This is a genomic window from Sphingobacterium thalpophilum (genome assembly GCF_901482695.1).
Classification (GTDB): domain Bacteria; phylum Bacteroidota; class Bacteroidia; order Sphingobacteriales; family Sphingobacteriaceae; genus Sphingobacterium; species Sphingobacterium thalpophilum.
Genome location: NZ_LR590484.1, coordinates 2,074,087 through 2,131,757, shown reverse-complemented (window position 1 = coordinate 2,131,757; position 57,671 = coordinate 2,074,087). Strand labels below are relative to the sequence as shown.

The window sequence follows — 57,671 nt, the reverse complement described above, 5'->3', positions numbered from 1 at the left end:
CTTTATACTGAGTAGCAAAATCGGCAGCCGCGACTTCTTTTTCAAAATAAGGCACATCGCCAAATACGGAAACAAGGCGGGAATACTCAAACCCTTTAAAAAAACGTGCTACAGCTGTCCAGTGATTATATTGCTCCGGAGTCAGATTTGGTTTGGCCATGTTTTCCAAACGGTCCAAGAAAATATTTGACTTTCGCACCCAAGAAAAATTCCAGGTAGGTCCGGCATACAAGCTCAGCCAGTCACCGGCTTCGGCAACGGAATATCTAGAATCCGGAATGGAGTTTTCAAAACTAGTCTGCTGACCACTGAAAGTCAGGTCATCCGAAAAGTTATACCCCCTCACAGGCGTATAGTCTGTTGTATACGAACTGTTATAACCATTAAAATATTGTGTATAAAAACCGTTGGCAAACAACCGGAGGTCATTTTCATCTCTCCAATAAAGCCCTTGCCCATCAGTAATTTTATCTAGCGCCGGCCGGTCCAATAGACTATTACAGCCTGTCAACCCCATAGAACCCGCTAGTAGTATATATAAAACTTTTAATTTCATGATAAAATTAGTTAGAATGTCAATTGAACACCTACGGAGGCAGATTTGAAAGTTGGCGTCCCCACTCCTGTACGGCCACTATTGTAATTATTTTTTGCTGCATCGACAAACATATTCACCCCATCTACAGCCTCTGGATCGATTGGCAAACCGTTAAGTTTATCCCATGTAAAGAAGTTTTCCAATGCCGTATAAACTCGCAAATTACTAATTCCAATCCGCTTTAATGTACCCGCCGGAATAGTATAACCCAGCGTTAGATTCTTCACACGCAAGTAAGACATATCAAGCAAATAACGGCTCTGTACTTGCATATTGTTGATATCATTTGTACCAGCATTATTAAAAGGCGCTGGATAAAACGCATCGGTCCGGTCTTTAGTCCAATAATTTGAAGCCATCGCTGCCGGCATAGCACCATCGGAAGCATTGAAACCGGGCTGAGCTAAAAATCCTGTCCCCCAAACCTGTCTGCTACCCACACCCTGAAAGAAAGCTGAAATATCGAACCCTTTGAAATCAGCGCCGAGCCTAAAACCATATTCATACCGCGGCGTTGAATTACCGATCACTTTTAAATCACCATGATCAGCGAGCGTCTTCTTACCATTATCTATCCTACCATCGCCATTTAAGTCCTTAAACTTAACATCTCCGGGACCAAAAGTGAAATTAGCAGAATTCTGCACCCAGCTTTGATAAGCTCCATTCGGGTCTGCAAGCTGATTCATAATCTTTTTATCTACTTCAACAGTAACCAGTTCTCCGTTTTTGTACACAAAATCACTACTTTGATATAGGCGATCGGTTTCATAGCCCCAAATCTCTCCGTAGGTTTTACCGCTATAGTTTTCGGTAACTATTGTTGTCGTACCATATTTAGTTATGACAGATTTCGCGTCTGAGATATTTGCCCGTAAGTTGATACCCAATCCATTTTCAAAACGGTGATTGTAGTCCACAGCAAACTCCCATCCGCGCGTCCTTAAAGCACCAAAGTTTCCCATCGGTGCCTTGGAACCGAATGTAGCAGCCACTCCCTCCATAGGCACAATCATGTTCTTAGTATCCCTTTGATACCAGTCGAACACAAAGCCTAACTGATTTTTAAGGAAACGCGCATCAAAACCTAAATCTAATGTAGCGATGTCCTGCCAGCCAATAGCAGACAACACCGCTGCTGGCGAACCAACATACCAAGTTCTATCACCCGCATTACCGATCCATGTAGATTGAGCATTCTCCATAAAACTAGTGTATAAAGCATTAGATACCGATTGGTCACCAATACTACCCCATGATCCACGGATTTTCAGCTGATTCATAAACTCGCTGGACCAGTCCATAAACGGCTCTTGCGACACTACCCAACCTGCAGATACTGAAGGATACCATTTCCACCTCAAGTCGGTCGGAAATTTAGAAGACCCATCCCTGCGTAAATTAGCCTCGAAAAGATATTTATCTTTGTAAGCATAATTAACACGACCAAAGAAACCAATCTGGGATTCCCAGAATTTTGCTCCCGAACCCGTAACTGTACCTGACCCAAAAGTCAACTGAGGATTCTTTATGTCAAGCAATTTAGTAACTTGGGTCCACGAGTTTTCAGTTCTTTCAGCTATTCGGTTGAGCCCTAACATAAATTTAAAATCATGGCCACCGTCTAAGTTTAAGTTATATGTTGTAAAAGCATTTATTGTGTGCCGAAGTATATTAGAATTGTCTCTTCTGTAATGATCCGGATTGGCCCCGGAAGCTGTATAAGTAAAATAATCCAAATCATAGGCCGGCATAGCACCTGTAGCTGATGCATCTACATAGTTACCGGATTCATCCACATAAAGCTGGTTTCCCGCTTTATCCAACTTCTTTACCGGTGCTCCCCAAGAATTTCCAGCCGTAAAACGTGTACCCGGTTGGTTCCACAGCATTTCTTGGTTCGACAGGGTATAATCAAAATCAAGCTTCCAGTTCTTCATGAAATTTACTGTGGCCCCTGCATTAAAATTTAGGTAATTCTTGACCTGACTAGCTACGTTTGCTGCCCCTGTTTCGTAAGCAGGGCTACGGATTGGATCTCCATCACCATCGTTTCCATATGGATACAAGGAACTCCATCTATACATATACAACCATGGATCCGCCGTTGTGGAATTCGTCGCATACGGATACTGTTTATTCGTACGTGAATAAATAGCTCCAGCCCGAGCCGTAATATACTTATTTAACTCACTAGTAACCCGAACAGATGCGTTATAGCGCGAGAACTGGTCTGTGTTTGTTTTCAGCATCCCTGATTGATCAAGCAGTCCCAACCCCACGTTATAGGATGTTTTGCCAGATTTTCCAGATAATGACAGGTTATGTTGTTGCGTTGGAGCCCATTCACGGATCATATAATCAAATGGATCATACGTTCTCACACCATATTTATACCCAGTCGCTGGATCATAATACCAGTCTCGTCCATACAAAGTCGGATCGTTCTTTCCAATAGAGCTACCATACTTATCCTGCCATTCGACGGCTTTTTGATAACTTTCTTCATTAATTTTATAGAATGCGCCCACGAAATTATTTCCTTCTCGCTTTGCTGCATCCAAAGAATAACGCAACGCATCCAAAGTACCCATTTCATATTTCTTAAATGGATTCTGAAACGAGAAGTTATTCGAATAGCTTATGGTATTACTTTCTGTTTTAGCCCCCTGCTTTGTCGTTATCAAAATAACCCCAAAAGCAGCCTTAGCACCATAAATAGAAGAAGCGGCCGCATCCTTTAAAACGGTTATAGATTCGATATCATCAGGATTGACCACATTGATACTCGGAATTTCGACATTATCCAACAAAATCAGGGGATTACTTAAGCCATTGATGGAACCTATCTGACCACGAATTTTAATTGTTGGATCGGAACCCACCTCCCCATTAGGGATAGTAATACTTAATCCAGGTGTTGTACCCTGCATCGCCCTACCCGCATCAGCGATAGGCCGCCCCTGCATTGTTTCTTTAATATTGATTGAAGCGACAGCCCCCGTCAGATTCCCTTTCTTTTGTGTTCCATAACCTACCACTACAACCTCATCCAACGACTTATTGTCCTCGACTAAGGTCACGTTCATAGAATTTGAGGTTACCGTAACGTCCTGCGAAATATATCCTATGGACGAAAAACGCAGTTTGCTTCCCGCAGCAGCTGTAATCTTGAAACGCCCCTGTGCATCCGTTTTGGTAGATGCCGTGCCGCCGATTACAGAAACGCTCACTTCTGAGACTGGGCCTTTTCCATCCGTTACAGTACCTTGCACCGTATTTTGAACCGTAGCTTTCGACGTAGAGCGCGACAAAGAGCTCGCAAGCTTGGCGCCGCTCAGTGTTCCCTCCTTCTTGACGAAAGAATAGGATTCAGAAGGAAAACTCAATCCAAGAGCAACAGAAAATAATACAAATTTTCTCATTGATTATAGAGTTTTAAAATAAATGATCTCGTTAATATTGTTAGTTGTAATTCTTATTCAAAATCAGGATATAATAGATACTGTTTACGCATCTGCTTATATGCTTTCAAATCAGCTGCCCAAGATGCCCGGATCTCTGTTTCGGATTTACCTTCAATCATCTGCTTTCTCAGCTGGTCAGTCCCTGCCAGCTTATCAAAAAATTCTGGCCGCGCAAAAAAAGTACTTTTATCAGGCGTCTTCTGATAGAAATCCAGCAAATATTTCAAGGTGAACTTCTGTTGTTCCGGAACTAGATGCCGCAGATCAACACCATAATTTACAGCGCCTTTACCTTCCACATGTTTCGACATACCATGGCGTTCACCGGGTGTAAATGTAAAAGAGCCGTAAACAGGATTGGTATACCCTAATACCTGAAACGGCCAGTCGGTTCCCCGGCCTACTGAAATATCGGTTCCCTCAAAGAGGCAGAGCGAAAGATACAGGCGCACAGAAAGCTGATTAGGCAGACTCGGCGATGGTATCACCGGCAGTGTATACATTTTAGTGTGATCCCAATTCTGCACCTTTACGACCTGAAGATCAGCCTGGCGTCCATTTTCCAGCCATTTCTCGCCGTTGATCATCTGCGCAAGTTCGCCGATGGTCAACCCGTGGATCATCGCAATCTTATGCCAGGACACATCCGATTTGAATTTATCATCATGTCGTACCGGACCATCCACTTGGTCACCGTTTGGATTAGGACGATCCAGAACAATGAGCTTTTTATTATGCTTGGCACATAACTCCATCACACGATGCAATGAGGTGATATACGTGTAGAAACGAGCCCCTACATCTTGAAGATCAAATATCATCACATCAATGGAATTGACAATAGAATCCTGCTTCTTATTGCCGCCATATAAAGTAAATAAAGGCAAACCGGTTTTGTGATCCACATCGTTGCCAAACTTTTCACCCCGCTCTACATTTCCACGAAAGCCATGCTCAGGAGCAAAAGCAAACTTTAGATCAATCTGGTTTTCCAAAAGCACATCCACCAGATGCCCCTTATCAGGTCCTACAACAGAAGTCTGATTTCCCATGATCCCCACCTTCTTTCCTTTTAATTGCGGAAGGTATAAAGCTAACTGATCGGCCCCCGTAACGATACGCCCATCTGTCTGATCATCTGACGCTAACTCATGTTTGTGCAACTGCCCCGAACGCAGGGATGTACCGCAAGAGACAGAAGCTAAAAAGGCGACCGCAAAGGTTAATTTTAGTAAGGTATGTTTCATCATAAATAGACTATTTGCCATGCATAAATGCAGCTTTATGCATGAATAATTGAAATTCCGAATAAAAGTAGATAGATCTTTTCGTTTTTAAAACTCAAATACTCATAAAAACGCAAAAGAAAGTAAGTGTTCACTTATTTATCATAACACAAACAAGAGAGATCCCACATCTTAATTCGGCATGAAAAATAACGTTTACAACCATATAACAAACACACACAGCAAGTTACAGAAATATAAAAATAATATACACAGCATAGATAGTGTTATATGCACACTAGTATGTAACATATTTATTACAAAATCAATGCATAACACAAAGCCCTCATAATAACGCACAAATCAGAAATATATCACCATAGCAATTTGTTTATCAATTCAATATCAAGAAGAAAGATCCCAAAAAATTAGGTAATGAAATAGCAAAGGCTGCCAAAAAAACCGGCAGCCTTTGCTAATCAGTAATTATAGATTATTTTACGAGGAATCCTATTTCGTTGACACTCGGCGTTTGTTTATCTCGCTGTGCGGAAGGGAGTAATGAAGCTAGGTAAGCAATAAATAAAACCGAAGAGGAAGCACTACGGCAACCTCTTTAGTTTTAAATCATCTAATCTACCACGCAAATCGATCATAAACTGATCTCCCGGATCATCTTTTCCGGTTATATAATTTGGATCTGTTTCTTTCCACCATGCGGTCTTTTTGAATCGCTGATATTCGTGATGACCTATCACATATTCGATGGCATATTTCTTACTTAAATGACGGATCAATTCTTCATTTGCTTTTAGCTGCGCTGCCGTCAAAGGGTGTTGGCGGCTGCCGATATTTTCAATACCAATCGCACAGTAATTTAATCCGATCGTATGCCGGGCAAAAATTGTATCCGGCAAAAACTGGTAGATCGTTCCATCACGATCAATGACAAACTGAGAAGAGACATTCAGCGCACTTGCTTTTGTAAGCTCCGGCCTTCCCGGTAGCCTTACGGGATTAAACGTGTTAAACGTTGCTTTCACGCTATTGTTCGCGGTCCAGTGCACCACTACCATTCTAGGCTGTATTGTTGGTGCAGACTGGTTTAGTCCGTGTCTATTTTTCAGATAATCCAAGGAAAGCTGCACGCGCTCCTGATTCCAAGAGATTGGTTTTTGGATTATTTTGGGTGATTGTGCTGCCAATACATAGGGCATTAACACAATCAGAAATTTCATAATCAATCTCATAACAAAACTATTTGATAAAAGAAAGCCGCTATTGCGGCTTTCTAAAATATATAAACTACTCTTTGATATCCCACCAAACCGGAAATGACCATATATCATCATTAAGGGCATTTGGATGAGATTTAGCCAAATTTTCAGCATTGTAATTGATCTCATGGGATACTTGCCGCACTCTTCTAAACTGCTTTCCTGCTGGTATTTTAATTTTAGCCGCCGCAGTTACTGTATACTCATACGGCACTTCCCAACCAGGGTACACAGACCGATTGAAATCATAGCGTCGCATATCATTCCAATTTTGTTGTGAAAACGATAAAGCAATAAATTTTTGAGTCATTATTTTAGCTAAGGTTATATCAGCGGGAGTACCTATTCCTTCACTCATGAACTTATCAATTTTTGCTTGACTCATCGGCGACTTGCTCACATTAATATTTCCATAGGCATTTAATTTAACATTCATTAAGTCGATATGCGCCTTAATACCTTCCTTATAAGCGTTGAAAGCCCCCGCTTTATCGCCCTTATTGAATAAGACTTCAGCTTTAATGAAACACATTTCAGGATAAGCTACCAGATGTGTAGGTGCATCGGGTCTCGTATAAAAGGTTCCTGAAGCTGCCACCGTACCATCATTCCATCTTGCAATATCAGAGACATCACCGTCATATCCTATTGAACTACTTTTTATCGAAACGTACGCCGTGTCTCCCCAACGCGCAGTTTGCGCATGATTAATATACCAAGAGTGCGGAGCGATAGTCCGTCCATTACTTTCAATGGCAACATCCTTATCATTATAAGAAGACGCGATTGGACCAGATTCCATCCGAATTTTAGACTGCATATCCACTCCTTTGGAACGCACAAATTTCTTAGGGAAACCAAACTCCGCCCAGGGAATCAACTTATCCGCCCGGGGATCTTCAACGCCTTTATTATCAAAATTGGTCAGCAAATCAACATACCATTTTGTTAACAAGGTATTCTTGTTCATACCTGCATTATCAAATACAATCGATGTTTTTACAGGGTCGGCAAAGAGAATATCACCAATATTGTCCGCTTTATCATCTACATGAGAAATCACCGTACTCTCTCCGATGGATGTCGCCGCTTTATTTAATAGAGCTAATATCTCGTCAGGCTTGTATAGAGCACTCTTTTTTGACAGATTATTTAACCACCTAGCTTTCAACCCATAACACAGTTTCAACCATTTATTAACATCTCCTCCGTTCCAACTATCTCCTGCGGATAAGGGTGGAGCAGCCACAGGTTGGGTCATACTGAAATACTCAATCGCTTTGTCAATATCAGCTAAACAACCTTCAAAGATAACCTTGCCATTATCGAACTTGGGCGTATTTATGGTACTTAATGCCTCTGTATAGGGCATTTCCCCATACCAGTCTGTCATTAACATGAATCCCATCGCACGAATAGCGTACAATGCCCCTAAATAATGATAAGCTTGCTCCTCATTAGCCTTATCTTCCATATCTTTAAAATTTGCTCCTGCGCCCACAAAGAAAAACTGATAAGGCGTTGTAGACATCCCCGCAATAGGATTCCATCCTGCAATCATACTATTGGATGCCGTACTATTGACAAATGTCAACTGTTGCGTCACAAATCCAGCACGTGTACCTGCTGTACCCTGAGCGTATAAATAATAATGCTGAATCCAAGCCAGTCTACTTTGCACCGAAGCAACTGTGTTAGAAGGTGTATTTGGATCCACATTGATATCCAACCAACTTTTGCCACATGAGGACAATAAAGTCAACATCAACAAAAATGCGACTACTTTTTTATATTTATTCATGGTTCTTCTATCTAAAATCTAAAATTTAATCCAAACATGACGCCTGCGGTACTTGGCACGCCATTGTAATCAATGCCAACAGAACTAGAGCCTTTCACACCAGATCCAGCCGCCGACGCCTCTGGATCAAGCCCCTTATAGTTAGTCAACAACCAGAGATTCGTTCCAGTCAATGTTGCAGTCAAACCTTTAACTACCTTTGAAATGCCCGCATCTTTCAAGATACCATCAGAAAAATTATAAGACATGGAAATATTCCGTAACCTTAACCAATTTGTTTTAACCATAAAGTTTGCACTTTCCCGAGCATAAAAATCACTCCAGTAATCTTGGATTATCTTTCTTCCACTCGTTGTTGTCCCTTGGACATCATACATTTGATCCGCTAAAAACGTAAATGTTTTGTCTTCATACACTGGAGCATCACTTGTTCCTCCGTTTCGCACAGCGCCCGTTAATACCAGCTGATCGCGATTCTCAGTACGCTTGCTTAATCCGCTAACTGTCATAGCATAGTCGGTTCCGTTATAAATATCGCCACCTATACGAAAATCAAATAAAAAAGATAGATTAAAGTTCTTGTATGTTAAGCTATTATTAAATCCTCCTGTCAATCTAGGTTCACGATTACCAATATCATAGGTTGCAAGATTATCACTAACAGGCATACCTGTATTTGCATCTAACACAACTTTTCCATCTGGTGTTCGCGTCCACTTCGACCCAGATATCCCCATAAAGTTACCCCCGTTAAAGGAAGCGGCTTTCGCATTCCCAACCTGAACATCCGTAACGTATAAAATATCTACACCTGTCAACAGATTTCCCACTGTCCCTCTATTTCCAGACATATTCAAAGTCGACTCCCACACAAAGTCTTTTGTCACAATTGGCTTTCCGGTGATTGACAATTCCATCCCCTTATTGTAAATATCTCCGGCATTAACATAAGCGAAAATATAACCTATGGATTGCGCCAATCGAGGGGATAATATCTGGTTATAGGAGTTATTCGTATAATACGCATAGTCAATTCCTAACCTTCCTTTAAAGAAACGTACCTCAGCGCCGATCTCGAATGATCCCGTGGTCTCCGGTTTTAAAATTGGATTACCTTTTTGCCAGCTGTTACCTGCTCCAACAATACCGCCAAGATAACTCACTGGTTTCCAAAGATAGGTATTGGTAACATACGGATCCGCATCTTTACCTACACGAGCCCAAGACGCTCTGATTTTTCCAAAATCCATCCAATCTGGACGATTATCTTTCAACAATTCCGTAAATACAAAACTACCACCAACAGAAGGATAAAAATATGATCTATTATCTACAGGCAGTGTTGAAGTCCAGTCATTCCGTCCCGTAACATTCAAAAACAGCATATTTTTATAAGAAGCCCGTAACTCACCATACAGGCCAAACAAACGCTTTTTAGTATGATTAACGGAAAATTGCTTATTAGCAGCTTCTATATTTTCGAAACTATAAAAATTATCTACCTCAAAATGATAGCCCATACGCCGATTTGTCGTGGTCTTCGTTTGTTCTGAAAAGAATCCGACTAAAGCCCCCAAATCAAAATCACCAACTTGCTTATTGAAATTGGACATCAGATTCGATGACCAATAGTTATACTTAAGGTCACTCTCCGACATCATCCCCTTTTGCCACGGCTTTTTGATAGCCCCTCCTTCGCCTATAATCGTCGAATTTTTCGTCAGATAGCTATCCATACCTACGCGGTAAGAAACATTCCACCAATCGAAAATGGGCATCGTCGCATTGATACTACCAGTAATACGTTCCGTATTATCGCCAAGCATATTCCGATTGATCGTCCAATAGGGATTTTCTACATCCGACTCTAAAGGCTGTCGGCCTTCAAACATCCTGTATTTTGTACCATCATCATTGAGGTATTTCTTCATATTGTCACTTCGTGACCAACTATACAGGGATTCCATCGCTCCAGATCCTCCCGACCCCCATAAGCCTGCAGACGTCAAAGTTTTGTCGGTATTTGCCAATGAATATCCTACATTAGCTCCTACGGCAAGTTTTCCAAACTTTTGATCTCCATTAAAACGGAAAGTTGTCTTATCGAAACTAGTGTTTGGCACAATGCCTTTTTGATCGAAACGCGATCCAGACAAATAAAATGACCCGTTCTTATTACCTCCTGACAGATTGACTGTATTATCTACAACGGTCGAATGTTGAAAAAAGTCTTTTATATTATCATAAACGACCTCATTACTACCAAATCTTTCTCCCCATGATTGGGTGGTGTAATCATCTAACAGCCCTGCGCTATTATAGTACCCTCGCTTATATTTACCCTGTTGTTCAGGCAAACGATTAACCCAATTGTTGGAAATTCTACTTGAAAATCCAATTTCTGTATGCCCCTCCTTTCCCTTCTTAGTTGTAATGATAATAGCACCTGCAGCAGCTCTTGAACCATATAACGCCGCCGCCGCTGGGCCTTTCAATACGGAGACGTTATCGATATCTTCTGGATTAATATCCATCACCCTGTTACTGTTGGAAGTCGCTGTTGCTTGCGCGCCATCAAATGCACTGTTCCCCCCAATTACAGTAGAATTGTCATAAATGATCCCATCGACTACAAATAGAGGCTGATTATCCCGTTCCAACGAGGTCCCCCCCGTAAAATAATCTGAGCTCCCGCTCCAGCCGCTCCCGAAGCCTGAGTGACGTTCACACCGGCAATCTTGCCCGCCAAAGAATTTACAACATTGGCAGTCTTATTTTTCATCAGTTCATCCGCCTTGATATCCTGGACAGCATAACCTAAAGCTTTCTTTTCTTTCTTGATACCCATCGCTGTTACAACAACTTCTTCCAGCGCTTCTTCGCTACCCGAAAGCACGATATTGATAGTCGCATCCGAACCGACGAGTTGTTGACGCTCTTTCGAACCAACAGCCCTGAAGATCAAAATATCTCCGGGGTCCGCTTTAATTGTAAAACTGCCATCTGGATTTGTCTGTGTACTGATAGGTTTACCTTTGATGCTCACCGTTACATTTGCCATAGATCCGCCATCCGAAGCGTTAGTAACTTTACCTGTGACGGTCTTGGTTTGTGCCCATAAACTGGTAGATAGCATCACTCCTGAGCAGAATAAGAGTAATTTTTTATTCATGGTATTTAGTTAGTTGTTAATAATTGATTATAACGGGAGGTTCCAGCCCGAGGTTTACACCAATTACATAACAATAATATAAAAAGCTGGGAATTTATGCAAGTTTATGCGAATTATTTAAAAAAATAAATGATAAAAAAGCAAAAAAAAGCCTAAATAACCACATATAATACCAAAAACACAAACCAAAAGATATAAAATACGCACAACACAGCAAAATAAATACGACGACTACGAAGTAAGATTAATTTTCACATCATAATTCTTCCTGAGATACGCCTGCTGCTCGGCAGAGTCCGTCTCCAGATCATGAATAGCACGATCCCTTTCTTTATCTACTTCCATTTTGACGACGCAGCGATAAAATCGGAACACATCTTTTTCCGTCTCCAAAATCAGCCGCGGCACGCGCACCGGCTTACCGGATCCGTCTTTGGCCACCATTGTAAAATAAGACGAATTGCAATGTTTGGTCTCCCCAGTCTGAATATTCATAGCCTCCACACGGATACCGACCTCCATCGAGGAGTTTCCGACGTAATTCACCGAAGCGATCAACGTCACCAGTTCACCCACTTCGATAGGTTTCAAAAAATCGACTTTTCCAACAGAAGCTGTCACGCAATAATGAGCTGAAAATTTGGATGCTACCGCAAAAGCAATCTGATCCATCAATGATAAGATGTATCCTCCATGGATCTTTCCGCCAAAGTTGGCATTGGATGGCAGCATCAGCTGGGATATGCGAATTACTGATTCGCTAACGGTTTTATAGATCTCTTCCATATCCCTAAATTTACTTTGGACAGCTGGGATTTCAAAGGAAAATAAAAAAGGGATATCCACTAGAGCAGATACCCCTTTTGATAGTACAAAAAAAATCTATTTGATCTTCTCAGCGGCGTAAGGGCTTTCATTACTCAGCCGATCGACCGCTTTGACCGCAACATATTCCAGTTTTTTATTATTTAAAGATGTCGGCACATCCTTCGAGGTTATGCCCGGCTCCAGAATTTCGTATTGCCATTCACCGCCATAGTTCAGGTACAACACCCATTTTGCTACCTGATCAACCTGCTGATGCTGCCATTTCAGGAAGATATTATTGCCCTGCGGTGTCAGCAGCAAGTTAGGTTTCAACATGGGGTTCGCACTTAACCAGGGTGTGGCAGGAACCAGCGCCTTAAACTGATACGGACCATCCACGAGGGCACGGGTCATCGCCGGGTTTTTCGTTAATCCTGCGAGGCTCCAGTGGATCACTCCTTCCCTGCTGTCCGGCAAAATATTACGTGCCGCCGTCACTTGGTTAACGATCTCCTGCACATATTCCGGTCCGCGCCTGCCTACAGTATTGATACCGGGCCACAAATGCCGTCCCATCGTATTTTCACTCTCCCACCACTTCAATAAAGCGGTATAACTTTGCTTGGCCGGTTGAATAGGCCAATAAAGCTGCGGTGCAAAATAGTCAATCCAGCCCTTATTCAACCATAGCTTGGCATCGGCATACAGCATGTCATACTGACTTGACCCCTGTATACCGGCAGGATAGCCCGGTTTCCAGATACCGAAAGGGCTGATACCAAATTTCACGAAGTTTTTTTCTGTTTTAATTTCCTTGTAAATACGTTCGATAAAGGTGTTGACACTATTTCTCCGAAAATCGCCACGGGACAATGTACCACCGTTGCGTTTGTATTCGCTATAGCTGTCCGCGTCTGGAAAATCCTGTCCGCCGTTGTACTCCGCATAGGGGTAAAAGTAGTCATCAAAATGCACACCGTCGATATCATAACGTTTGACAATATCCATGACCACACGGGCCGCATGATCTTGCGTGGATTGCCTGGAGGGATCAAACCAATAATATCCTTGTCTTAATTTAACGACAGATTCTGGCATCTTACGTGCCATAGAAGCCGACGTCACAGGCCCGCCGGCCGTGTGGTGTGCGCGGTATGGATTTAACCACACATGGAGTTCGATACCTCTTTTATGTGCCTCTTCCACCCAAAACTCCAGCGGGTCGTAGTATGGTAACGGTGCCTGTCCTTCTGTTCCGGTTAAAAAATAAGACCAGGGCTCAAGATCGCTCTTATAGAAGGCATCTGCCGACGGACGCACCTGAAAGATCACCGCATTAAAATTATTGTCCTTCAAAAAGTCCAGAATACCGATCGCCTCCTGCTTTTGCTCCGCTGTGCTCAGGTTGTTTTTACTTGGCCAGTTGATATTGGCAACAGAGGCAACCCAAGCGGCACGAAATTCCCGTGCTACGGGAGGAAGCTCCACCACGACATCCTTCTTCTTTTGTACAGGCGCCTGTTCTTTTGTCCCTATAGTATTTTTAACCCGCTCTCTTTTCGGAACTGAAGGTGGATCTTTTTTCACAATCTCAACATTGGTACTGGTATTGACAGGCTCTTGCTTTTTATTTTTCTTGGACGAACAAGAAGATATAAGAAAGACTGCTGTAGCTAAAAATAATAGGGAACGTTTCATCAATTTATTAGAAATAGTATTTTTTATCGAATAACCACCAAAACTAAGCTAAATTTCAATAGAAAAGAAATTTAGCTGGTTCTCATCCTCCTGAATAGATAATATAACACGGAGAACACCTGTTATCTAATGACTATGATTATCGTCCTTGGTTTAAAACGGCATGACCACGCAATTGCCCTTTAAAAAAAACATGCTTTAACTGAAAATCATCGGTAAAGACAATAACGTTGCCCATACTGTCCGGATTGAGAGTACCGATATCTTCTCTGCCCAGAAGGGCTGCTGGATACTGTGTGGCCATACGGATAGCCTCCTGTAAAGAAATACCGACTTGCTGCACACAATTTTTGATCCCCTCGAAAAGTGAAATTGCTGCTCCCGAAATTGTGCCATCAGGCAGGGAGTAGTAACCATCCTGCAGCACGTGCTGATAAATCCCCTTGTTGCAGGCCGCTACAGCATCCGTGATCATAAACAGGCGGTCCCCCATCTGCTTTTTAGCAATTCTTACGGCTTCAAAACTCACGTGATGCCCATCCACAATAATACTCGCCCGAGCAGTCCGGTGGTTAAAAATAGCCCCTACCATACCTACTTCACGTTGATGTAGCGGTGACATGGCGTTAAACAGATGTGTGCTTGTCGGTATCCCCAGATCAAAGCCTCGTGTTCCTTCCTCAAAAGTCGCGTTGCTATGTCCGGCACTGAGCAACACCTGGTATTTTTGCAGGTGCTGCAGCACGTCCTCATCCATGCATTCGGGTGCAATGGTCATCATTTTAACAACCTTATTATCCGCCAATAGAGCGTCAATACGTTGCTTCGATGGGCTCAGAATCAATTCCGCTGGATGTGCGCCTCTTTTCTTTGGGTTTAAAAAAGGGCCTTCCAGATGTAGCCCAAGGAACGCATCATGGTGGAATCCTTCAGCGACCTGGATGGCCTCCCGAAACACCTCCATGGTATTTGTCGCCAGCGTCATCATGTAAGAAGTAGTTCCTTTGTCAATCAACCCCTCCGAAATACGCTGCAATGAGTCGAGGCTCAGCTCTGCAGAATACAAATCCATACCGTCGCCGTACAATTGCAGGTCGACCAGCCCGGCACATAAGTTGCAACCGTCAACGGCAAAAGCCTGATAGTCAGCCGGAAGATCATTATCCGCAACGATACCGACAACTCTACCCTGCTGCAGGAGTAACGCTCTCTTTTCCAAAACTTCGTCAGCGGTATAAATCTTACCGCCAGTAAGTGCTATTTTATTCATCGTCATATTATTTATGCACGCCGGGCTGTGTCTTCAGCCGGACCATCTACTGTTCGGCAGCCTATACGGACTGACATCGGCAGCCACACGTTAGTTAACTAAAGTTAGGACTTGTAGCGCAGCGATCCCAAAGTTTTTAATTTTTAATTTTCACATCTTAAATTACTGTCGTAACTTAGTTCCATGTACTTTTTTAGAAAGCACAACGCCGATCGTCCCATGAATAGCAGTATAAAAGCCATGCACATTATTAATGCAACGGCAATTATTATCTTTTTATTGGGACTGATCTATAAACTATTTTTTTCATCCTAAACAAACAGCTCATGTCAAAAAAAGAGATCTTAAATACAGATAAGGCACCTGCAGCGATAGGCCCATATAACCAGGCTATCAAAGCGGGCAATACACTTTATGTTTCGGGGCAGATTCCGTTGGTTCCGGAAACCATGGAACTGATTTCCACCGGCGTAAAAGATGAAGCCCACCAGGTACTCAAAAATGTGGAAGCTATTTTGAGTAACGCGGGATATAGCTTTCAGGATGTTGTCAAAGCTTCTATTTTTTTAAGCGACATGGATAATTTTGCCCTTGTGAATGAAGTGTATGCAGAGTATTTTAAGGAAGCACAACCCGCACGTGAATGTGTTGCCGTCAAGACACTTCCGAAAAATGTCAACGTCGAAATTTCGGTCATCGCCTGGAAAGATTGATCCGTGAGCAACAATAATGAAACTGTAGGCCGCGGAAAATATCTTCTCGCGGCTTTTTTGGCTCCCTTCATCTGGGGATTCATGTCCATATCAGTACGCTGGATCAGGGACTACCCGGCAGAAGACATTCTTTACTTCCGAATAGTCACGGCCCTGGCTGTGCTCTGGCTTTATCTGCTCCTGTTCCGAAGAAAATTAGTCCAGTCAGACTTGAAGAAATTCAGGAATCTTCCGGGTCCAGCTAAACGGCGGCAGGCCGGGCTTACCATTCTGGCTTCTGTGCTGATCTTCGGCAACTGGTTTACCTATATCTATGCCGTCAACCATGTCAGTATTCAGTCTGCAGCACTAGCCTACCTGACCTGTCCTTTGATAACTGCTGCAGCCGCCTATTTTATACTGAAAGAAAAACTGGGTATCTTACAGAAAGTGGCATTGCTGATCGCTCTGGGCAGTGTATGTCTGCTGGCGAATGGCTCCTTAAATGATGTCCTCTGGGCTGTCACCATCGCCACCTGTTACGCTTTTTACCTCATCGTGCAACGAGTATCCACTGGTTTTGACAAACTCACTCAGCTGGCTGTCCAGCTCAGTATATGTGCGCTATTTGTTGTCCCCAAGTTACTCTATAATCACCATGATCTCCCAAGAGAACCGTTATTTTGGGGCACTATACTACTTATTGCCGTTTTGTTTACTATTATCCCCCTGTTTCTAAGCATGTACGCTTTGATCGGCATTTCATCGACGACCACCGGTGTACTGCTTTACATCAACCCGTTGATCGCGTTCACCCTGGCAGCCACCTACTTCCAGGAGCCGGTATCCCCCATTAAATATCTTGCTTACAGCATTATATTGATCGCGATCATCCTATTCAATAGTCGTAATTTACGAACTTCGAAAAACAAACAGTCAGCATAGCAAGGTAGTTAGCGCTACATTTGTATCCAAGGCATAGATAGCTAATCAATGAAATATGCCAAATAAAAATAATTCAGCACCATATCAGGGCATTATTTATGATCTCTGTAATGAATGTTTTTGAATTCCAAGGCTAAAATAAAGCGTCTCACGGTCCAAAACACCAACTACTTAGAAAATTTGAAACATCAAGATCAGTCCCCTTTCCTATATCAACCAAACATCGTAGCCATAAGCTCTTTAAGATCTTTATTTTTGTTATTGGACAAGCTGCGGCAAAAAAAACACCCATTTGCACTTTTAGGACGGTAATATATCAAGATCTTTTTCTTTAACCCTTACGACAACCAATCAACACAGAGCTATCTTGAATATATTTTATATTAAAAATCAATATTTTCAAAAAAATGTTCTTCTGAAAATAATACATTAAAAAAAAGAACCACAAATATCTTTCAGCAAAAGATACATAAACACAGACTTAAAGAAAGAAACATACTGGCCTATCACTACACAAATGTGTAGAAAAAAAATAAAATAAATTAAAAAAAATTAATTTCAATACTTTTAAAAACATATTCATTAATCACACAAAATTCAAACACAACATCAATAAATTTTGCACATGAAAACAATTAAAAGTATTATTCTGCCGGTAACTCTACTTGGCTTGTTAGCCGCATCATGTTCCAAAGTAAAGGATCTGGTACCCAGTCAAGGTCAAGAAGCCGACACACAAGCCAAAAGCCTCAAAAAATATGTCTTTGGACCTACAGTATTTAACTTATCCAATTTTGATAAAGATGGAGTGAAAGGGCTATTAAACAAAACAAAGCAAAACTCCTTGACATTCCTAAAAGACAGTATTTGGGCCGATGGAACAGGGAAAACTGCTTTTTATGAATCCACCGAAATACCAGCGGTTTTAGACGACACCAGAAAAAAATTATACCTTGGAGCCATTATTAAGGGGGAAGATGCTATCAATGTTGACAATGTAAATACGGTCTTCATCGCACCTCAACACCGGAATCCTATTACGATGTATGTCAACTTCCCAACTGACAGCATCGCAAGAACATCTTTACCGTCAATAAGAGTAGAGAGGGAATATTTGAGAAACGCATTAAAAGCAGGATCTGGCACCCAAATCCAGTCGTTTACCTATGAGCAGAGCCAATTTCAGAAGACAGAAGAGCTAAAAAAATCATTTGGCGCAAATCTGGATCTAGGAAAAATATTGAAAATTGACTATTTGGATACACTCAGCAAGTCGAAGTTCAAGACAAAAGTGCGCGCAGAATTTACTCAAGAAAATTTTTCGGTTAATATAGAACCGCCTATATATGAACCTTTTTTAAAGGAAAGCTTTGATATTAAAACAATTGGACCATATGAACCATTAATTGTGAGTTCAGTGACTTACGGGCGTAAGGGGATCTTTATTATGGAATCTGATTCATCTTATTCAATGGTAAAACAAACGTTGAACGTAGCATTCAATCTTTCTGCCGAAATGTTGGGTGTATCCGCTACTGGAAAATTGGGGGATAAATTTTATGCAGAACTCAATCTACGACTTACCAAGGAACAAAAAGCAACCATCCAAAATGCAAGAATAAAAGTTTATATTATCGGGGTTGATGGAAAGAGCACTGTTGAGGCAGTAACGGGAGGCTTAGCTGGATTTGCAAAGGTGATTGCCCAAAATGGAGACTTCACACCAGACAATCCAGGAGTTATCTTATATTATTCATTGAACTATTTACGTGATTTTGGAACTTTCAGAAACAAGTTTCAACTGAATATTACGAACTAATTATTGCTTATAATAATCAACAATGGTCATGAGAAGAAAACTGTACATTTTATCAGTCTTATTCCTTTTGGTATTAAGCGGGTGTAAAAAGGACAAGCCTTATCAAGAGAAAACCGATCTTCAAAAGAGTGAAAAAAAATTACTATCAAGTTATTTTAAAGATTTAAAAATCCAACCTGTTACACCCGTTATTATTGAAAGCAAAAAGTTTGGGGCAGAATCTTCATTTGGCCCTAGCAAAAAAGCTGTTTTGACACATCTGCGGGATACTACAACTCCATCGGGAGTTGGAACCGTTTCATATTATGAGTCTGACGAAATGATAATAACCCCATCAAATGCGAGTTACATCTATCCGGGGGCCATTTTAAAAGCATCCTCGATAGCAACTGATAAATTTGAAACTCTTTTTGGCTATGATAGAGCGCCAATCAGTGTGCAGCTTTCATTCCCATCAAGCAAATCGTTTGGAACAATACCAACTGCTAGTTTGGCAGACAGCAGGATGTTTTTAAGAGACGCTTTGATGGCTCCTGACTTTTCGGGAAAGACCATTGTTGATTTTACACAATACTTTGCGGGATTTAATAGATATGAAGAAGTAAAACTTGCCTTTGGTTATAATGTAAATGAGAAAAAATTATTTTCCTCGACAAACACTTCATTTAACGAAAGCTCCAATTCCACCCGATACTATTCTAAATATGTTGCCAGCTATACTGTCAAAAATTTCACCTTTGACATGTCTGATCCAGTAGAAGGAGAACTTATCGACATTAAATCCATTCCGCCTGATGTATTTAGTGGCTTTTCACCAGTCTATATCAATTCAGTCACTTATGGACGCTTTGGTATACTAGTGCTAGAATCCAATAAGGCAAGTAGCGATATGCAAACTGTTTTCGAAAAAGTTGTTAAAAAGATTTTAAAAAAAACCACCGAATCATACACTGAAGAAGAAAAATCACTATTTGCAGGTAGCAGAATAACCATTTATTTATTAGGGAGTAAAATAGGAAGCAATACAGTCCAGTTGTTGCTCGATCCTGATCCGGAGAACCTCTCAGATTTTATCTCGGAGAATGTAGGAACCTTTACCGCCAGCGATCCCGGCGTGCCGATCTCCTATACTGCCAAGTATCTAAAAGATAATTCTAAGTTCAAAACTATTTTCAACATTCAGCGTTATTAGCCATCTAAAATTGATAGCGTCCCAGATAGTTTAGCTAGCGACTTAAAAATATGAAATTGATATGAACCCACAATTAAAAGGATATAGAACAAGTTACGTCCCAAAAGCCAGATTATATTACTTCTGCCTGCTTTTAGTCGTTTGGGGATGTTCAAAAGGTCATTTCGATGTTGATAAAAAGGCATTTGACGACAGCTTGAAATCGCTCAAAGATCCCAAATTAGACCTATTCACTGTAAACACGAATTCCTTCCCTAGACAATTTAGCAATCAAGGGTTCGCGAAAAAAAGCAGTACTGATACAACATTGAGGCTTGGAGGAAAACGGGCATGGGTAGAGTCCGCGGGCAATGAAGTTGATACTAAAGGTGCACAAATTTTTCTGTACCAAAAGTACAAGGCTCAGATGTTTACCATTGTGGAACCGGAGATGAGTAAAATTATCTATCCGGGCTCTATTATAGACGGTAGAAGTGTAGATGGTCCCATTTTCGAACCCAAAATATTACTTGGAATTTCTGATCATATTCGCCCTGTCACAATATCTACATCAATGCCTGTCTCTCCAGGAAAAGTTGCCTATACAAATTTACCAAGGCCAACTGCAGAAAGAGCGCTATTTAACGCTGCGTTGAGTGATTTAGAAAAGTTGTACCCTGATGATATCGGAGCCGCTAAATTGGACGTGGATAGGGACACTTTTCGCGTCTATGAAGAATTAAAGACATTATACGGTTTCAATAAAAAAATAGATGCATTTCTAGTTGACACAAAGACGATCAAACAAGGGGAGAATCATATGATAGCCTCAAAATCGGCTATGAAGATCCGGTTTGCCCAGGAGAATTTTACTATAGATGTCGAGGATTACAATGGTTATGATAAACTATTCGATCCAAGAGGGCTAGACATACCGAAAATTACAGGAGGTGTAACACCCCTATTTGTCAAGAGCGTAACGTATGGCAGGATGGGGATCATGGTTATAGAGTCTAGTTACAGCAGCGAAAAACTATACAAGGCCGTCTATAAACAGATCGACATCTTGAAAGGGCTCGTCGGACTAGGCAAAGATATGACCGATGAAGAAAAGCAAATAATCAATGAAGCTTCCATCAGAGTCAAATATACAGGCATTGGAACGGACTCATCTCCAGCGGAAAAAATCCAAGGGCTGGCAGGATTTATTCAGACTTTAACAGCAAATAGCACCTATTCAAAGGAGAATCCAGGAGTGCCAATTGCATTTCAATTAGCTTTGTTAAAAGAAGGCAATGAACTTTTCGCAGCACCATTTCAAATTAATTACGGACCATTTGACAAGCCCTATGTAAGGATTGAGTACCGAAACTTCAAACAAGAAGATAAAAAACCTGGAACATATCAGGGAAATTCCCCTTCTAGTGTAAATCTGAGCCGTTATATCGCACGGAGAGCGACTGCATACCTTGCCTGCTATAGGGATCCTGCGGCAACACTCAGACTAGAAGTACCAAATTTTTTAGAATTTAAATATGATTTCGTTATCTCTACTAAGTCTAAAGGAAATTTCTTTACAAGATTGTATGGAAATGGGGAATATAGTCAGTCGAAGAGCTTTTTTTTAAAAAATTATGGTTTCGAGGCCCCAATCGATGACATACTATCTGAAAAACATTATTACCAAGAAGTTGCCTCATCCTACCCTACCTCATTTGAGGTACTGCTTCAAAACAGAGTATTTAAACTAAAGCCGAATGCCGATTATTATTATGTTCTACCGGAATCATTTAATGATTATGAACAATTTGAAAGACTAGAGTTTAATGATGAATAGAACATTAAATTAGACAAGGAAAACTCAAGAAACAATGGAAGTTAGATCGATTAATACTTTCCTAGCTAGTGTAATGTTTTTTTTATTCTATTCTTGCAATAAAAAGGACATTTCTGTTTATGATATTTCATCAAATAAGCGTAAAATAACAGAGTGTTTAGACTCCATTTATCGTATTGCGCAACAAGTATATTTATGGAACGATCAATTGCCTGCAATTGATCGTTTTAATCCTAAGTTGTTTTTTCAAGAACAAACAAACGAAATCAAGCTTTATGAAAATGAAATTTTCCAGTTAACACGTTATCCAAAAAATACAGCAACAAATGAAATTTATGAGTACAATTTGTTAAATCCAGAATTACCCAAATACTCGACTATTGTACAAACTCTTCCTTCTATCGATAGAAAACCGATAATGGATTATGCTTTATCGAATCCTTTTGGCATTTCTGTCGCGATGGAGAATAACAATATTCGACTTCTCTATGTAGACCCCAATTCACCTGCGGGAAAAGCCGGCTTAACGAGAGGGATGCAAATTGTTTCTATTAACGGAGAGAAGGTTATTTCAGAAAACTCTTTTATCAAACAATGGCAAATTGCACTTAACCTATCTTTTATTAAATTTGAGATACTTGATCTAAATTTAAGAAGAAGAGAAGTCCGATTAAATGCATCTGTATACGAACAAAATCCGGTAGTCAAAAAGTTGGTATTAGACAAAAGTAACATTAAAATCGGCTATTTAGCCTACAACAGTTTTACTTCCGAGGAAAATACGAGAAAATATCTAGAACCCGCATTTTTGACATTCGAACAATCCAATGTCTCAGAATTGATTGTCGATCTGAGATATAACCAAGGTGGATTTCAAGCCAGTGTCAATTTTCTTGCAAACATGATAGTACCATCTTCAGTGAACAAGAAAATTATGTATTCGGAACACTATAACACGCTCATGCAAATGGGGAAAGCCGACATCTTAAAGTCCCGATACTTATTAGATCAAAATGGGAAACCTACATATGATGAAAACGGAACACCAATCACCCTCTATGATTTGGATTATACAAGAAGTACAAATACTATTTACTTCAATAAAGAATCAGGTTTGCACAATCTAAAAAAAATATACTTTATCATTAGTGATATGACTGCGTCAGCAAGCGAGTTATTAATTAATATTTTCAGACCATATCTTGATGTACAAATTATCGGTGTATCTAGAACGGGAAAGCAAAGAGTAAAAACTTTTGGTAAACCCGTCGGTTTTTTCCCAATAAAAATAAAACAATATGACCTTTATCTGAGTATGTATCAACTCTTAAATTCGAAAAATGAAGGTCATTATTTTAAAGGTATACCCGCCGATCAAACTGTTATTGACGAAATTGAAACTGATTTCGGTTCGAAAGAAGACCCTGCCATTATGGCAATTATCAATAACGGAATTTCAAAGAAAAGCCACAGATCTCTAGTGCAAAAAAATAGTTTAAATAAAACACATACATCTTATTATTTAAATAACGATCGTTTACAGGGCAACTTGAAAACAGTTAGGGATTTAAAAATAAGAAAGAAATAGTTAGCTCTAAAAAAGCAATATAGGTCTTTAGGAAACTATAAATTCTAACAATTGACCCAACACGCGCATTAATGCAACATTTACATCCTTTATGGTTGGATTAAATGATCTAAGAACCTCCAGATACATGTCCCCCGTTAGCCCAGCATCAACTGATACCTTATTCCTTAAGCCCAAAGGAAAATATATCGGTAGCCGTGCAGCAAGAGCTAACATAAACAAAGGGCCCTATCTAAATTTTTCTGCGCTCAATGCCGATGGGAACGCACCTATTCTTATTGTGCACAGCACAGTTTTTTATTGCAACAGCAGGCTTTCCGGAAGGCCAATGACCAATTGGGCTCCTATCCAGCTCCTATTCCTATAGGCGAGAATTTTCCAACAGATGACTGTAGCACATCCATCATGGAGTCCGTTTAAAGAACAGTTGAGTTTATAAACCGAATTGCCTTCAAAGTGGCTTGTCCTGCTTTGAATCGAACCATTGACCGAATAGAATGTACAGAAGATGAAAAGTTTATCCCTATTAGCGCTGACGACATTACTCGCATGCTCCATGTTATTTGTGGTCTGTAAATCTGAATCTCATCTCGATAATCCTTACCAAGGAAAAACAGAAAAGGAGCTCGAAATCCTTTCTGATGAAAAATATCACCAGATCGTATCGTTCGCAAGCCCCGTCACCTGTACAAATGCAGACGATTGGAAGTTGATGGAGATTCAATCAGTGTGCGGAGCCAGTCACCTTGCCTATCATCGCTCCGTAGACAAAACCACTTTGCGTAATAAGATCAACGACTACAACAGACTGATGGAAGTATATCGGCCATTGATCGCACCTAGAATTAACTGCGCGGCATATCAGAAGCCTCTGGGTGTACGATGCAACAATGGAAAGGGTATCGTAGGATATGAACAAACATCCCCTGGATATTAATAACTCACAGGCTTACTAAAACTAAAGTGTAGAAAGAATCGGATCAATAAGGCCAAGCCAGTCCAATGCAAGAATGGAAAACCCATTGTAGAACTATCTAACCCCTAAAAATTATTTTTTCGTATTTTAGCCATTTGAGAAGAATGGCTGAATTAAGTTTAATTACCCCGATAGAATACCTCAAAGGTGTAGGTCCCCAAAAGGCGGATGTGCTCAAAAAAGAGTTGCAGGTATTTACCATTGGTGACTTGCTGACACAGTATCCCTTTCGTTATATCGACCGCACCGAATTCCATAAGATCCGGAAACTGCATCCCGATATGATGGCTGCGCAGGTACTGGGCCGCCTGGTATCCTTACAATTGGTCGGTGAAAAAAGAACGAAACGGCTCGTCGGCTCCTTCAGGGACGAAACAGGTTCCATGGAACTGGTCTGGTTTCAGTCAATCCCCTGGCTCCAGAAATCGCTCAAGGTAGGTTCAGCGTACGTCATCTATGGTAAGCCCAGTGAATTCAATGGCCAGATTTCCATTACCCATCCCGAAATGGACCTGTACAATCCGCAGGCCAAACAAGTGGGCAATATGAGCCTGCAGCCGGTCTATTCGTCTACAGAGAAACTTAAAAAGTTCAACCTGGACACCAAGGGGATTCAGCGCCTCCAGCAAACCGCCCTCGAAACCGTCTATCGAAGTATTACAGAGACATTGCCCGAAGAGGTGCTGAAGGAACATCAGCTGGTTTCCAGACAGCAGGCCTTGGCTTCCATCCATTTTCCTAAATCCCAAAAAGAACTTAACCAGGCAATTAAGAGGATAAAATTTGAGGAACTGTTTTTCATACAGCTCAAACTGCTCAACAACAAGCAGCTGAACACTCAAAAATTCCGAGGCCAGCGCTTCAGTCAGGTTGGAGAGAAATTCAATACCTTTTTCAATGAGCGGCTTCCATTTCCGCTGACAGGTGCCCAAAAACGTGTCATCAAGGAAATCCGGATCGACACCAACACCGGTACCCAGATGAACCGGCTCGTACAGGGGGACGTAGGCTCCGGAAAAACAGTTGTGGCGCTCATGAGTATGCTGCTAGCCGTCGACAATGGCTTTCAGGCCTGCATGATGGCTCCCACAGAAATTTTGGCCACCCAGCATTATCATGGACTCAAAGAGCTTGCCGGAGATGATCTCGTCAACATCAAGCTGCTCACCGGCTCCACAAGCACCAAGGAACGCCGGCTGATCCACCAGGCACTGGAAGATGGAACTTTGGATATATTGATCGGCACACATGCCCTGATTGAAGACAAGGTGAAATTCAAAAATCTGGGCTTCGTCGTCATCGACGAGCAGCATCGATTCGGCGTGGAACAACGGGCCAAGCTGTGGCGCAAAAACGTCATCCCACCCCATATGCTGGTGATGACTGCAACCCCCATTCCTCGTACACTGGCCATGACCATGTACGGCGACCTGGATATCTCGGTGATTGATGAGCTGCCGGCAGGACGTAAGCCCATCAAAACAGTTCATTTTTTTGAAAGCTCACGCCTGAGGATGTTTGGATTTATGCGTGAGGAAATTGCCAAAGGCCGCCAGGTATATGTAGTATATCCCCTGATCAAAGAAAGCGAAAAACTGGATCTCATTTATCTGGAGGCTGGCCTGGAGAACCTGCAGCGCGAATTTCCGCTGCCACAGTATAAGATCAGCATCGTTCACGGCAAAATGCCGGTGAAGGACAAAGAGTTTGAGATGCAGCGTTTTGTCCGGCACGAAACGCAGATCATGGTTGCCACAACCGTTATTGAGGTCGGTGTCAACGTACCCAATGCCTCCGTCATGGTGATCGAAAATTCCGAGCGATTTGGTCTGTCCCAGCTGCATCAGCTGAGGGGCCGTGTAGGCCGGGGAGCCGAGCAGTCTTTCTGTATTCTTATGTCCGGCAACAAGCTCAGCAAAGAGGGACGTCTGCGGCTCGACACCATGGTGCGCACCAACGATGGCTTTGAAATCGCCGAAGTAGATCTACAGCTACGCGGCCCCGGCGATATTTCAGGTACGCAGCAGTCGGGTGTACTCGACCTTAAAATGGCAAACCTGGCCACCGACCAGGCCTTGCTGACCGCGTGCAGGAATACGGTCATTGCGATCTTTAAGGAAGATCCTATGCTGCAAAGCCCAAAAAACCAGCTCCTCCGCAGCTTCCTGGCCCGCAAATCGGATGGCATAGCCTGGGATAAGATCTCCTGATCGGATACCGCACCTCGCCGCTCAAAGCCAAAGCAGCCACGGCCGAAACGCAACGGGGGGGCATAGCGCACGCTTCAGATGCTTCTTCACACAAACCTGTGGCAGAACAACCACCCCCAACACAGGGACAGGCTCCCAATAGACAAAAAGTCTGCATGACGTCTGTAGTTTTTCAGGAAAGTAGACTTGAATAGGCATCGGCTGACCTTGGCTATACACTTGCATATAAAATGAAATTTATTTATTTTTGCATCATTATGAACATGATATAGAAAATCTCCCCTTCTTTTACTAGGCAAAAGATGGCGACAGACCGCTTACTTATATCGAGTTGCCCTGTAAGCAAATCACAGATGATTTATTGGTTTTTTCTTAAATTCACCTTTTCAAAACAAAACGTAAAAAGTGGACGTACCCTAGTAACAGACCCTGTGCTATAAATAGATGGCCTTGCTGTCTGTCGGCGTACCGTTAACTATTTTAATATAACAAAATGGCCAGATTTAAAATACACGATACAGCAATAAAACCCGAAACAGCCGTCTTGGTGAGTGTGATCACTCCAAATGTGACGGAAACGAAAGCAAAAGAATACCTCGAGGAACTTGAGTTTCTTGTGAAGACTGCCGGCGGTGAGACCAGAGGCACGTTTATGCAAAAACTGGGTTTCCCCGATCGCGCGACCTTCGTCGGAAGTGGCAAACTGGAGGAGATCAAAGCCTTTGTCGAAGCCGAAGAAATCGACATCGTGGTCTTTGACGATGAGTTATCACCATCCCAGCTCCGCAACATTGAGAAAGAACTCAAGCGTAAAATCCTCGACCGGTCCAATCTGATCCTCGATATCTTTGCGCGGCACGCAAAAACGGCCCAAGCCAAGACCCAGGTCGAGCTGGCACAGCTGCAATACTTATTACCACGTCTGACCCGTATGTGGACTCACTTGGAGCGTCAGCGCGGGGGTATTGGTATGCGCGGTCCGGGTGAATCCCAGATCGAAACGGACAGACGGATTATCCTGGACAAGATCTCCCTCTTCAAGGAGAGACTCAAAGCCATCGATAAACAGAACGAGACTCAACGCAAAAACCGCGGCGAGATGATCCGCGTAGCATTGGTAGGATACACCAACGTCGGTAAGTCAACGATCATGAACATGATTTCCAAATCTGATGTGCTGATCGAGAACAAGCTCTTTGCCACATTGGATACCACCGTCCGCAAGGTTGTCATAGACAATCTTCCGTTTCTGCTGTCAGATACCGTTGGTTTTATCCGTAAATTGCCGCACCACCTCGTGGAATGCTTCAAATCCACATTGGATGAAGTACGCGAGGCGGATGTACTGATCCATGTCGTGGACATCTCACACCCCAACTTCGAAGATCATATCCAAGCGGTGAATGAGACCTTGAAAGACCTCAAAGCACTGGACAAACCGGTGATTACGGTGTTCAACAAGATCGACTTGTACAAACCGGCGATCGAGGAAGGACAGGATGGCGAAGAAATTGAGGTGACATTGGACGATTTCCGCAATTCCTGGATGGCGAAAAACGCCGATCCGGCCGTCTTCCTCTCCGCAACGAACAAAACCAACATCGAGGAATTCAGGAAAACATTGTACGATATCGTTGTCAAAATGCACAATGCACGATACCCGTATAATAATTTGTTATACTAATCAGACAACACACAAGGGAGCGGATTTGATAGCTGCTCCCGCTTTAAAAAGAATAAACAATGAATAAATCGGTGCAGTTTCAGGACTGGGGCCTGGTAGACTATCAGGAAGCCTGGGACAGACAGGAATCCATTTTTAAAAGCGTTTTGGATATCAAGCATGACAACAGGGTCAACGAAACAAAAAATCCAACTCCCAATTACCTGATTTTCACCGCGCATCCCCATGTTTACACGCTCGGAAAAAGCGGACATGAGGAATATCTGCTGCTGGATGAAAAGGGATTGGAGGAGAAACACGCTAAGTTCTATAAGATCAATCGCGGCGGCGATATCACTTACCATGGACCGGGCCAGATCGTGGGCTATCCGATATTGGATCTGGACAACTTTTTCACGGATATTCACCTCTATCTGCGGACATTGGAGGAAGCCATTATCTTAACTTGCGCTGATTATGGTATTGAAGCAGGACGTTACCCCGGATATACCGGTGTTTGGATAGAACCGGACAAAGCAACGGCGCGCAAGATCTGCGCAATGGGGGTACGTGCGTCGCGTTGGGTGACCATGCATGGCTTTGCATTCAACGTCAATACCGACCTGGAATACTTTGGCAATATTATCCCTTGTGGCATCGACGACAAGGACGTCACATCACTCAAACGCGAACTCGGTACCGAAGTGGATATGGAAGACGTCAAACAAAAACTCAAAGGACATATTGCCCGTCTTTTTGAAATGGAAGTCATCTAAAACCATTCCGCTTGCCACAAGCGTCAATAGCTGGCAAAACCGATTGGGGGTACTTCCCAACCGATGCCGACCATAGCAATTCAGGGATCAATAACCGAGCACAGCGAGATCATTGATCCCTTCTTCTTTTTTCCACTGGGCGCTAAACACAAACTCCAGAAGCTTAGTGTTGCTGTTTGATATGTAGTGCTTCCGGAAAAAGCCCCGGCTTTAGCAATAATACATGCATTCATAGCTGAATAACCTACCATCCTTGAATGTAAGGATAAACTGCCCAGCATCGCCGTTCTGAATGCGGTAAATATGCGGATCCGCCGTCCAGTCCCCGTAATATAGCAGATCGCCAAAGCGTTGTACAAAATCTCGCTCGTTGGAGTTGGCGTCGAGCCGCTCGCCAGCCAATACGAGCATTTCCCCATCCCGAAAATATGTTTTGTATACAGATCCCACGATCTTTCCCTGATAGTTTTCCTCAAATGCGACAATCATATTTGGCGTCTTATAAAAATATTTCGGTTCCCAGCCACATTCCGGTGTACCTGGAATATCCTCAACACGTTGCAGATCCATGGCTTTCATCTGTTTATCTGTTATTTTACCGTCAAACAATGCCGTACCTTGCCAGATAAAATGCATCTGCAGTTGCTGGATTCGTTTTCCATAGGCCTCGTACTCCGGCCTTTGCGCGATTTTATCTGCCAGCAATAATTCGAAGTCAATATCCACCTTGGGATTATCCACTCCCGCATTGGCATAGGACTCTTTCCAATAGAAAAGCGCCTGCTTTAACGGGCCGTCCCCATCGCCCCATGCGATTTCGCGTAGTCGCCCTACCTGAATCAGTTCCTTTTCCTCATCCTTGCCTTTTACTGCCAGATAATCCTTCAGTACTTCCTCATACGTCAAATGCGGACCTAAATATTTCGCCTGAACATATTCCGGCTGTTCGTGAAAATGATCGCCGACATACACCCATCCGTCTTTATACAAAGGCATATAATCGATACAGACCATCTCGTTCAACCTTGCCCGGCGAACAGCTATACTACCTGTATTCGGCGCCTTCCGTACACGCAATTCGGAGACCTGTACATAGAAATGCGGACATTGGTAACCCTCCGCCCCGCGATAGAAATATTGTGACGGTTCGCCCATTGATTTCTTCCCGTCCATGAAGTTTTTCAGGGGCTGACAGTCGATAAAACCGACGTCGCCGTTGCTGACCTGCACCTTATACTGCGTTTGGGTGGAGTCAAGCGGGTACACGGGTGCTTCCGTGGCAAATACACCCAAAGGTTCATTCTTGTTTCCAGCCTCAGCATAAAGGTATCCCCAGCGGGACACATACATAGGCCGCTCTCCAGCAGGCTGCGCTACGCTGGCCTGTATAGAACAAATGAAGATGACAGCGATTACAGATAATACTTTTCTCCACATAAATTTATTTCTTTTTGTATAAATAGCTGACAGCCGGACTAATCCAGGGACATGGCAACACGTGTTTATAATTATCGAAATTAACACAAAAAAAAGCCAATGACATCACAGGAATCAGGTATTTTTGATGGCATCATAAGTAACTTCTTTGGCAAAGAATTATCCATAGTCACTTTACTGATCAAAGGGCGAAGAAGACTTAAAAGAATAAAAAACCAAAAACGGCAAGCTCCAAAAATGTAGGGGGCGGCATCAATAACGCCCTCACTACCTTTTATTTAATAGACCTATCTGTGCTTCGAGCGCGTCAATCGTTTTTTCCTGCGCCCTAACCGTCTGTTCGAGTGCAGATACCAGCTGTTTATAGACGAGTAGACTTCCGGCACCAGCCGCCGCCGCAGGTTCAACAGCAGGTTCGGCCCCAACTTCAAGGTCATTTCCCCTACTGCCCCGCCACATGCTACCTTCCCCCAGCAGCAGCCACGCGGGACTAACATCCGGGTGTTGAGTCAATATGGCAATCATAGCGTCTGAACTAAGGGCAGTATTCTTCTGTCCGCCCTTAAAATTGGCGTAAGAGAGGCCTACCTCCCTAAAGAACTCTGTTTTACTGATTCCTTTGGCTTCGGCAATCCGCAGTACACGTTGCTTAACATTCACAGTTACTCCATTTAGATAATCACTTGTTCCTCAACGCTTCAATCTCGCGTTCCAGCGAAGACAATAATCGCTCCAAAGATATAATTGTCTTTTCCTGCGATTTGATGGTAACATCCTGTGAGGAAATAACCTTTTTTAGACTGTTGATTACGGCTCCTTCGGCTCCGGCCGCCACATACGGTTCACCCTCGTCCTGTGCTAGAGGAGGCTTTAACATATCGCCTTCCCCCTTTAACAACCAGTCCGAAGAATATTCAGGAAACTTTTCAACTATACTAATTAACCACTTCGCCTGAACATCGGTGTTGTTATTCATCGCACGCGTGAATACACCTCTGCTGGCCCCAATAGCCGTTTCAAACGCTGTTACACTTAAGCCCTCTCGGTCCGCAATAACTTTAATTCTCGTTAAAAAAGAACTCATAATCAATAATTATCATTATAAAATTTGTTTAATCGAAAATTAGTGTTTAAATTAGCGTTGCCAATTGATAATTATAAACACAGTATTTTAACCCAAAACATTTCCCAGAATGAAAAATACACAAAAGAAACTAAAAGCGAAATCTTTTCGCTATTTAACCAAGGATATAGTCAAAAATCCGATGCTCTACATCGAGGACTTCTATCGCCATGAAACCAATATCTTCTATTGGATGAACAATATCCAGCTTTTCGTAAATGCGGCAGCTGTCCCCGAAATGGCTGACCGCAACTTTGCTGAAAACGGATATCACTGTAAACAGATGATCAAACAAATTGAAGTTGCCTATGTCATTTTTCACCAATGCCAACTTCCATTACAGGATACGCCATTGAATTTTTTTGCCACAAAAGAAGATTATCACAACTACCTATTTAGAATGGAATATACTATCCATGGACAGCCAGCCCCTGCAGATACCATCAGTAAGTTTTTTTCCTACCAATCTCTCCAAAAATGGTACGACACCATGGATGATATCATGCACTATTTAACGGTACCCGATTCCGGTAACTACGAATACTTTGGCGATCAAATAATTGCCATACGCGAATTGCTGATACGGCTCGCATTTGCCCTGCACTATATAAATGAAGATGAGGGAATCTTCTTGCATGTTCCTCCTTATGTAAAGGCTATAAATGATGAACCGCATCAGTCCACCGAAAAGAAAAACAAACTACAGCAATTCATGGAGGACAGTATTGATAAAGAGTACGCCACAAAAGAAGCGCAAAAAGACAACAATGAGACCGATGAAAACCAAAGCTTGGAGACATCGGAAGTGCCTGAAAGCGAAGCCAGCGATTTAGAAAGCTTAAATCCACATACAATGAATTCATGAATATGGCCGAGAATAAACGATATGTGAATATTTTAATAAACAAATATCCTCTAATCTCCCAATTGCTTTAAGCCATGCATCTCCATGAAGGAAAAAGATAAATAACCACAATCAAACAAATCAATTATGAACACCGAACTTACTCCAATCATCGATACTATACTTCGGACCCTCGCCGTGGATGAAATTTACCAATGGACTTATGCCCACGATGGCAGGAAATATCAAATACTACAGATTAATATCCTGTCAAGTGCGGGAATTCGAGGTGGCGATCCACTTGGTTTGGTCAACAAAATCATCAAGAATTATCCCAACGTATACGCCAAAGTAAATTTCACCCAAGAAGTACAAAAAAAACTCAACCAAGGGTTGGGGCGCACCTACCTAATCTATCAATCACAAAATCGCGTTTACCGAAATCCCGCCCAAGAGATTCCGCTTGTATTTCCCGAATACACCGCAGCTGAGATTATCGAAAAAACCAGCTCGTATATCGATAAAGAAAAAAGTAAAATCAGATCGTTTATTGATGGCTATAATTTCTATCAACAGCACAAAAGTCATGCTCATGCGGCATTTATGCTCCATCAGGCAATCGAGCTATCGTTAAAGACTGCAGAAAATCTTCTCTTAAATGATGAACGCAAATCACATTCGCTAAAAGGCTATCTAGGCTATATCAAAACATTTGATTCCAGATGGGCCAAATTAACTGCATCCGAAGAGGAGAAACAAGCACTGAACAAGATTGATGAGGCATATGTTGGCTATCGTTATGATCAAGATTACACTATAGACGAAAACCTATTGGAAACAGCTTATCAGATTGCTATAAACGCATTAAACTGGATTTACGATTATTCCCATATTTTATTCGAAGAAATTCGGCAGCAGTCTTGTGAAAAAGAAGCATCGAATACAATGATCGAAAATTTCAAAGATAACAATGTTATTTACAAAAAATTTCATTGTAATGGTAATTATAGAGACCTGATCTTAAATATTCTGGAATTATACAGTACCCCTTCCTTAGTCGCCTGTTTCGGTTATCATTCGGATCGTCAAAAGTCCAATAGCCCGCTCCAAAAGCGTCAAGAGGATCAGATTACCCACGCTTACTACCTCTTTATCGCGTATGATGGCTTAAATACGGATCTCTCCAACCTACAACAACAGACAATGGATTTACTCCCGCACAACGTGTCCCTGACCTTGATTGCTGAAGAAACTGCTTACTTTACCAAAAAACTTTCCGAAGGCCATCCTTTCTTTTTATCACTGATGAAAGCCGGCGACCTCTGGTTTCAAAATTCAGTCATTGAAAATATTAAGCCTGACCGCATCGCTAGCCCTGAACTCGACTTAGATTATGTACGACAACAATGGCACAATCGTTACAATAACGCCCGCTGTCTATACCATGCTTTTGAAGAGGGTTGGTCCTTTGGCGTCGAAGGCGCATATCATGCATTGTCACAAGCACTGGAACAGACCTGTCTGGGTGTTATCAATGCTGTTCTCCAATACAAACCGCGATCCGTAGGCCTTCCATTTCTAATGAACCTCTGCCGATTAATTGTTCCTGAAGCACACGCGAGCTTTTGTCTGAACAACACCGATCATGTTAAACTGTTTAAAGAAATAATCAAAGCTCAGCAGCAATTTAGATATAACGCCAACTACAAAGGCGATCTATCCTCCATTATCAGGTTACAGGAACTTACAAAGTTGTTTATCGATCGCTGTAACGACACAATAGAAAGTTATTTTGAAAAATTTGCAAGTCAACTGGCAGAGAAAACTGAATAACACTTTTATGCATTTTTATAAACAAAATAATAGCTATATATTTGCACATAAAGCATAACCAAATTATATTAATTGTATAAATTATGGCCCTCCACTTGTCGAAGGACGATATTGATGATCATGTTATCAGTAAAATAATAAACGAATTTGTGCCGACGATAGCCATTATCCGTTATGCACATGGAACATTTTCAAATAGGAAAGCAGAACGGGTAGCTTCTTCGGAAGGAAGCTACCTTCCTGTACATCTTCTAGTTGTACTCAACGGTTCACATAGCAAAGGAAATGAAGCAAATTTAATCAGTGCAATGGAAAACAAGTTACTTCGTATCACAAAATCAACAGTTTTGATTCACAGTCTTGATTTCGTTAACGAAGGGTTGTCTCGGGGACAGGACTTTTTTATCGACATTATTGAGAAAGGAATTGCAATCTATAAGTCTGATGCATTTCTATTAACCACTTATTTTAGAATACATCCCAGATTAAAATTGGGACATATCAAAAAGACGTATAACAACTTCCACTTAAAAGGTGCTGAATTTCTGAAGCTGGCCTACATCGCCTACTCAAAATTTAATATTCATATCAGTGTATTCCTACTCCATCAGTCTACAGAATTATTGATGCGGAATATATTGATCACACATACGGATTACGATCCAAAAATCCATAATTTAAGAAGGTTAATCACCTATTGTAACCATGTCGCTCCTCAAATAAACAGGATATTCTTCCCGAAATGGAATGATCCTTTGGTAGACAACATAGATTTCAACCTCCTGCAAGAAAGTTATATTCAGGCGCGGTATAAACTGGAATATCACATTGATAAAAAATCCGTTAGAAGATTACTGACAAAAGCAAAAAAATTGGAACGCTTGAGTTCGGTATTACAAGGGCGGTTATGCACCAAACTTTCAGCACAATTTTGAATGATGACCACTTCTCCAGTTCATTTTGCGTCAAATAACATGTGATGGTAATCGGAGCTATTCCGATTACTATATAATACTCACAAAAGCCCGTTACTATACTTAATTAATTACGAACCGGACGGAATTAAAAACTCCTACTGTTTTTTATCTGTACCCATACACTAACCTAACTCTGTACCTAAACTCCCAGCTGTACCCTTCTTAACTTAGCAGAAAGATTTATGCCATGTCAACGAATAAACCAATGTATTCAATTAGACAGGTCGACCTTTCCGACCTGCCTTCACTGCAAGAGACCTTTCACAGACTGGTCCGCAAAGAAGTAAGCATGCCTTTTCTCCTACTAACACAAGATCATAGTGTAGCAGCATATGCTGCAGTTGTCATTGCTGCCGGAGATATTCTTGAAGTCGCCATTTCCTGCAGTATGGATATTCCAGAAAAGGTATCAACAGCTTTTGCGGAAAAAACAACCGCTTACTTTGAGCAGCAGCTTCTGCATATGTTCGGTACCGAGGAATCATTAAAAACAGGAATTCGTAGGTTCAATACCTGGATAAATCAAAACAGAAACAGTAAATTAGTATAAGTATGGCGCAGCTGTTATATAAGAAAATTGCAAACATTGTCGAGAACCAAATCAAAAACGGTTCTTTGGCTTATGGTGACCGTCTGCCTTCTGTCCGCAGTGCCCAAAAGCTTTACAACGTGAGCTTAAATACCGCGAAAAGTGCCTATATGGAGCTAGAAAGCAGGTCGTTGATCGAATCTCGTCCCAAATCCGGTTTTTTTGTGAGCCTGGCGGGACAACGACGCATGTCCATCCCTTCGACATCGACCTTTAAAACGCACGAAAAAAAGCAGGATCCGGCGGCATTGATCGATAAGGTATTTCATTCGCTTGAAGACAAAGAGATCACCCGCTTTTCCCTTGGACTCCCTAGCCCCTCCCTGCTTCCCATTCAGAAACTCAATAAATGCATCCTCGAATCGGTTCATGAACTGCACGACTACGGAGATCAATACGGTCAGGTGCAGGGTAGCCCCAGCCTACGCAAGGAAATTGCCAAATGGTCATTGGTACTGGATGGAAAAATAAGCGATGAGGATCTAATCATCACCTCGGGCGCCATGAACGCCATCTACAGCTGCTTACGCGCGGTAACCAAGCCCGGCGATACCATCGCAGTGGAAAGTCCGCTCTACTTTGGTTTTATACAGGCATTTCAGGTGCTAGGACTGAAAACCATCGAAATCCCAACCCATCCGATAACAGGCATTGAACTGGAGGCCCTGAAGAAAGTGATCCACAAAATCGATGTCTGCTGTTTTGTTTCCAATTTCAGTAATCCGCTGGGAGCACTCATGCCGGACGAACACAAACGCGAGCTTGTCAAACTTCTGGCCCTGCACCATATTCCATTGATCGAGGATGACCTCTATGGCAATATCTATTTCGGCACGTCCAGGCCCAAACCTTGTAAATATTATGATGAAGAGGGACTGGTAATGTGGTGCGGTTCGATCACCAAAGTGCTGGCACCGGGTTTCCGGATCGGATGGGTAGAACCCGGCATATATAAAGAAAAGATCCTGAAACAAAGGCTGATTCAAACCATATCGCAGCCAGCGATCTACCAGGAAGCTGTTGCCAAATTCCTGCAGATCGGACGTTATGACCACCACCTCCATACCTTCAGAAAAAAATTGTACAGCAACTACGTCAATTTTAGGAATAGTATCGAAACACATTTTCCCGAAAACACCAAAATGTCCCAGCCTGAGGGTGGCTTCGTGCTTTGGCTCGAGCTCGATCCCAAAATCGATTCTGCCACGCTTTACGATTATGCCCTCAGACAAAAACTAAGCTTTGCTCCGGGCAGAATGTTCACACAGCACGATCAGTTCAATAATTGTATCCGTCTCAACTACGCCGTGGACTGGAATGAAAAAACTGCACAAGATCTGATGCGGCTGGGAAGGTTTTTCAAAGCAGTCATGTAATGGCGTCAGCTCCACTCCACCTCGTCATCATTATTGGCCTGAATGTCCGGATGTATGTCACCGTCTCTTTTGCCGGAGAAAACAACCCGATGACCATCGCGCACTAAGATGGCATCGATGACTTCAGCTGTCATCAACGTCGAATCGTTGGATAAAAACTCATCTTTGCCATCCGGTGATTTCAGCCAGGACCTGACTGTGCACAAGCACAGAATCACCGCATCCTCAATATTTTTTAAGGAGAAAAGAGCCGTACGTTCCGTCCGGACATGATCCCTCTGCAATTCCAGATCTCTACTGGCCTGTATTGTTATCTCATTGCTATTGTCAACCTGAATTACAATACAATACATTTTTATCACAAGTCTGGCGAGTCGGGCATGTATGGCTTCAAAACTATGTAGGTCTTTTAAGGCAATCCGCATTTCCACACTCTTTTTTTCCTCATTGAAAGACGCCGCAGGATTGTTCATAAAAAACCTGCTCAGGCTGGTTTTTAGAGAAAAACGAAACCCTTTCAGCGGAGATACGTCACCATATCCCAATCGGAGGCTCCCGAGATCGTGGATCTGATCGTTGCGTACAGCTTCATACAACGCATTTTGCAACCGACGGTAAGTGGAACGATTACAAGCTGTCCGCTGCAAAGATTTGAGTTCTCGGTACAAACGGCTGGATAAAGTACTGTTATAGGCAAAGTCGCTGCCGGCTAACTGACTCTGCTCACTTACGGGATAATCTTCCCCTTTTTTTCTGTTGGGATCCTTAGAACCTTGAAAAAAACTGGACATGATGATTCACTATTGTTTATTCTAAAAATAACAATAATAATCCGATTTTTAGACACATGAGTCCGTTCAAGTCTCCTAAAGTGCCTTCAAGTCCGTTCAAGTCCCAACAACCTCCGAGAACGATCCGAGAACGCTTCGGGATTGCTTCGCCCCTGCTCTGAGGTAGCGGCGGTCCTGGTTCGGCAACACGAGGATTGTGCTTTGGTTCATGTTCACCCATAAGCCAAACAACAGGCGAACAGCAAGCGGACAAATGTCAAAGCTGTCCCGAATCAGTCCCGAAAGATTGTCGAAGGCCCCTCGAAGGATCCTCAAAGCGATACCGAAGAAACTCTGTCTGAGCTTTAACATCCTCTGACCAACTTAGTCCGGGACCGGCCAGAATAATGTACGAGACGATTTGTGCTTTATGGGTACTTTATCTGTGGGTTATATATGCTTCAGGGGCGCTCGATGAGCGCCCCTGAAGGAAAGCCGAAGTGAATTACTTCGTAAAGAGAAAAGAATATTCGCTAATGGATTTTTTCAAAAAACTTCCTGCTTTTACTATACGCAAGGACACCGATAATTCCGATCATCAGCCATAAGAAGTCTACGACAAAGATATCGCGCTGTCCATTCCTAAAAGTATCCCAGATCCAGCTGCCGGTCATAAAACCATTGACTATAGGAATAAGGAATGCCAAAATACTGCCCATCAACAAGGTCTCGCGGTTGGTTCTGCGAATACTTTTACGTATGATATAGTAAACGGAAAACAGCAGCCAGCAGTAGAAATATACCCGATAAATAAAGTCCTGATCCACCTGCGGGCTCAGTTTGATCGCGATAAACGTAATCGCGGTGACAGGCAGCATGGTTAGGCAGATTGCAGTAAAAATATTGGCCGCCCAGAAATTAAATTTCCGTTTCCGCGGAGGCACACTATTTTTATCGCGTGCCACCAGCCAGATCAGAATACCTGAGATAATCACCAGGCACCCCATGACTCCCAAGATAAAATATACACCTTTTAGCGGATAACCGCCGTAATCACCGTAATGCAATCTATACAGCAGGCTTTTGACGTAATCCGCATAAGTGGCATCTGCTACAGGCGACTTTTCCTCTATAATTTTATTGTCGGCGACTTTCACCGTCAACAGGCCGGATCCGGCAAAACGCGTATTGTACTGCGGCTCCAGTTCCATGATTACATGCATATTGGAATCCCCATAGTTTTTCACTGTGATGCGTTTAAACTCGCTATCTGGCCACTTGCTCTTCGCCAAGTCAAGAAAAGGCGCAATCTTCGCTTTAGCGTGTAGAGGCTTATAGCTGTAGGGATAATTATCGTTGGCAGTCACGCCGATTTCCTGATACATTTTTTGCTGATCGCCATGGTAAAGCAACTTGCTAAAAGGGAGCGCAAGGACAGAATTGATGATCAGAAATGTCCCCGTAACGGCAAAAATAAACTGGAAGGGAAAGCCGATGACACCCAAAGCGGTATGCATATCCGTCCAAACAGTCTTCCACTTATTGAATGGTCTAAAAACAAAAAAATTAGAAACAAGTTTATCCCAATGCAACAGTAGACCAGTAATAAGTGCAAATAAGAATATAAAGGCGGTGAGACCGGCAAGCAAGTAGCCAAAGGGAGCTATGCCGAGCCGAATAGGCACCTGATTGAGCTGGGCCAAAAAGTGTAAACGGAACAAAAATTCACCCATGTCATAATTCTGCGCATAATCTCCGGGCCTGTGGCTGGCGAAATTGTAAGTAAAATTCTTTGCATCCCCATTACCGCCCCGGCGGCGGCCCTTCTGGTTTGCAGCCTGCTGTTCAGGCGTTATCTTTGCGAGGTTTTCCTTGTTTAAAATACTGTCATTCGAGGGGGTATAGCCAACATAAGCAAAGGTTTCTTCCCGGTACAGATAGAAGGTGATATCACGGCCATGGAGGTTTGTCCCCTCCTGCAATGAATCCAGCAGTTTATCAAAATGCCGATGATCTGTTTCATATGTTTTGTATGATGTATTGTTCTGCCAGGCAGCGATCTCATCTCTAAAAAAGGCAAATGACCCCGCAAAGAATATCACATACAGCAGCGCACAGATAATGATGCCGCTGATCGTATGTGTATTAAAGTAGATGTTATAATTCCGGTTGTTCATGAGCAATTAGTTTTTTAGGAAATAAGGCAAGGAAAAAACAGCTGCCAGAAGCAGATAGATCCCCCATATCTTCCATCCATTTTTGGAGAGGAAAGCGAACAACAGGAGTATCGCCCAGAGCAGATATCCCGTAAATCCCGCGGTGATGACGACGTCCTTCTTCTCAAAAAAGGTCGTTAAAAGCACATGGAAAGAGAGCATAACGATGTATCCGCCGATAAATCCAGCTGTAATTTTCAAAAAACGCTGAAAGGGCGTGCTGAGGTATTTTTTATTTGCTGGCATAGACTACTCGTATTGTTAAGCGACAAAGAATTCAACACAAAGGCTGAACAGGTACAGCCCAAGGACATGGTTTATTTTAAAAAAACGATACGGATTCAGCAGGACCACCAAACTCAACATACACATGAGATAAGCGAAGAAGGCAAAAAATCCAGCGCCAAACCCCTGTAGATAAAGCACCACACCAAAGGGCAGCAAGAGCAAAAGTATACTCAGCAAGCGCACAGAAGACCTCTGTGCACTCAGTTTTTTCAGCCATTCCGGCCGATGATGAAACTTGACCTTATGGCTGCTGTTGTACCAAAGATAAGCTCCAAACAGTATGATCAATAGAAATGTACTATACATAACATTAGCGATTATAGAGAACTGCTCGATTAAAATTTATAGGTGATACCCAGACGGAAATTGCGGCGTTCCTCCACGATATAAGTGTAATAGCCAACACTTTCCGAAATTTTTGCATTTTTCGCGCCTATTGAACCTGATGTCATCAATTTGCGGTTGTCAAAAACGTTGTTGACCATCAATGAAATATTATATTTCTTGTATTGATAACTGATGCCGGCATCGTTACGTAGATAATTCTTAAAGTTAGCCTCTTTGGTCGTACCAATGGTACGATCAAACATCCCCTGAACACTGCCCATAAAGCCTAAGCCCTTTAACGATCCCCGCTGCAAGCGGTAGGTTACCCAGGCATTCGCGGTGTGTTTGGCCGTATTAGGTGTAATATTTCCGATATTTTCTTCTTTAGTATCTTTTGATATTTTGGAATCGGTCAAGGCATAATTGGCATTGACATTTAATCCTTTGATCACTTCGCCCGTAATGTCGAATTCTACACCTCTTGTTGTTGTCTCGCCCAATTGTATCTGAAATGTTGTATTGCCAACAACATGAGAAGGATCCGGATCGGGCACCGTGGCATTTTTTCGCTTAATTTCATAAGCGCTCAATGTGGAAATCCATTTGCCACTACCCCATTCTTTCTTCAAACCGGCCTCCATACTATTGCCTCGTATGGGCTTGAACGCATTTCCCTGCCAGTCCGTCCCTGCCACAGGCACAAAGGACTGGTCAAACAGGGCATAAACGGTAGCCGAAGGAGTAACCAGATAATTTAGCCCCACCCGCGGACTCCACACTTTATCCTTCGTGGGTTCGGCATCTGTTTTTGAAACCATATTGGAGGAGGTAAAACGAAGGCCGACAGATAATTTCACACGTTCATTGAAGAAGGCCATTTCATCGTGACCATAAAACGAAATATAGGAGGAACGAGTAATATAGTTCTGACCTTTCGCCCGTTCCTTGATACTTTGACTTCGATCCACTTCCGGAAATACAGACTCCGGAATACCATAAGCCGGATTATATACATTCAAAGGATCTGCTGGAATCAAATTTAGATTTGTTGTGGGATCCAATGGCATCAAACTTCTAAAGTCTCCCCAGAACTTTTTGTTACCATAATCCACACCCACTAAAATCCGATGTCTAATATTTCCCGTTCTCTCTTCCCCATTGAGGGAGAACTGAGCAAATTTATTTTCGCCATGCTCGTCTGCGATACTATAGGTACGAGGCATATTTCCTTCTGCAGTCATATAAGCTAACCATGTACTAGTCGCTTTCATGTCAAAATTAAAATATGCTGCCTGAGCATGGGCTTTCCATTTCTGGCTCAGCTTCCGGTCGACATATAGGTATGCACTGTGATCTCTCAGTTTGCCGGGTTTCATCCCGGGATCACCGTAGAAAAAGTCGTTGGCAATATCTGGATCAGCGAAGCCTTTTGGAGAAAATGTATAGTTTCCATTGCTTAGATAAGAAGACCCCTGGAACGTATACTCGGCTGTAATCGCTGTAAGCGAATCGATATTATAAGTCAGTACCGGAGCAACGACAAGCCTTTTGCTGTTATTAAATTTGGTAAAAAACTTTTTTTTCTGGGCAGCGACGTTCAGGCGATAAAGTAATTTGTTGCTCTTTGTTATACGGCCATCAAGGTCTACGGCGCCACGGTAAAGATCGAAACTACCCGTATTGAATGTTGCAGAACCTTTTGTATGTCCTGTCGGCTTCTTGGTGACCACATTGTAGAATCCAGCGGGTTCGCCACTGGCTAGCATAAAGCCCGCCGGGCCCTTGACAAATTCGATGCGCTCAATCATCGATACATCTTCAGCTGTAGGTCCCCAGGATGCTTCGATATTCATTCCATTGCGGAAGGCCGGAAGTTTGGATCCCCGCATCCGGATATTGGCATACTGGTTGTCCCAGTGTCCCTGACGGGTAGCTCCGCTGACATTACGAGTAATGCCATCTACAAGATCGAAAACCTGCTGGTCGGCCATCAGATCGGAAGAAACGACCTGAATGTTCTGTGGCAGTTCCAAAATGGGCGTCTGGAGACGCAAGGAGCCGGATATGCTGTCAAATTTATAATTCTGATAATATTTTCCATAAACAGTGACTTCATCAATAGATTCCGTGTGTCTGCTTAGGCTGATCTCGCCCAAATGGTTATCCTGATCGGTAAGCACGGTCTCAAAATGCTGTTTCGTATAGCCAAAGGCTTTAATTTCGATTTTATAGGTGTCTGGCGAAAGCTTGTAAAACACAAAACGCCCTTCGCTGTCTGTGCTTGTTGTCACGCCCGTATTCGTCAGTTTAACGGTAGCGCCAACGATAGGCTCGGAATGTTCATTGATCAGGATTCCATCAATTTTCAGCTTGGTTTGCGCCTGCGCCACGGTAAAAATTGAGCTGATCACCGGAATAGCTAAAAAGGATAACGTCTTATTCATCAGAATGTCAATAGTAGATGTATGATGAACATGGATGCATTAGGAACGGGAATTCGCCATGTATCCATGTTCTTTTTATAGGTGTCAAAAATTTATTTTACTTGTAAAAAGGTTGTGCTTCCTTGCCATGATGAGGTATACGGTTTACCTTCATGTTCACCGGATTTCTGTTCGAAGATACTGGCCTCAAGCACGTAAGCTCCGGACCAAAGCGCATCAAAGGTAACGATGCCAGCAGCATCGGCAACAAATTCCTTGCCCCAGCCGGTAGACGAAAAAACAGATACTTTTGCGTTTGGAACGGCCTGACCTGCACTTGTAACTTTTGCCTGCAGACTAGCCCCTTTTTTCACAACAGTCGCATTAAGCAGTTCCACCTGCAGTGGATTTTTCAAGGAGCTATAATCCAACTTTGTCGATTTGCCCACCTGGACGGGCACCAGGGATGAAAACTCATACTTGGTATCGCCACCTAAATCTTTAGGCGCTTTAACAATAGATAAAAAATAGGTTCCCTCCACGGTAGGCTGAAACGAACCACCGAAATGGTCGCCTTTGTTGGTCAATTCGACCTGAACAGGCTCTTTTCCCGGAACATACAGGAGCAATGTAAAATCCTTCACGTCAGAATACCATTTTTCGATATTGTCTCTTTCATTGGTCGCATATTCTCCGTAATATACCCTGACCTCATGTGGCTGATTAACGGTGCCGGAAGGAGATGATTCAATCCAAAGGGCGTGTGCATTGCTGCTGAAACTGTACAACAGTGCTGTTAGAAATGTAAAAAGCGAAATAAGAACTTTCATAATATGTTGATTGATACGTATAGTTTTCAACTTACTATGGAGGATCTTGCACGTCGCAAACGGGCAGACAACGAAATGAATATTATTTTCGTTATCTTGCAGATCCTTCCATGTTGTACCGGAAGCGACTGCCAGCATCTGCTGCCGCAGTCTATCTATAGACAGTTGCCGCTGTCTCTAGAACTGCACCATGTGATAGATTGCCGTCTATGCATGGTGCTTTTGTTTATATTCATATCGCCAAATCACCACCCAGTAATTTAGACTGATTAAAAACAAAGGCAAATATAAAAGGATTTATTTGGATATCAACTATATTTTATTTTTTTCGGTTGGAGAGGGCGCGTAACGGTATACTGAGGGCGTGAAAACAGGTATCATGCCGGCGAATCAGGACAAGGCCATTCGCCAGCTGTGTCATCCAGCGCAGACGTTACCGGACAATAGGGATGGCGATATGAGCAGCTGCGCCAGATCAAATAACTCGGTTTCGCGGTAGCGTGTAGCCACATGAAGCTGGATACGGTCGCAATGTGGTTCAAACGTCTGGTGGACGAGTTCGACCGTATTATTCTCTCCGGAGAGGTGGGTTAAAATCAAGTGCTTGAGGCGCTCGGTCCTGTATTGATTGAACAGTTCGGCTGCAGCACGATTGGAAAGGTGCCCCCATCCACTACTGATTCTATTTTTCAGAAAATAAGAGTATCGTCCTGTACGTAGCATATCTTCATCGTAGTTAGATTCCAGCAGGAGTACATCGGAATGCTGGATTACATGCTGCACGTTTTCACAGGGGCGGCCAATGTCGGTCAGCACGCCGATATTATATGTGCCATCGGACACCAAAAAACTGCAGGGTTCTTTGGCATCATGAAATTTAGGGATACCATATACCCTAAGCCCTCCGACATCAACGACATCGTTGGGCGCGATGATATTGACCAGATGCGACGGTAAGTGTAACCGGGAACCATCATAACTGCCTCTGGTAATATATACGGGCAGATCGTATTTTTTTGCGAAGACAGAAAGGCCTTTTATATGGTCTGAATGTTCGTGTGTAATGAATATGGCCTTAACTTGGGTAGGCAGTATTCCCAGATTATACATCCGCAGATGAATATGCTTGCTGTTGATGCCGGCATCAATCAATATTGCCGAATCATCTTTGGCTATATAATAGCAGTTCCCATTACTTCCCGAAGCTATTGCACAATATTTCATTTTATTACTTTTTTTTCTTTGCTGCTGAAAGCCCAGCCTATCTCCTTTGTCCCCTGTATCCCAGCTGTGTTTACATCCTCCAGCCGTTGCGAGTGGCCCTGTGACGGCACGGCAACAAAGATACAAAAATCACAACAGGCAGAAAACCATTAACATTCTGGCAGACTCAGGGGAATATGGACTGCCAGGCCACCATCTGCTGTTTCTTTGTACTTGGCATTCATATCCAAAGCCGTCTCCCACATGGTTTTGACCACGGTATCCAGGCTGACTTTTGCTTTATCGGGATTCGATTGCAGGGCCAGCTGAGCAGCCGTAATCGCTTTTATTGCGCCCATTGTATTGCGCTCAATACACGGGATCTGCACAAGTCCGCCAATAGGGTCACAGGTCAGCCCGAGATGATGCTCCATGGCGATTTCGGCAGCCATCAACACCTGTCGCTGCGAGCCGCCCAGTACTTCTGTCAGTGCACCCGCGGCCATGGCTGAGGAAACGCCAATTTCGGCCTGACAGCCGCCCATGGCAGCGGATATGGTTGCATTTTTCTTAAAGATCGAGCCGATTTCGGAGGCGGTCAGAATAAACTGGATGATTTTATTTTCGCGCATTCCGTCGTGGAAGGTTATAAAATACTGCAACACCGCGGGAATCACGCCCGAAGCACCATTGGTCGGTGCGGTAACAACGCGGCCAAAGGAAGCATTTTCTTCATTCACAGCAAGAGCAAAACAGCTCACCCAATCCAGGATATATTGAAAATTCTGTCCCCCTTCGCGGATCGCCATCACCCAGGACGCATAATCCTGATAGCTGCGCCCCTGCATCAGTTTCTTATTTAATTTAGCCGCACGCCGCTCTACATTCAGGCCGCCCGGCAGTGTACCTCCTGTATGGCATCCGCGGTAAATACACTCATATATTGTTTTGTAGATATTGAGCACACCAGCAACAGTCTCACTCTCCTCCCGCCACGCGCACTCATTTTCAAGAACAAGCTCAGAGATTTTCAATCCCGTTTTCATCGTCCAGTGCAGCAGCTCCTGGGCTGTATCCACCGGAAATGGCAGATCCACCTCCGAAAGTACACTTTCGTTATCATTTTCCTGCACGACAAATCCGCCACCAATGGAATAGTAGGTTTCCGTAATCGCTTTTCCACTGGCCAGGAATGCCTGAAAAGTAACGGCATTCGGGTGAAAGGGCAGGCTCTCTGTGTACAGGAAAAGAAGGTCTTCGGTATACGAAAAGGGAATTTTACGTTCACCACCGACCTCTAGTTCGCCTACTGCTTTGATATGCTCAACTTTTGGTGTCACACGGTCCACATCAAAAGTAACGGGATCGTCACCACTTAGCCCCAGCAGCACAGCGATATCGGTTCCGTGCCCGGCACCAGTCTTGGCTAAAGATCCGTAAAGCAAAATTTTGACCTGCTCTACCTCTGCCAATACACCTTGTATGTGGAGGACATGGGTAAATTGCTGCGCGGCACGCCAAGGGCCCAAGGTATGCGAACTCGACGGTCCGATACCTATTTTAAACATATCAAAAACGGATATTTGTTCTTTGCTCATCATCTTTATTGTTGCGGTTAGCCTGCCTTCAAGGCTGTTGTCAAAACCGCATCTAAATTAGCACAAATAAGCATAGCATGTTACCTGCATTTGCATTATTATCAATTTGAAAATCAAGCTGTCGTTCTTTTAACAAGAATCCAACAAACATCTTACATTTTTTAGGGAAAAAGTAAGAAATGCTTCCCTATCTTTGTTGGCTATAATTTATAGAATGACCGGGAAAACATATTTATATTCTTTTTTTGCCTTTGTTATTTGTTTATTATCAATTAAAACATACCCGCAGCAGCTACCTAAGCGAGAGTTTCGCGGTGTATGGGTAGCGACTATAGGTAATATAGACTGGCCTTCTGTCAAGGCGGGCAGTAATGTAGCACAACAAAAACAGGAATTTATCGACCTTTTGGACCAGCATCGAAGCGCGGGCCTAAACGCCATTATTTTACAGGTTCGCCCTGCTGCTGATGCCTTTTATGCAAAGAGCAGGGAACCCTGGAGCCGATATCTTACGGGCAAACAGGGACAACCTCCGTCCCCCTTTTACGACCCACTGCAATTCGCGATCGAAGAAGCGCATAAAAGGGGAATGGAGCTGCACGCATGGTTTAATCCCTATCGGGCGTCGACGACCTTAAACCCAGCACATTTCTCGGACGACCATATCACAAAAAGGCACCCTGAATGGTTCTTTACCTATGCGGGGAAAAAACTTTTTAATCCCGGACTCCCCGAAGTACGCAAATATATCATCGACGTCATTATGGACGTGGTCAAGAATTATGACGTGGATGGCATCCATTTTGACGACTATTTTTACCCTTATCCGGACAGCCGGAGCACTCCAGTACCTGACCAGATGACGTTTGCACAATATAATAACGGCTTTGAGCATATCGAAGACTGGCGCCGCAATAACGTCAACATGCTCGTACGAGATCTGGGGACTGCCATCAAACGAGTCAAGCCTTATGTCAAATACGGAATCAGTCCCTGCGGTGTATGGGATAATAAGGAGAATAATAGTGCGGGATCCGAAACACGGGGCCTGAGCGCCTACCGGGAGCTCTATGCCGATGGGGTCAAATGGATGCAGGAAGGCTGGATAGACTATATCAATCCGCAGATCTACTTTCCTTTTAAAAACCGGGCGGCAGCTTATGAAATACTGGTATCCTGGTGGCAACGACATACCTACGGGCGGCATTTTTATGTCGGACACGGTGCATACCGCGTCACAGAAAACAAAGTTGGGTGGACCGACAAAAGCCAGATTCCACGACAGGTGCGGCACTTACGGGAAGAGCATCTTGTAGGTGGAAGTATTTATTTTAGCTCGCGGTCGCTTACTGATAATCTCGCGGGGCTACAGGACTCCATGCGAAATGACCTCTACCGTGCACCTGCATTGCCACCTACAATGCCATGGCTGGACAGCATCGCGCCCAACGCACCCTTTGGATTACTCGTAAAATCTTTGGCCAACGGTAAAATGAATACGCTCTTCTGGCAAAAACCCGATGCGGCAAGTGATGGCGAATCCGCCTACGGGTATGTTGTCTATCGTTTTGCTGAAGGCGAACGGGTCAACATCAAAGATCCCAGCAAAATCATTTCTATCAGCTATGACGCGGATAAACTCCAGTACACCGATGACGACATCAAGCCGCGCCACCGCTATAAATACGTCGTCACGGCCATTGACAGGATGAAAAACGAAAGCCGGCCTTCCGATAGCCGGGAAGTTGACGAAGACCTTTAAGAAAAGAATTTAAATAAAATAACCCTCCAGGAGTGATTGCTTCTTCAGCGGCATCCGAGGAGGGTTGTTGTTTTAGTGTGATTTTAAAAGAGTCTATTTTCCGTGTCCCGTTTTAAATTTCTTGTTGATGGTTACCGGCAATTTCCCCTTTGGGATATTTTGGCCAAGGACGGTCTTCGCAGCAGCATGTTGCATAAATGCATCGTTCTGATAGGCTAGTAAAATCGTCTTGGCTTTTTTCGAAGCTTCAATGCCATCCAGGGCATAGGCGTTGGTGAATAAAGTCAGAATGGACTTTTTGGCAAACTTGTTCATTAGACCTTGTACATTTTCATTCAGCACGAGGGAAGGCCGCGGACGAAGTCTGGTATCATGTACGGCAATGATATATTGCTTGTTTTTCTTGATCTCTTTGACAAGGCGCTTCATTTCGTCTTTGCTGATGCTGTCGGGGACAAAATACGCTGTTGCATTACTCAGACCTTTAATGAGATCATCCTGGAAGGTCTGATTGGCCGGGATGCCAATATTAATAATTGCTGTCGGCAGCTCCTTTTTGAAAGATTTCAACTTGTCCGTTGATCTAAGCGCAGTGATTGCCGCATTGGACAGTTCATCGATCAGCTGTATGGCAGATGCCCGATGAAGGTCCGCGTATAAATTTTGCTGCGATGTCGTCTGATATTTATCCAGCCCCAACCACAGCTTGGCCGCAAGTACACGCTTTACGCGGGCATCGATATCGGACTGTGCAATACGCCCTTCGTCGATGGCTTTCAGGATAAGGTCAATCGCCCGTTTACTGTTCTCCGACACTTCCAGCAGATCATGTCCCGCAATGATCGCCTGTACATCCGCCTCTCCGTTCGGAAAAAATTTTTTCACCCCTTTCATGTCCATCGCATCGGTGACGGTCAGCCCCTTAAAACCGAGCTCATTCCGGAGAAGGTCCGTAACAACCTTTTTTGAAATTGACGAAGGCATGTTGGGAGTAGCATCAAGGCTCGGAATATTCATATGTGCCACCATCACCGCGGGAGCTCCAGCATTGATAAGCTCTTTGAATGGATACATTTCCAGCGTATCGAGCCTCTTTTTATCAAAAGGTAACTGTGGCAGATCATAATGTGAGTCGACATCAGTATCTCCATGTCCCGGGAAATGTTTGATGGATGCCAATATACCACCATCAACCATGCCGTCCATATAGGCCTTTGCCTTTTGGGTAACATTATATTTATTATCGCCGAATGAACGGATACCGATTACCGGGTTTTTAGGATTATTGTTGATATCCACATCCGGCGCAAAATTGAAGTGCATACCAATCCGGTGAAAATCCTGTGCAACTTCGCGGCCCATCCGGTAGATCAGCTGATTGTCCTGCACAGCTCCGAGGGTCATCTGATAAGGAAAAGATAACGTAGAATCCGGCATCCGCATACCAAGCCCCCATTCACCATCAAAAGTTATCATCAACGGTACCTTTGCCAGGGACTGATAACGGTTGAACATGTCCACATGCCGCACGGGTCCACCCTGAAATACAACAAGGCCACCAAGCTGTTCGTCTTTCACAACCTGTGCAACAGAATCGATATACTTCTGGCCCAGATTCGTATGCGCCCGCACCAAAAACAATTGAGCAACTTTTTCCTTTGGTGTCAATGTATTGAATACCGCATCTACCCAATCGTGCTGGGAATTGATATATTTCACAAAATCTTTCTTGTCTTGTGCTCGCAGGAATGAAATCGTGCCGGCCAAAGCCAATAGTCCGAGACCAAGTTTTTTGAACATAAATTAGTTTGTATAATGAATTAAATTGAGTACTAATAACGTCATAATTTTGGAGAAAATGAAATTGATTTTGCAACAATTTAATATAAACACGCAAAAAGACGCACGACAAACCTATGAGATGCTCAATCATGAACTGATCTCTTGACGAAGCGACACGACAAAAGGGCAATCTGGCGCCAAACGTTATCGAGGGATTAACAGCTGAAAGTGCATCGTATGGGATGACTGGGGCCATGTGCTACGGATTGTAAAAACAGGATAGTTATGCAGCAAGGTTTAGTTCAGAGGCATGGATCATCGAGGTAATGAACGGGGGGGCTGTAGAGTGATCCAGTACTCTGCTGGCGCAGCTTATAAAAAGTCAGAATGTAATGAAATAAGCTAAATCAGATTATACTTTTTTTCCAGAAACAGCGTCAGTTCCATCACATGCTCCAATTCACCGATTGCTTCTTTCTTCCATAGCGTATCTATGATCAACAGCAGGAACTGTGTTTCAAGTTCGGGATTTTCATATCCCAGTTCCTTAAACGCACGATGAATAATGGGCTGCACGGGCTTCATAAACTGTTCGTGCTGCTGTTTAGAAAAAGGATGGTGCGACAGACGTTCCTGCAGTTTCCAGAATATTGGTTCGGCCGTCACCAGCTTGTTCGGCAGGTTGATCATGGTCCGCAAAAAGTCTTTCGGCTCACGGTAAGTCATCATCCCACGGTGATGCGTCAGCACTTTGCGATACCCGGACTTGATCAGATAGACCAGAAGCGCATCCTTATTACCAAAATGTTTGAAAATCAAAGCCTCCGAAACACCGGCATTCTGTGCAATCGTTTTGGTAGACGTATTGGTATAACCCTGTTCTGAAAAAAGCAGCAAAGCTTCCTTCATGATCCGCTCTTTTCTACTCAAAACACTATCTTTCATACGCTACTGTTCAGTTGATTTTTAATTCTACTGCAAACTTAGATAAATTGCCTTTCAAATGCAATACAATGCGCGCGGCATATGACAAGAGCTTATCTGCTCTTAGCGATGGCTATTGTTTCTCAATTATTATGTTCTGATCTATCGCTATACGTGTTTTCAGCGCATAGACGTCTCTATCCGGTTCGGCAAATGCTATTGTAACTAAAATGATAGTAATTTGTATTCCATAGTCGCCTAAATTTGAAAAATATAAAATTATAACTGTCATCAGGTCATTAAACTAAGCAGCGATTCCTAACCAATGAAAATCAATCCCTGGGCCTTTCTTGTACTATCATTCAGTTTTGTGCTGTGGGGGGCGCAAGCCTTTGGCCAGCAATATATTTCCGGAAAGCTTGTGGACAACAGCAATTCGAAACCGATATCTGGCGCCAGCGTGACGATTATCGCACTAAAAGATTCAAGCCGGACTCAGATACCAACGGATATATTGGGCAAATTTGTCAGCCGGCCGCTTCCCAGCGGTGAGTATCTGGTTTCGGTGCAGCCGATGGGCTATGCGGCCGATATCCGGAAAGTCCGGTTACTGGACAAGACTGTTGACCTAACGTTCAAGCTCAATAACTCGGAAATCATATTGGACGAAATCAGCATTTCGCCCAGTAGTGTTCAGGTACGTGGTGACACACTTGAATTTGATGCCAAAAAATATGTAACACAGGATTTTGCGGATGCCGACGAACTGATTAAGCAGATTCCGGGCGTAGAAATCGACGAAGATGGAAATGTGAAGGCACAGGGCGAGGCGGTAAACAAGATCATCATTGATGGACGTGAATTCTTCAGCACAGACCCAAAAGTTGCCCTTAAAAATTTGCCCGCAGACGTCATCGCTAAAGTACAGCTGATTGACGATAAGACAGAACAGGCCAAATTCAGCGGCTTTGATGACGGCAAAAGGATGAAGGTCATCAATATTGTCACCAAGCCCGAAAAACGGAAATCATATTTTGGGAAAATCTCCGGTGGTGCCGGCCCCGATCATAAATACGCAGTAAATACCCAGGTGACAAAAATGAATCCGAAGCGCCAGTATTCAATCGACATCAACAGCAACAATGTCAATCAGCCCAACGGTTTTGCGCCGCGGGGCAATACACGGGGCCGTACGGGGCAGGGCATCACCACGCGCTTCAATGCTGGGTTCAATTATCTTGACCGATTTTTACGGGATCGCATGGATTTCAACGCCAATTATACCTACAATTATTCAGACAATAATACGGTCAGCGAGAATAAAACAGAATATACTGCCGGCAATAGGGCAAACCAGATCAGCAATCAGCAGCAGGCCGGAAACACATATAGCAATAATCACGCACTCTCTATACGCGCCAACTGGAAAATAGACTCTATTCAAAAATTGGATATACAGCCCAGCTTTTCCTATCAGAGCAACAATAGAAATGGTAGTTCTCACAGCAGCACCTTATTGAACTTAACCGAAATGCTCAATCGCTCCGACAGAAATAGCGCAAGCTTTGGCGAAAACTTCAGCTGGGGCGGTGACCTCACGTATATGCGCCGATTGAATAAGCCGGGCCGCACGGTCAGCTTTAACATCAATGGCTCGCTCAGCACGAACAAGGCCGAGGCGGCAAATTATGCCTTAAACACGTATTACCGAAACGGGGACTCCAGCCGGATTGATACTGTGGACAACCGGAGTTACAGCCACGCTGACAACAACGGTTTCCGTTCGAAAGTCGCGTATACCGAAATGCTGGATAAATATTCCCGCCTCCAGGTGAATTATACGTTTAGGAATACCAGCCGTTATTCGGACCGCAAAACTTATGAATTTCTGGCCGAGACCGGGCAATTGGGCGAACTGAAAAACAGACTATCCAATGAGTTCCGCAATGATTTCATCTATCACAGCGCAGGTACATCTTATCTTTTTAATAAAAAAGACAGCATACGTTTCCAGGTCGGGCTGGACTATCAGACTGCGGCACGGGTTAACGACAAGCTGTTTCCCAATGCACTGAAAACGAAAAGCCATTTTAACAGTCTGCTTCCGAATTTAAATTTTCAGTATAATTTCAACAAAGAAACGCGTATCGAATTCCGGTACCATACCAAAACGAATACACCGGGGATTGAGCAGCTTCAGGACTTTATCGACAATCAGAACCCTTTGCGGATCAGTTCGGGAAATCCAGATTTAAAGCAGGAGTATGACCATAACCTAGTCCTGCAGTTCAGATCCGTCAACAAGGCTTCAGGGAGAAGTTTCACCTCGGATTTTACAGCAGATTTTATCCAGAATAAGATTGCCAATACTATTTTTACCACAGATACGGCCTATACCATTACGGATGATGTTGTACTGGGTCCGGGAGGCCAATATACGAGGCCCGAAAACGTTGACGGCGTGTACAACCTCAGATGGCACAATAGTCTCGGCTACCGGATTGAACCGCTCAAACTCAACCTGAACCTCAACAACAACATGTATTTCAACCAGAACTACACCTTGCTAAATTTTGCAGAGGTCGATGCAAAGACCTATGGTATCAATCAGCGTATAGGTATCAACAGCGCATTCAGCAAGGATGTCATTATTGGTCTGGATTACAATGGCAACTTATCTTTTTCGAAAAATTCTGCCACGGCACAGTCGAATTATGCGGTCTACAAGCACACCATTAGTAATTCTGTTGCGCTGACTCTGCTTGAAACCTGGACATTAAATTCGACATTCAACTATCTCTACAATGGCAGTATGCTGAATTCGCCGAGCACGACCAGCTTACTGTGGAACGTTTCTTTGGGTAAAAAGTTGTTCAGACGACGGAATGCGGAGGTGAATCTCACGGTGTTCGATATTTTTAACGACAACAAAAATATCAATCAGCAGGTCAACGATCTATGGGTACGCGCATCACAATCCAATGCAATTACCCGTTATGCAATACTGAGTTTCACCTACCATATCCGCGGTATGGGTGGTGCAAAAAGCGGTGGAAAAAGCGGGAGACGTCTCAGTCCACGGTAAGCATATATCCTACTCCCCTGACGTTTGTAATTTTGATGCGGCTGTCCTGGCTTAGGTACTTTCGGATACGGCTAATGAATACATCCAAACTGCGCCCGGTAAAGTACTTATCGTGACTCCAATAGGCCCGCATGATATCCTCTCTGGGGATCACCTTGTCTTTCTGCTCATAGAGTTTCCGCAAAAGTTCGCTTTCGCGGAAAGACAGTTTTAGCACCTCACCCCGGTAAATCAACTGATGTTTCAGACTATCCAACGTATAATCGCCTATCATCAGTTTCTGTCCAAACAACATCTTGGGACTATTTTTGAGCAGGGACTCGATCCGCACCACTAGTTCTTCTATCTTAAAAGGTTTTTTGACATAGTCGTCACCACCGAGACGAAAGCCCCTCACCACATCTTCTGTCTGTACCTTGGCTGTCAGAAAAATAATGGGAATCAAGGTATCCATCTCCCGTATTTTTGACGCCAAGGTAAACCCGTCCATCAGCGGCATCATGACATCTACCACCATAATATCCGGTTTGGCTCGGCTAAAGGCAGCTAAAGCCTCATACCCGTTATTGCAGTGCTCGACCCTGAAACCATTCGCTTCCAGACTGTCGGCAACAATCATGGCCAGACTGGGCTCGTCTTCAACGTATAAAATATCAATCATACTACCTTGAGTCAATTCAAATTATTTCAATGTATTCTCCGAGGCGCTAATAAGGCAAGCGTACAGCAAACGTACTGCCTCTGCCCAGTTCGCTTTCCACAGTGATTTTGCCATCATGTCGCTTGACCACCTGTTTGACATAGGCTAGCCCGAGCCCAAAACCTTTGACATCGTGCAGGTTGCCGGAGGGTACCCTGAAGAACATGTCAAAAATCTGCTGCTGGTATTCGGGAGCAATCCCTTTACCGTTATCTGTAATACGAATTTGCACATTTTCTTTCAGAGTTTTTAGTTCAACTTTTATCGTCACTTGCTGACCTGCGTATTTTATGGCGTTTTCCAGTAAATTATTGATCACATTTCGGAGGTGCGATTCATCGCCATTGACGATGATCTCCATACTCTCTGCAATAAGCTCTATAGTGACAACCTTCGTTTTGTTGAGCTGTGCAACTTCTATGGCGCTTTGGACCGTCGCCACGAGGTTAAAATCCACGCGCTGTAATACAATTCCCCTGGAAGCGTCAATATCCATCTGTAGCACTTTTTCGATCATGGTCGAAAGATGTTCTAGTTCTTTTTTCGAAATATCCAGATAGCGCTTCATCTTCTCTTTATCATCTTGCACCCCATAAAGCTGAATCGCCTCAACAGCAGCCATCACGGTAGATACTGGGGTTTTGAGCTCATGCGTCATGTTATCGACAAAGTTTTTACGCAGTTCCGCCATTTTATTTTGCTGAAAGATAGTCTTCATCAGATAGAAAAAAGTACCCAGCAACAGACCGATCAGAAGCAGTGAAATCAACAGCTGCCAGCTGAGGCTATACAGGAGATATTTCCAGTCTTCCTGAAACTTGACCACTAGAAATTCACCCTTCGCCGGATTGACCATCATGGGCCTTGTCCATGCAAGATTTTGCTCGCGGTATTTCCGTCGCACATCCTTGACCTGGTCACGCGGGATACTCACCACATCCAGTTGGTATGGCACGTCGATGCCTTTATTGCCTAACGATTCGCGGAACTTTTTGTCGATCAGGTTCAAAATGGTCTTATTCATGTCAAAGTCGCGAAACAAAAAAGGGGGTATGATCGTCGGATTATCACGATCCTTAGAATAGATCTTTACTTTTCTGTCCGCGCCCCGCTGCGTATGGATATGACCCCATGGCTGCTGCTCACGCACCCGCTGCAGCGCTTGATCCAGCTCCTGCTCTGCAAGCAGCGGCGCCAGTTCTCGTCTGATGTCGTCCAGCAGCCGGTCACGGTCCGCAACGGGGCCGTCCAATTGCTGATCGCCGTTTTCGGCCTGATACACTTCCTGTACCACATTAAAGAGCGAGCGTTCGGCAGTCGATAAGAAGAGATCACGGCGGTTGGTATAGCTCCCATATAGCCAGATTCCCAGCACAACACTGATTCCCGCACCTATCAGAACGATCAAAGTGATCAGCAATTTAAATCTTCTACCCATAACGAAAACAAATTTAAATTACTAGATTTGCAATCGCTGTGGTAATTAACCATATTTAACAAAATATAACACTGATTAACAGTAAGCATTGATTACTTTTGCACTATTCAAAAATTAATATGATCAAACACTTTAAGAGACGTAGTATACAATTTTTACTCCCACTTCTTACGCTAGCAGCATTTGTTGGTTGTAATAAGGATATTTCACTCTCTTTAGATAATTCACGGGGCGAATCAATTGGGGTGGTTCCCATTGATACGGTTTCCGTCAAAGTTTCTACTTTTCAGCTTGACGATATTCCAACTTCAGCAACGGGGACAATATTGGTAGGTAAAAATCGTAATCCCGTTACCGGAAGTGTAAGTTCAACGTCTTATTTTCGACTAGGTATAGGCACAGTCAACGGAGAAAGCATTCCCGATGATGCCATATTGGATTCGATTACATTGGTACTTGCTCCCAATAAATATTATTATGGAGATACCACAAAAATGCAAAAGATAGCGGTCCACCGTGTTACGGAAGACATCACATTGACCCCGATCAATTCCACACAGCCCGCAAGTGAACGCCCATTTTATGTCAGCACGGCCAGTATCTTCTCACAGAAGAAATTTGCATATGAAACTACTCCATTGGCAGCACTCTCCTTCAATCCAAGAGTGAAGTCAATAGACTCCTTGTTTTTTAGATTTAACAATACCATCAGCACCGAACTCTTTCGCTTGATCAAAAACGGCGATAACCGAATCCAGAATAATACAGATTTTCAGGAATACTTCAAAGGGTTGGCGCTTGTACCGGATAAAAACAATACAACGTTGATCGGTTTCAAAGACACTGTATACCTGCAGGTCCATTACTCCTTTGAAAACAATGAAGGAGTCAAAGCTGCCGGCAAACAGCAGTTTACGATTGACAACAAAGCTTACCAGTACAATAGTATAGAAGCAGATCGTTCTAATACGAAATTTGCGTCGATGAATGTATCTAATCCGGAGATTTCGGTAGAACAGACAGCAGGATATACCTTTTTGGAAGGCTCCACGGGAGTTGTAGCGAAAATAGAATTCCCGACGTTATTACAATTGGTGAATGATCCTTCCATTGCAATTAATAAGGTTGAGCTGTCGATCGAAGCAGAAAACAG

At 43.2% G+C, this 57,671-nt stretch carries 44 protein-coding genes (2 of these 44 only partly in view); 19 read left to right on the top strand and 25 right to left on the bottom strand.

Going from position 1 to position 57,671, the window contains the following annotated elements; translation table 11 throughout:
• From FGL37_RS09120 to nagA, 10 genes are all read right to left on the bottom strand, one after another.
• Positions 1–160, bottom strand: the beginning of a protein-coding gene (locus tag FGL37_RS09120; protein ID WP_512700709.1) for a RagB/SusD family nutrient uptake outer membrane protein. The gene continues 1,283 nt to the left of window position 1, outside the view; 160 of the gene's 1,443 nt are visible here — the first part of the coding sequence; its start codon is at positions 158–160; its stop codon lies beyond the left edge, outside the window.
• Between the two features lie 407 nt (positions 161–567).
• Complete coding sequence (locus tag FGL37_RS09115; protein ID WP_028071791.1) at positions 568–4,023, bottom strand: SusC/RagA family TonB-linked outer membrane protein; 3,456 nt, start codon at positions 4,021–4,023, stop codon at positions 568–570.
• A gap of 53 nt (positions 4,024–4,076) precedes the next feature.
• Positions 4,077–5,315, bottom strand: a complete 1,239-nt coding sequence (locus tag FGL37_RS09110) for an exo-beta-N-acetylmuramidase NamZ family protein (protein ID WP_232048662.1) — start codon at positions 5,313–5,315, stop codon at positions 4,077–4,079.
• A 578-nt stretch (positions 5,316–5,893) separates the two neighbouring features.
• A complete protein-coding gene (locus tag FGL37_RS09105) occupies positions 5,894–6,541 on the bottom strand; it encodes a peptidoglycan recognition protein family protein (RefSeq protein ID WP_138096759.1) in 648 nt (215 codons plus the stop codon).
• 55 nt (positions 6,542–6,596) lie between these two features.
• Entirely contained in the window at positions 6,597–8,369 is a 1,773-nt protein-coding gene (locus tag FGL37_RS09100) for a SusD/RagB family nutrient-binding outer membrane lipoprotein (RefSeq protein ID WP_028071788.1), read from the bottom strand.
• A gap of 11 nt (positions 8,370–8,380) precedes the next feature.
• Positions 8,381–11,029, bottom strand: coding sequence for a SusC/RagA family TonB-linked outer membrane protein (locus FGL37_RS09095; RefSeq protein ID WP_262709454.1), 2,649 nt, complete (start codon positions 11,027–11,029; stop codon positions 8,381–8,383).
• Positions 10,999–11,541 (bottom strand): carboxypeptidase-like regulatory domain-containing protein, encoded by a 543-nt coding sequence (locus FGL37_RS25930; RefSeq protein ID WP_262709453.1) that lies wholly within the window; start codon positions 11,539–11,541, stop codon positions 10,999–11,001. The genes FGL37_RS09095 and FGL37_RS25930 overlap by 31 nt, the downstream gene beginning before the upstream one ends.
• Before the next feature lie 231 nt (positions 11,542–11,772).
• Positions 11,773–12,327, bottom strand: coding sequence for an acyl-CoA thioesterase (locus tag FGL37_RS09090; RefSeq protein WP_028071787.1), 555 nt, complete (start codon positions 12,325–12,327; stop codon positions 11,773–11,775).
• 96 nt (positions 12,328–12,423) lie between these two features.
• Complete coding sequence (locus FGL37_RS09085) at positions 12,424–14,046, bottom strand: glycoside hydrolase family 10-like protein (RefSeq protein ID WP_028071786.1); 1,623 nt, start codon at positions 14,044–14,046, stop codon at positions 12,424–12,426.
• A 139-nt stretch (positions 14,047–14,185) separates the two neighbouring features.
• Positions 14,186–15,316 carry an N-acetylglucosamine-6-phosphate deacetylase gene (gene nagA / locus FGL37_RS09080; RefSeq protein WP_037534286.1) on the bottom strand — a complete coding sequence of 377 codons (1,131 nt, stop codon included), beginning with the start codon at positions 15,314–15,316 and terminating at the stop codon, positions 14,186–14,188.
• A 183-nt stretch (positions 15,317–15,499) separates the two neighbouring features.
• On the opposite strand from nagA, the gene FGL37_RS26015 reads away from it, so the two are divergent.
• The 11 genes from FGL37_RS26015 to lipB all read left to right on the top strand — a co-directional run bounded on the left by FGL37_RS26015 (position 15,500) and on the right by lipB (position 28,993).
• A complete protein-coding gene (locus tag FGL37_RS26015; protein ID WP_317132235.1) occupies positions 15,500–15,631 on the top strand; it encodes a DUF6728 family protein in 132 nt (43 codons plus the stop codon).
• A gap of 11 nt (positions 15,632–15,642) precedes the next feature.
• Entirely contained in the window at positions 15,643–16,029 is a 387-nt protein-coding gene (locus tag FGL37_RS09075) for a RidA family protein (RefSeq protein WP_028071785.1), read from the top strand.
• A gap of 3 nt (positions 16,030–16,032) precedes the next feature.
• On the top strand, positions 16,033–16,953 hold the full coding sequence (locus FGL37_RS09070; RefSeq protein ID WP_028071784.1) for an EamA family transporter: 921 nt from the start codon (positions 16,033–16,035) through the stop codon (positions 16,951–16,953).
• Positions 16,954–17,578: 625 nt separating this feature from the next.
• The gene (locus tag FGL37_RS09065; RefSeq protein WP_028071782.1) at positions 17,579–18,772 is read left to right on the top strand and encodes a thiol-activated cytolysin family protein; all 1,194 of its coding nucleotides are present in this window, start codon (positions 17,579–17,581) and stop codon (positions 18,770–18,772) included.
• A 28-nt stretch (positions 18,773–18,800) separates the two neighbouring features.
• Complete coding sequence (locus FGL37_RS09060; protein ID WP_028071781.1) at positions 18,801–19,964, top strand: thiol-activated cytolysin family protein; 1,164 nt, start codon at positions 18,801–18,803, stop codon at positions 19,962–19,964.
• Between the two features lie 61 nt (positions 19,965–20,025).
• Positions 20,026–21,780: a thiol-activated cytolysin family protein gene (locus tag FGL37_RS09055; RefSeq protein ID WP_028071780.1), complete on the top strand. Its 1,755-nt coding sequence runs from the start codon at positions 20,026–20,028 to the stop codon at positions 21,778–21,780.
• 34 nt (positions 21,781–21,814) lie between these two features.
• Complete coding sequence (locus FGL37_RS09050) at positions 21,815–23,368, top strand: S41 family peptidase (protein WP_081817990.1); 1,554 nt, start codon at positions 21,815–21,817, stop codon at positions 23,366–23,368.
• A 508-nt stretch (positions 23,369–23,876) separates the two neighbouring features.
• The gene (locus FGL37_RS09045; RefSeq protein ID WP_138096757.1) at positions 23,877–24,305 is read left to right on the top strand and encodes a hypothetical protein; all 429 of its coding nucleotides are present in this window, start codon (positions 23,877–23,879) and stop codon (positions 24,303–24,305) included.
• Between the two features lie 143 nt (positions 24,306–24,448).
• The gene (recG, locus tag FGL37_RS09040; protein WP_028071776.1) at positions 24,449–26,554 is read left to right on the top strand and encodes an ATP-dependent DNA helicase RecG; all 2,106 of its coding nucleotides are present in this window, start codon (positions 24,449–24,451) and stop codon (positions 26,552–26,554) included.
• A gap of 493 nt (positions 26,555–27,047) precedes the next feature.
• Positions 27,048–28,238: a GTPase HflX gene (gene hflX / locus FGL37_RS09035; RefSeq protein ID WP_028071775.1), complete on the top strand. Its 1,191-nt coding sequence runs from the start codon at positions 27,048–27,050 to the stop codon at positions 28,236–28,238.
• Between the two features lie 59 nt (positions 28,239–28,297).
• Positions 28,298–28,993, top strand: coding sequence for a lipoyl(octanoyl) transferase LipB (gene lipB, locus FGL37_RS09030; RefSeq protein WP_028071774.1), 696 nt, complete (start codon positions 28,298–28,300; stop codon positions 28,991–28,993).
• A gap of 210 nt (positions 28,994–29,203) precedes the next feature.
• Here the strand turns inward: lipB and FGL37_RS09025 are convergent, their stop codons facing one another.
• From FGL37_RS09025 to FGL37_RS09015, 3 genes are all read right to left on the bottom strand, one after another.
• On the bottom strand, positions 29,204–30,430 hold the full coding sequence (locus FGL37_RS09025; RefSeq protein WP_028071773.1) for a hypothetical protein: 1,227 nt from the start codon (positions 30,428–30,430) through the stop codon (positions 29,204–29,206).
• Between the two features lie 267 nt (positions 30,431–30,697).
• The gene (locus FGL37_RS09020; RefSeq protein WP_028071772.1) at positions 30,698–31,090 is read right to left on the bottom strand and encodes a hypothetical protein; all 393 of its coding nucleotides are present in this window, start codon (positions 31,088–31,090) and stop codon (positions 30,698–30,700) included.
• A 19-nt stretch (positions 31,091–31,109) separates the two neighbouring features.
• Positions 31,110–31,514, bottom strand: coding sequence for a hypothetical protein (locus FGL37_RS09015; protein ID WP_028071771.1), 405 nt, complete (start codon positions 31,512–31,514; stop codon positions 31,110–31,112).
• Between the two features lie 109 nt (positions 31,515–31,623).
• On the opposite strand from FGL37_RS09015, the gene FGL37_RS09010 reads away from it, so the two are divergent.
• The 5 genes from FGL37_RS09010 to FGL37_RS08990 all read left to right on the top strand — a co-directional run bounded on the left by FGL37_RS09010 (position 31,624) and on the right by FGL37_RS08990 (position 37,172).
• A complete protein-coding gene (locus FGL37_RS09010; RefSeq protein ID WP_028071770.1) occupies positions 31,624–32,418 on the top strand; it encodes a hypothetical protein in 795 nt (264 codons plus the stop codon).
• Between the two features lie 126 nt (positions 32,419–32,544).
• Positions 32,545–34,230: a HEPN domain-containing protein gene (locus FGL37_RS09005; protein ID WP_028071769.1), complete on the top strand. Its 1,686-nt coding sequence runs from the start codon at positions 32,545–32,547 to the stop codon at positions 34,228–34,230.
• Positions 34,231–34,313: 83 nt separating this feature from the next.
• A complete protein-coding gene (locus tag FGL37_RS09000) occupies positions 34,314–35,165 on the top strand; it encodes a HEPN domain-containing protein (RefSeq protein ID WP_028071768.1) in 852 nt (283 codons plus the stop codon).
• A gap of 247 nt (positions 35,166–35,412) precedes the next feature.
• Positions 35,413–35,757: a hypothetical protein gene (locus tag FGL37_RS08995; protein ID WP_028071767.1), complete on the top strand. Its 345-nt coding sequence runs from the start codon at positions 35,413–35,415 to the stop codon at positions 35,755–35,757.
• 2 nt (positions 35,758–35,759) lie between these two features.
• A complete protein-coding gene (locus FGL37_RS08990; protein WP_028071766.1) occupies positions 35,760–37,172 on the top strand; it encodes an aminotransferase-like domain-containing protein in 1,413 nt (470 codons plus the stop codon).
• Between the two features lie 5 nt (positions 37,173–37,177).
• Here FGL37_RS08990 and FGL37_RS08985 read toward each other — a convergent pair whose 3' ends face one another.
• The 8 genes from FGL37_RS08985 to FGL37_RS08950 form a co-directional block, all read right to left on the bottom strand.
• Positions 37,178–37,963 (bottom strand): hypothetical protein, encoded by a 786-nt coding sequence (locus tag FGL37_RS08985; RefSeq protein WP_028071765.1) that lies wholly within the window; start codon positions 37,961–37,963, stop codon positions 37,178–37,180.
• A 512-nt stretch (positions 37,964–38,475) separates the two neighbouring features.
• A complete protein-coding gene (locus FGL37_RS08980) occupies positions 38,476–40,119 on the bottom strand; it encodes a PepSY-associated TM helix domain-containing protein (RefSeq protein WP_028071763.1) in 1,644 nt (547 codons plus the stop codon).
• A gap of 6 nt (positions 40,120–40,125) precedes the next feature.
• Complete coding sequence (locus tag FGL37_RS08975) at positions 40,126–40,404, bottom strand: hypothetical protein (RefSeq protein WP_028071762.1); 279 nt, start codon at positions 40,402–40,404, stop codon at positions 40,126–40,128.
• 15 nt (positions 40,405–40,419) lie between these two features.
• On the bottom strand, positions 40,420–40,752 hold the full coding sequence (locus FGL37_RS08970; protein ID WP_037534284.1) for a hypothetical protein: 333 nt from the start codon (positions 40,750–40,752) through the stop codon (positions 40,420–40,422).
• Between the two features lie 29 nt (positions 40,753–40,781).
• On the bottom strand, positions 40,782–43,217 hold the full coding sequence (locus tag FGL37_RS08965; RefSeq protein ID WP_028071761.1) for a TonB-dependent siderophore receptor: 2,436 nt from the start codon (positions 43,215–43,217) through the stop codon (positions 40,782–40,784).
• Between the two features lie 92 nt (positions 43,218–43,309).
• Positions 43,310–44,026 (bottom strand): DUF4198 domain-containing protein, encoded by a 717-nt coding sequence (locus FGL37_RS08960; RefSeq protein ID WP_028071760.1) that lies wholly within the window; start codon positions 44,024–44,026, stop codon positions 43,310–43,312.
• Positions 44,027–44,443: 417 nt separating this feature from the next.
• Entirely contained in the window at positions 44,444–45,250 is an 807-nt protein-coding gene (locus FGL37_RS08955; protein ID WP_051607326.1) for an MBL fold metallo-hydrolase, read from the bottom strand.
• Positions 45,251–45,399: 149 nt separating this feature from the next.
• Positions 45,400–46,827, bottom strand: a complete 1,428-nt coding sequence (locus tag FGL37_RS08950; RefSeq protein WP_028071759.1) for an L-serine ammonia-lyase — start codon at positions 46,825–46,827, stop codon at positions 45,400–45,402.
• Between the two features lie 214 nt (positions 46,828–47,041).
• Here FGL37_RS08950 and FGL37_RS08945 point away from each other — a divergent pair, with 214 nt between their 5' ends.
• On the top strand, positions 47,042–48,589 hold the full coding sequence (locus FGL37_RS08945; RefSeq protein ID WP_028071758.1) for a glycoside hydrolase family 10-like protein: 1,548 nt from the start codon (positions 47,042–47,044) through the stop codon (positions 48,587–48,589).
• A gap of 93 nt (positions 48,590–48,682) precedes the next feature.
• Here FGL37_RS08945 and FGL37_RS08940 read toward each other — a convergent pair whose 3' ends face one another.
• Together FGL37_RS08940 and FGL37_RS08935 are read right to left on the bottom strand one after the other, a co-directional pair.
• The gene (locus tag FGL37_RS08940) at positions 48,683–50,389 is read right to left on the bottom strand and encodes a glycoside hydrolase family 3 protein (RefSeq protein WP_028071757.1); all 1,707 of its coding nucleotides are present in this window, start codon (positions 50,387–50,389) and stop codon (positions 48,683–48,685) included.
• A gap of 384 nt (positions 50,390–50,773) precedes the next feature.
• Positions 50,774–51,316 (bottom strand): TetR/AcrR family transcriptional regulator, encoded by a 543-nt coding sequence (locus FGL37_RS08935; protein ID WP_028071756.1) that lies wholly within the window; start codon positions 51,314–51,316, stop codon positions 50,774–50,776.
• 304 nt (positions 51,317–51,620) lie between these two features.
• Here FGL37_RS08935 and FGL37_RS08930 point away from each other — a divergent pair, with 304 nt between their 5' ends.
• Positions 51,621–54,380: a TonB-dependent receptor gene (locus FGL37_RS08930; RefSeq protein ID WP_051607280.1), complete on the top strand. Its 2,760-nt coding sequence runs from the start codon at positions 51,621–51,623 to the stop codon at positions 54,378–54,380.
• Here FGL37_RS08930 and FGL37_RS08925 read toward each other — a convergent pair.
• Positions 54,367–55,041, bottom strand: a complete 675-nt coding sequence (locus FGL37_RS08925) for a response regulator transcription factor (RefSeq protein ID WP_028071755.1) — start codon at positions 55,039–55,041, stop codon at positions 54,367–54,369. The genes FGL37_RS08930 and FGL37_RS08925 overlap by 14 nt on opposite strands.
• Before the next feature lie 46 nt (positions 55,042–55,087).
• Positions 55,088–56,518 carry a sensor histidine kinase gene (locus tag FGL37_RS08920; protein WP_037534281.1) on the bottom strand — a complete coding sequence of 477 codons (1,431 nt, stop codon included), beginning with the start codon at positions 56,516–56,518 and terminating at the stop codon, positions 55,088–55,090.
• A 119-nt stretch (positions 56,519–56,637) separates the two neighbouring features.
• Between FGL37_RS08920 and FGL37_RS08915 the strand changes: the two genes are divergently transcribed.
• On the top strand, positions 56,638–57,671 hold the 5' portion of the coding sequence (locus FGL37_RS08915) for a DUF4270 family protein (RefSeq protein WP_028071753.1). 367 nt of this gene lie beyond the right edge of the window; 1,034 of the gene's 1,401 nt are visible here — the first part of the coding sequence; its start codon is at positions 56,638–56,640; its stop codon lies beyond the right edge, outside the window.

Bases quoted from the DNA above. Each gene is read 5' to 3' on its own strand.
- FGL37_RS09115 (WP_028071791.1), bottom strand. From the start codon at position 4,023: ATGAGAAAATTTGTATTATTTTCTGTTGCTCTTGGATTGAGTTTTCCT.
- FGL37_RS09110 (WP_232048662.1), bottom strand. From the start codon at position 5,315: ATGATGAAACATACCTTACTAAAATTAACCTTTGCGGTCGCCTTTTTA.
- FGL37_RS09105 (WP_138096759.1), bottom strand. From the start codon at position 6,541: ATGAGATTGATTATGAAATTTCTGATTGTGTTAATGCCCTATGTATTG.
- FGL37_RS09100 (WP_028071788.1), bottom strand. From the start codon at position 8,369: ATGAATAAATATAAAAAAGTAGTCGCATTTTTGTTGATGTTGACTTTA.
- FGL37_RS25930 (WP_262709453.1), bottom strand. From the start codon at position 11,541: ATGAATAAAAAATTACTCTTATTCTGCTCAGGAGTGATGCTATCTACC.
- FGL37_RS09090 (WP_028071787.1), bottom strand. From the start codon at position 12,327: ATGGAAGAGATCTATAAAACCGTTAGCGAATCAGTAATTCGCATATCC.
- FGL37_RS09085 (WP_028071786.1), bottom strand. From the start codon at position 14,046: ATGAAACGTTCCCTATTATTTTTAGCTACAGCAGTCTTTCTTATATCT.
- nagA (WP_037534286.1), bottom strand. From the start codon at position 15,316: ATGAATAAAATAGCACTTACTGGCGGTAAGATTTATACCGCTGACGAA.
- FGL37_RS26015 (WP_317132235.1), top strand. From the start codon at position 15,500: ATGTACTTTTTTAGAAAGCACAACGCCGATCGTCCCATGAATAGCAGT.
- FGL37_RS09075 (WP_028071785.1), top strand. From the start codon at position 15,643: ATGTCAAAAAAAGAGATCTTAAATACAGATAAGGCACCTGCAGCGATA.
- FGL37_RS09065 (WP_028071782.1), top strand. From the start codon at position 17,579: ATGAAAACAATTAAAAGTATTATTCTGCCGGTAACTCTACTTGGCTTG.
- FGL37_RS09060 (WP_028071781.1), top strand. From the start codon at position 18,801: ATGAGAAGAAAACTGTACATTTTATCAGTCTTATTCCTTTTGGTATTA.
- FGL37_RS09055 (WP_028071780.1), top strand. From the start codon at position 20,026: ATGAACCCACAATTAAAAGGATATAGAACAAGTTACGTCCCAAAAGCC.
- FGL37_RS09050 (WP_081817990.1), top strand. From the start codon at position 21,815: ATGGAAGTTAGATCGATTAATACTTTCCTAGCTAGTGTAATGTTTTTT.
- FGL37_RS09045 (WP_138096757.1), top strand. From the start codon at position 23,877: ATGAAAAGTTTATCCCTATTAGCGCTGACGACATTACTCGCATGCTCC.
- recG (WP_028071776.1), top strand. From the start codon at position 24,449: ATGGCTGAATTAAGTTTAATTACCCCGATAGAATACCTCAAAGGTGTA.
- hflX (WP_028071775.1), top strand. From the start codon at position 27,048: ATGGCCAGATTTAAAATACACGATACAGCAATAAAACCCGAAACAGCC.
- lipB (WP_028071774.1), top strand. From the start codon at position 28,298: ATGAATAAATCGGTGCAGTTTCAGGACTGGGGCCTGGTAGACTATCAG.
- FGL37_RS09025 (WP_028071773.1), bottom strand. From the start codon at position 30,430: ATGTGGAGAAAAGTATTATCTGTAATCGCTGTCATCTTCATTTGTTCT.
- FGL37_RS09015 (WP_028071771.1), bottom strand. From the start codon at position 31,514: ATGAGTTCTTTTTTAACGAGAATTAAAGTTATTGCGGACCGAGAGGGC.
- FGL37_RS09010 (WP_028071770.1), top strand. From the start codon at position 31,624: ATGAAAAATACACAAAAGAAACTAAAAGCGAAATCTTTTCGCTATTTA.
- FGL37_RS09005 (WP_028071769.1), top strand. From the start codon at position 32,545: ATGAACACCGAACTTACTCCAATCATCGATACTATACTTCGGACCCTC.
- FGL37_RS09000 (WP_028071768.1), top strand. From the start codon at position 34,314: ATGGCCCTCCACTTGTCGAAGGACGATATTGATGATCATGTTATCAGT.
- FGL37_RS08995 (WP_028071767.1), top strand. From the start codon at position 35,413: ATGTATTCAATTAGACAGGTCGACCTTTCCGACCTGCCTTCACTGCAA.
- FGL37_RS08990 (WP_028071766.1), top strand. From the start codon at position 35,760: ATGGCGCAGCTGTTATATAAGAAAATTGCAAACATTGTCGAGAACCAA.
- FGL37_RS08985 (WP_028071765.1), bottom strand. From the start codon at position 37,963: ATGTCCAGTTTTTTTCAAGGTTCTAAGGATCCCAACAGAAAAAAAGGG.
- FGL37_RS08980 (WP_028071763.1), bottom strand. From the start codon at position 40,119: ATGAACAACCGGAATTATAACATCTACTTTAATACACATACGATCAGC.
- FGL37_RS08975 (WP_028071762.1), bottom strand. From the start codon at position 40,404: ATGCCAGCAAATAAAAAATACCTCAGCACGCCCTTTCAGCGTTTTTTG.
- FGL37_RS08970 (WP_037534284.1), bottom strand. From the start codon at position 40,752: ATGTATAGTACATTTCTATTGATCATACTGTTTGGAGCTTATCTTTGG.
- FGL37_RS08965 (WP_028071761.1), bottom strand. From the start codon at position 43,217: ATGAATAAGACGTTATCCTTTTTAGCTATTCCGGTGATCAGCTCAATT.
- FGL37_RS08960 (WP_028071760.1), bottom strand. From the start codon at position 44,026: ATGAAAGTTCTTATTTCGCTTTTTACATTTCTAACAGCACTGTTGTAC.
- FGL37_RS08955 (WP_051607326.1), bottom strand. From the start codon at position 45,250: ATGAAATATTGTGCAATAGCTTCGGGAAGTAATGGGAACTGCTATTAT.
- FGL37_RS08950 (WP_028071759.1), bottom strand. From the start codon at position 46,827: ATGAGCAAAGAACAAATATCCGTTTTTGATATGTTTAAAATAGGTATC.
- FGL37_RS08945 (WP_028071758.1), top strand. From the start codon at position 47,042: ATGACCGGGAAAACATATTTATATTCTTTTTTTGCCTTTGTTATTTGT.
- FGL37_RS08940 (WP_028071757.1), bottom strand. From the start codon at position 50,389: ATGTTCAAAAAACTTGGTCTCGGACTATTGGCTTTGGCCGGCACGATT.
- FGL37_RS08935 (WP_028071756.1), bottom strand. From the start codon at position 51,316: ATGAAAGATAGTGTTTTGAGTAGAAAAGAGCGGATCATGAAGGAAGCT.
- FGL37_RS08930 (WP_051607280.1), top strand. From the start codon at position 51,621: ATGAAAATCAATCCCTGGGCCTTTCTTGTACTATCATTCAGTTTTGTG.
- FGL37_RS08925 (WP_028071755.1), bottom strand. From the start codon at position 55,041: ATGATTGATATTTTATACGTTGAAGACGAGCCCAGTCTGGCCATGATT.
- FGL37_RS08920 (WP_037534281.1), bottom strand. From the start codon at position 56,518: ATGGGTAGAAGATTTAAATTGCTGATCACTTTGATCGTTCTGATAGGT.